This window comes from Sporacetigenium mesophilum DSM 16796, assembly GCF_059569055.1.
Genome location: NZ_JCANUR010000019.1, coordinates 1 through 52,938 on the forward strand (window position 1 = coordinate 1; position 52,938 = coordinate 52,938).

Annotated in this window: 45 protein-coding genes, 1 pseudogene and 1 riboswitch; of the genes and pseudogenes, 14 read left to right on the plus strand and 32 right to left on the minus strand. The window is 28.1% G+C overall.

All coding sequences use genetic code 11. The features are described 5' to 3' along the window. Positions 1-386 precede the first annotated feature (386 nt). The 7 genes from BS62_RS12910 to BS62_RS12940 form a co-directional block, all read right to left on the minus strand. On the minus strand, positions 387-1,598 hold the full coding sequence (locus tag BS62_RS12910) for an ABC transporter permease (RefSeq protein WP_496491693.1): 1,212 nt from the start codon (positions 1,596-1,598) through the stop codon (positions 387-389). A gap of 13 nt (positions 1,599-1,611) precedes the next feature. After that, a complete protein-coding gene (locus BS62_RS12915) occupies positions 1,612-2,319 on the minus strand; it encodes an ABC transporter ATP-binding protein (RefSeq protein WP_496491694.1) in 708 nt (235 codons plus the stop codon). Next, positions 2,319-3,200: an efflux RND transporter periplasmic adaptor subunit gene (locus BS62_RS12920; protein ID WP_496491695.1), complete on the minus strand. Its 882-nt coding sequence runs from the start codon at positions 3,198-3,200 to the stop codon at positions 2,319-2,321. Before BS62_RS12920 ends, BS62_RS12915 begins: the two co-directional genes overlap by 1 nt. A gap of 229 nt (positions 3,201-3,429) precedes the next feature. Next, positions 3,430-4,221: a TPM domain-containing protein gene (locus tag BS62_RS12925; protein ID WP_496491696.1), complete on the minus strand. Its 792-nt coding sequence runs from the start codon at positions 4,219-4,221 to the stop codon at positions 3,430-3,432. Between the two features lie 60 nt (positions 4,222-4,281). After that, the gene (locus BS62_RS12930; RefSeq protein ID WP_496491697.1) at positions 4,282-4,845 is read right to left on the minus strand and encodes a LemA family protein; all 564 of its coding nucleotides are present in this window, start codon (positions 4,843-4,845) and stop codon (positions 4,282-4,284) included. Between the two features lie 177 nt (positions 4,846-5,022). Further along, on the minus strand, positions 5,023-5,886 hold the full coding sequence (locus tag BS62_RS12935) for a L,D-transpeptidase family protein (RefSeq protein WP_496491698.1): 864 nt from the start codon (positions 5,884-5,886) through the stop codon (positions 5,023-5,025). A 222-nt stretch (positions 5,887-6,108) separates the two neighbouring features. Beyond that, positions 6,109-8,550: a WG repeat-containing protein gene (locus BS62_RS12940; protein ID WP_496491699.1), complete on the minus strand. Its 2,442-nt coding sequence runs from the start codon at positions 8,548-8,550 to the stop codon at positions 6,109-6,111. A 138-nt stretch (positions 8,551-8,688) separates the two neighbouring features. Here BS62_RS12940 and BS62_RS12945 point away from each other — a divergent pair, with 138 nt between their 5' ends. After that, on the plus strand, positions 8,689-10,209 hold the full coding sequence (locus BS62_RS12945; protein WP_496491700.1) for an FAD-dependent oxidoreductase: 1,521 nt from the start codon (positions 8,689-8,691) through the stop codon (positions 10,207-10,209). Positions 10,210-10,360: 151 nt separating this feature from the next. Then, complete coding sequence (locus BS62_RS12950) at positions 10,361-10,807, plus strand: GNAT family N-acetyltransferase (RefSeq protein WP_496491701.1); 447 nt, start codon at positions 10,361-10,363, stop codon at positions 10,805-10,807. Positions 10,808-10,837: 30 nt separating this feature from the next. Here BS62_RS12950 and BS62_RS12955 read toward each other — a convergent pair whose 3' ends face one another. After that, the gene (locus BS62_RS12955) at positions 10,838-12,814 is read right to left on the minus strand and encodes a YgiQ family radical SAM protein (protein ID WP_496491702.1); all 1,977 of its coding nucleotides are present in this window, start codon (positions 12,812-12,814) and stop codon (positions 10,838-10,840) included. A 252-nt stretch (positions 12,815-13,066) separates the two neighbouring features. On the opposite strand from BS62_RS12955, the gene BS62_RS12960 reads away from it, so the two are divergent. Beyond that, the gene (locus BS62_RS12960; RefSeq protein WP_496491703.1) at positions 13,067-13,465 is read left to right on the plus strand and encodes a DUF6762 family protein; all 399 of its coding nucleotides are present in this window, start codon (positions 13,067-13,069) and stop codon (positions 13,463-13,465) included. Positions 13,466-13,525: 60 nt separating this feature from the next. Here the strand turns inward: BS62_RS12960 and BS62_RS12965 are convergent, their stop codons facing one another. From BS62_RS12965 to BS62_RS12975, 3 genes and pseudogenes are all read right to left on the minus strand, one after another. After that, complete coding sequence (locus BS62_RS12965; protein WP_496491704.1) at positions 13,526-13,900, minus strand: hypothetical protein; 375 nt, start codon at positions 13,898-13,900, stop codon at positions 13,526-13,528. Then, a pseudogene (locus tag BS62_RS12970) lies at positions 13,816-14,688 on the minus strand (solute carrier family 23 protein). Before BS62_RS12970 ends, BS62_RS12965 begins: the two are co-directional and overlap by 85 nt. Before the next feature lie 184 nt (positions 14,689-14,872). Then, positions 14,873-16,498, minus strand: a complete 1,626-nt coding sequence (locus BS62_RS12975) for an ABC-F family ATP-binding cassette domain-containing protein (RefSeq protein WP_496491705.1) — start codon at positions 16,496-16,498, stop codon at positions 14,873-14,875. Positions 16,499-16,711: 213 nt separating this feature from the next. Here BS62_RS12975 and BS62_RS12980 point away from each other — a divergent pair, with 213 nt between their 5' ends. Then, the gene (locus BS62_RS12980) at positions 16,712-17,254 is read left to right on the plus strand and encodes a nitroreductase family protein (RefSeq protein WP_496491706.1); all 543 of its coding nucleotides are present in this window, start codon (positions 16,712-16,714) and stop codon (positions 17,252-17,254) included. Positions 17,255-17,422: 168 nt separating this feature from the next. Here the strand turns inward: BS62_RS12980 and BS62_RS12985 are convergent, their stop codons facing one another. Further along, positions 17,423-17,611, minus strand: coding sequence for a hypothetical protein (locus tag BS62_RS12985; protein ID WP_496491707.1), 189 nt, complete (start codon positions 17,609-17,611; stop codon positions 17,423-17,425). A 229-nt stretch (positions 17,612-17,840) separates the two neighbouring features. Between BS62_RS12985 and BS62_RS12990 the strand changes: the two genes are divergently transcribed. Next, positions 17,841-18,353, plus strand: coding sequence for a dihydrofolate reductase (locus BS62_RS12990; protein ID WP_496491708.1), 513 nt, complete (start codon positions 17,841-17,843; stop codon positions 18,351-18,353). A 245-nt stretch (positions 18,354-18,598) separates the two neighbouring features. Here BS62_RS12990 and BS62_RS12995 read toward each other — a convergent pair whose 3' ends face one another. After that, positions 18,599-19,636: a lysylphosphatidylglycerol synthase transmembrane domain-containing protein gene (locus BS62_RS12995; protein ID WP_496491709.1), complete on the minus strand. Its 1,038-nt coding sequence runs from the start codon at positions 19,634-19,636 to the stop codon at positions 18,599-18,601. Positions 19,637-19,801: 165 nt separating this feature from the next. Here BS62_RS12995 and BS62_RS13000 point away from each other — a divergent pair, with 165 nt between their 5' ends. Further along, positions 19,802-21,187 carry an MATE family efflux transporter gene (locus BS62_RS13000; protein ID WP_496491710.1) on the plus strand — a complete coding sequence of 462 codons (1,386 nt, stop codon included), beginning with the start codon at positions 19,802-19,804 and terminating at the stop codon, positions 21,185-21,187. A 25-nt stretch (positions 21,188-21,212) separates the two neighbouring features. Here BS62_RS13000 and BS62_RS13005 read toward each other — a convergent pair whose 3' ends face one another. Then, complete coding sequence (locus BS62_RS13005) at positions 21,213-22,619, minus strand: MATE family efflux transporter (protein WP_496491711.1); 1,407 nt, start codon at positions 22,617-22,619, stop codon at positions 21,213-21,215. 192 nt (positions 22,620-22,811) lie between these two features. Between BS62_RS13005 and typA the strand changes: the two genes are divergently transcribed. Then, positions 22,812-24,635 carry a translational GTPase TypA gene (typA, locus tag BS62_RS13010; protein WP_496491712.1) on the plus strand — a complete coding sequence of 608 codons (1,824 nt, stop codon included), beginning with the start codon at positions 22,812-22,814 and terminating at the stop codon, positions 24,633-24,635. A 52-nt stretch (positions 24,636-24,687) separates the two neighbouring features. Here the strand turns inward: typA and BS62_RS13015 are convergent, their stop codons facing one another. Together BS62_RS13015 and BS62_RS13020 are read right to left on the minus strand one after the other, a co-directional pair. Further along, positions 24,688-25,644: a magnesium transporter CorA family protein gene (locus tag BS62_RS13015; RefSeq protein WP_496491713.1), complete on the minus strand. Its 957-nt coding sequence runs from the start codon at positions 25,642-25,644 to the stop codon at positions 24,688-24,690. Between the two features lie 13 nt (positions 25,645-25,657). Next, the gene (locus BS62_RS13020) at positions 25,658-26,785 is read right to left on the minus strand and encodes an aldo/keto reductase (protein WP_496491714.1); all 1,128 of its coding nucleotides are present in this window, start codon (positions 26,783-26,785) and stop codon (positions 25,658-25,660) included. Between the two features lie 169 nt (positions 26,786-26,954). Here BS62_RS13020 and BS62_RS13025 point away from each other — a divergent pair, with 169 nt between their 5' ends. Both BS62_RS13025 and BS62_RS13030 read left to right on the plus strand, forming a co-directional pair. Then, positions 26,955-27,278 carry a hypothetical protein gene (locus BS62_RS13025; RefSeq protein WP_496491715.1) on the plus strand — a complete coding sequence of 108 codons (324 nt, stop codon included), beginning with the start codon at positions 26,955-26,957 and terminating at the stop codon, positions 27,276-27,278. 64 nt (positions 27,279-27,342) lie between these two features. After that, positions 27,343-27,506, plus strand: a riboswitch (M-box (ykoK) riboswitch). A gap of 237 nt (positions 27,507-27,743) precedes the next feature. Continuing rightward, positions 27,744-28,676, plus strand: a complete 933-nt coding sequence (locus BS62_RS13030) for a magnesium transporter CorA family protein (protein ID WP_496491716.1) — start codon at positions 27,744-27,746, stop codon at positions 28,674-28,676. A gap of 34 nt (positions 28,677-28,710) precedes the next feature. Here BS62_RS13030 and BS62_RS13035 read toward each other — a convergent pair whose 3' ends face one another. Continuing rightward, positions 28,711-29,730, minus strand: coding sequence for an asparaginase (locus tag BS62_RS13035; RefSeq protein WP_496491717.1), 1,020 nt, complete (start codon positions 29,728-29,730; stop codon positions 28,711-28,713). A 119-nt stretch (positions 29,731-29,849) separates the two neighbouring features. Between BS62_RS13035 and BS62_RS13040 the strand changes: the two genes are divergently transcribed. Further along, the gene (locus tag BS62_RS13040; protein WP_496491718.1) at positions 29,850-30,026 is read left to right on the plus strand and encodes a hypothetical protein; all 177 of its coding nucleotides are present in this window, start codon (positions 29,850-29,852) and stop codon (positions 30,024-30,026) included. Between the two features lie 31 nt (positions 30,027-30,057). Here the strand turns inward: BS62_RS13040 and BS62_RS13045 are convergent, their stop codons facing one another. The 3 genes from BS62_RS13045 to BS62_RS13055 all read right to left on the minus strand — a co-directional run bounded on the left by BS62_RS13045 (position 30,058) and on the right by BS62_RS13055 (position 33,618). Then, positions 30,058-31,092 carry a M42 family metallopeptidase gene (locus BS62_RS13045; RefSeq protein WP_496491719.1) on the minus strand — a complete coding sequence of 345 codons (1,035 nt, stop codon included), beginning with the start codon at positions 31,090-31,092 and terminating at the stop codon, positions 30,058-30,060. A gap of 76 nt (positions 31,093-31,168) precedes the next feature. Then, a complete protein-coding gene (locus tag BS62_RS13050; RefSeq protein ID WP_496491720.1) occupies positions 31,169-32,554 on the minus strand; it encodes a YjiH family protein in 1,386 nt (461 codons plus the stop codon). 233 nt (positions 32,555-32,787) lie between these two features. Next, entirely contained in the window at positions 32,788-33,618 is an 831-nt protein-coding gene (locus tag BS62_RS13055; protein ID WP_496491721.1) for an RMD1 family protein, read from the minus strand. Positions 33,619-33,779: 161 nt separating this feature from the next. On the opposite strand from BS62_RS13055, the gene BS62_RS13060 reads away from it, so the two are divergent. Continuing rightward, entirely contained in the window at positions 33,780-34,901 is a 1,122-nt protein-coding gene (locus BS62_RS13060) for an MGDG synthase family glycosyltransferase (RefSeq protein ID WP_496491722.1), read from the plus strand. A gap of 23 nt (positions 34,902-34,924) precedes the next feature. On the opposite strand, the gene BS62_RS13065 is transcribed toward BS62_RS13060, so the two are convergent. Together BS62_RS13065 and BS62_RS13070 are read right to left on the minus strand one after the other, a co-directional pair. Then, on the minus strand, positions 34,925-35,605 hold the full coding sequence (locus BS62_RS13065; RefSeq protein ID WP_496491723.1) for a DUF3159 domain-containing protein: 681 nt from the start codon (positions 35,603-35,605) through the stop codon (positions 34,925-34,927). 159 nt (positions 35,606-35,764) lie between these two features. After that, entirely contained in the window at positions 35,765-36,541 is a 777-nt protein-coding gene (locus BS62_RS13070; protein WP_496491724.1) for a sporulation protein, read from the minus strand. A 407-nt stretch (positions 36,542-36,948) separates the two neighbouring features. On the opposite strand from BS62_RS13070, the gene BS62_RS13075 reads away from it, so the two are divergent. Next, positions 36,949-37,359, plus strand: coding sequence for a hypothetical protein (locus tag BS62_RS13075; RefSeq protein WP_496491725.1), 411 nt, complete (start codon positions 36,949-36,951; stop codon positions 37,357-37,359). Between the two features lie 43 nt (positions 37,360-37,402). Here the strand turns inward: BS62_RS13075 and BS62_RS13080 are convergent, their stop codons facing one another. Further along, positions 37,403-39,301 (minus strand): type I glutamate--ammonia ligase, encoded by a 1,899-nt coding sequence (locus tag BS62_RS13080; RefSeq protein ID WP_496491726.1) that lies wholly within the window; start codon positions 39,299-39,301, stop codon positions 37,403-37,405. 379 nt (positions 39,302-39,680) lie between these two features. Between BS62_RS13080 and BS62_RS13085 the strand changes: the two genes are divergently transcribed. Beyond that, positions 39,681-40,490 (plus strand): 3'-5' exonuclease, encoded by an 810-nt coding sequence (locus BS62_RS13085; protein WP_496491727.1) that lies wholly within the window; start codon positions 39,681-39,683, stop codon positions 40,488-40,490. 110 nt (positions 40,491-40,600) lie between these two features. Here BS62_RS13085 and BS62_RS13090 read toward each other — a convergent pair whose 3' ends face one another. After that, the gene (locus BS62_RS13090) at positions 40,601-41,398 is read right to left on the minus strand and encodes an MORN repeat-containing protein (RefSeq protein WP_496491728.1); all 798 of its coding nucleotides are present in this window, start codon (positions 41,396-41,398) and stop codon (positions 40,601-40,603) included. A 216-nt stretch (positions 41,399-41,614) separates the two neighbouring features. Between BS62_RS13090 and BS62_RS13095 the strand changes: the two genes are divergently transcribed. Continuing rightward, positions 41,615-42,709: a YkvI family membrane protein gene (locus BS62_RS13095; protein ID WP_496491729.1), complete on the plus strand. Its 1,095-nt coding sequence runs from the start codon at positions 41,615-41,617 to the stop codon at positions 42,707-42,709. A 47-nt stretch (positions 42,710-42,756) separates the two neighbouring features. Here the strand turns inward: BS62_RS13095 and BS62_RS13100 are convergent, their stop codons facing one another. The 8 genes from BS62_RS13100 to argB form a co-directional block, all read right to left on the minus strand. Beyond that, the gene (locus tag BS62_RS13100) at positions 42,757-43,440 is read right to left on the minus strand and encodes a hypothetical protein (RefSeq protein WP_496491730.1); all 684 of its coding nucleotides are present in this window, start codon (positions 43,438-43,440) and stop codon (positions 42,757-42,759) included. Between the two features lie 172 nt (positions 43,441-43,612). Then, positions 43,613-44,221: a hypothetical protein gene (locus BS62_RS13105; protein WP_496491731.1), complete on the minus strand. Its 609-nt coding sequence runs from the start codon at positions 44,219-44,221 to the stop codon at positions 43,613-43,615. A 141-nt stretch (positions 44,222-44,362) separates the two neighbouring features. After that, positions 44,363-45,229: a YitT family protein gene (locus BS62_RS13110; RefSeq protein WP_496491732.1), complete on the minus strand. Its 867-nt coding sequence runs from the start codon at positions 45,227-45,229 to the stop codon at positions 44,363-44,365. 220 nt (positions 45,230-45,449) lie between these two features. After that, the gene (gene carB / locus BS62_RS13115; RefSeq protein ID WP_496491733.1) at positions 45,450-48,638 is read right to left on the minus strand and encodes a carbamoyl-phosphate synthase (glutamine-hydrolyzing) large subunit; all 3,189 of its coding nucleotides are present in this window, start codon (positions 48,636-48,638) and stop codon (positions 45,450-45,452) included. Continuing rightward, complete coding sequence (gene carA, locus BS62_RS13120; protein WP_496491734.1) at positions 48,638-49,708, minus strand: glutamine-hydrolyzing carbamoyl-phosphate synthase small subunit; 1,071 nt, start codon at positions 49,706-49,708, stop codon at positions 48,638-48,640. The genes carB and carA overlap by 1 nt, the downstream gene beginning before the upstream one ends. Positions 49,709-49,721: 13 nt before the next feature. Continuing rightward, positions 49,722-50,891 (minus strand): aspartate aminotransferase family protein, encoded by a 1,170-nt coding sequence (locus tag BS62_RS13125; protein WP_496491735.1) that lies wholly within the window; start codon positions 50,889-50,891, stop codon positions 49,722-49,724. Positions 50,892-50,916: 25 nt separating this feature from the next. Next, positions 50,917-51,915, minus strand: coding sequence for an ornithine carbamoyltransferase (gene argF, locus BS62_RS13130; protein ID WP_496491736.1), 999 nt, complete (start codon positions 51,913-51,915; stop codon positions 50,917-50,919). Further along, entirely contained in the window at positions 51,905-52,789 is an 885-nt protein-coding gene (gene argB / locus BS62_RS13135) for an acetylglutamate kinase (RefSeq protein ID WP_496491737.1), read from the minus strand. Before argB ends, argF begins: the two co-directional genes overlap by 11 nt. Positions 52,790-52,938: the final 149 nt, after the last annotated feature.

Sequence of the window (52,938 nt, forward strand, 5' to 3'; positions counted from 1 at the left end):
TTATGCTGTAAAGTTATAATTGCTAAGTATTCTATGTTAACGCTAACGCGTATTGTTCGTTCAAACTTACTTGAATACTTTGATGAATATGTAATGGAATATTTTCGGACACGCTGATTTTGGTAAAATATAGAAAATTGATTTTGCATAGAGGGATAGGTCTAACTAAACATATAGTAAAATATTGGCCTTAAATGAAAATAAAGTAAAATAAGCAGCTAGTGGTAAAACTAATTACCAATAGCTGCTTATTTGGATTTGTCAAGTATTCAATTTCTACCTAAATGCAACACTAGAAGGGCTTAGCCCTATTTTTTTTAATTTCATACTGCTAAACTTGAGCAAGGTCCCATCTGGTCGGTGGCGACATGAGCGTAGCAAACTTTTTATTCATATCTTAAAGCATCTATAGGATTTAGTTTTGCTGCTTTTCTAGCTGGATATATTCCAAAGAATATACCTACAATAGAAGAAAATAATATTACGCCAATAACTGCTATTGGAGATATAACTGGAGTTATATTAGCGATACTACCTAAACCATAAGCTGAAAGTATCCCTAAAATAAGTCCTATTACCCCACCTATTACTGTTATAATTACAGACTCTGTTAAAAACTGTGTAAGTATAGTATGAGTTGTAGCTCCTAGGGCTTTTCTTATACCTATTTCTCTAGTCCTTTCGGTTACAGACACTAACATTATATTCATAACACCTATTCCACCTACTAATAGTGCAATAGATGCAACTGCTGCTATAAAAGAAGTAAATATAGCAAATATAGAATTAATCTGATCTAATTGTTTCATAACGCTTTCTGCACTATATACATCTCTATCTTGATTGTGATGTATATTCTCTAAAATCCTAAGTGATAAATTTCCTGCTTCTTCCGTTTTATCTTTTGAAGAAGCTATAATATTTATAGAACTTATTAACATATTTGGATATAGTTTTTGTGTAAAGGTAACTGGAGTATATACAAATATAGGCATTTCAGTCCCCTCTCCAGCAAATAAAAGTCCTGACGACTTAGATACCCCTATTATTTTAGCTTTCTTAGGCGAAAGTGGAGATCCTATATTTACTGACTGACCAACTACATCTTCATATCCAAATAAATTTTTAGCACTCACCTGATCTATAACTATTACATTATTTCCTTTAAGGTAATCTCTTTGACTAAAAAACCTTCCATATAACATTTCAAGTCCATTTATTTGCTGTAAATCATCATTTCCACCTGCAATAATAGCAAATTTTGATTTTTTAGGAGTTTCTATACTACCTTGAATTTGAGTTACTGGAGATGCAAATTTAACAGAATCAATTCTTTTTATTAACATATCTGTATCTTTTGTATCAAAGTAATCACTTTTCTGAGCCTTTTGTTCATTAACTTGTATGCTAACAGTAGATGCTCCTATTTTTTCAAATTGGCCTGTTATAGAAGCTGTTCCACCAGCTCCAAGAGATAGTATGGTTATAACTGAACTAATACCTATTATTATCCCTAGCATGGTAAGGAAGGATCTTAACTTATTAGCTCTTATACTATCTAAAGCCATTTTGAAATTTTCTGCAAAGTTTATTCTCACATCCTCACCCCTTTTACTCTTGACTTATTATTTTTCTATTTATAACTGTATTTTCAGATATTATAGTTCCATCAGAAAATTTTACTATTTTTTTAGTATATTGGGCTACCTCTGGTTCGTGAGTAACCATAAGTATAGTAGAACCTTCTTCATTTAAATTTTGAAATATTTTTAGTATTTCCCCAGTTACTACAGAATCTAAATTACCTGTGGGTTCATCTGCCATTATTACAGCAGGGTTATTTACTATAGCTCTAGCTATAGCTACTCTTTGTTTCTGACCTCCAGATATTTCATTTGGTTTATGTTTTCTCCAATTACCAAGACCTACTTTTTCTAGTGCATCCATAGCTTTTTTTCGTCTAACTTTGCTATCAACTCCAGCATAAACCATAGGAAGTTCTACATTTTCTAATATACTCATTCTTGGTAGTAAGTTGAAAGCTTGAAATACGAAACCAATTTCCTTATTTCTTATATAAGCTAATTCATTATCACTTAAATTTGTTACATCCTGGCCATTTAATACATAGCTACCTGAGTCCATCTTATCAAGACATCCTAAAATGTTCATAAAAGTAGATTTCCCCGATCCTGATGGACCCATTATTGAAGTGAATTCACCTTTTTTAACTTTAAGATCTACGCCACTTAAAGCTTGATACTTTATATCTCCAGTTACGTATGTTTTATATACGTCCTTAACTTCTAACATATTCATTACTTATTTTCCTCCTTAGGACTAACAATAACATCTACTCCATTAGTTATGTCAGCTCCAGGGTTTAATACTAACACTTCTCCCTTAATCAAACCTGATTTTATCTCTGCTTCAGTATCAGATACTATTCCAAGATCAACATTTTTCTTAGAAGCTTTACCGTTTTTTACTACATATACAAAATCCGTTCCGTTGTTATCAGAAATTACAGTTTCTATAGGAACAACCAATGTTTTGTCGTTATGGGCTGTTAGTATGTCAACATCTACATTAAACCCTATTACTAAACCTTCAGAATTCTCTATATCTATAAATGCATTTTGATATACTTCAGATGAATTACTACCAATAGATTGACTCGAGTTGTTATCTGCTGTCGGATCTACAGAAGCAACTTTTCCTTTGTATACCTTATCATTATAAGTTATGTTTACACTTTGATTTACCTTAACTGTAGGAGCATCATATTTACTTAATTGAATTTTAACTTGCAGGTCTTTTGTATCTTGAACTACTGCAACAGGTTGTGCTAGTGAATTCATTTGACCTTCAGAAACATTTAGCTCTGTAACTATTCCATCGATATCAGTTCTTAATTTCTTAGTTCCATATGCTGTTTTAATAGTCATAAGAACATCATCTTCTTTAACGGTATCGCCTACTTTAACGTCTATATCATCCACTATACCTTGCTCTCCAAAATACAATTGTTTGTTTTTAGATAATATATCTCCTGTAGTAGATAAGTAAGATTTTATTTCTTTTTCTTGTACATTACCAACTTTCACTTCTATTCCTTTAGGCTTACTAGAAGCATTTATCCAAGCTCCAGCCCCAACAATAACAACGATACTTAATATTATCCAAATCCATTTTTTCATATTATCCTGATATAAATCAGGTACTCACCGTCCTTCCTTTAATTTTAGTAAAATCAATATAATTATTTTACATTAAAACAATTATAAGTTATATGTAATAATCTGTAAACTATTAGAAATCAAAAAATCTTAATACTTAATCTAATAATTAACAACAACACAATATAATATTCTTTTTAAAACAAAAAGAAACCATTCAATTATGATTTCTTTTTGTTTTGCTATATTCTTAAAAATCTCTGCCGGAGCCACCACCGCCAGAGCTTCCTCCTCCACCAGAAGAACCTCCGCCTCCGCCATTTGAATTATTTCTTCCACCAAACATAAATGCCATATATATTAATGTTTCTGTTATTGTACCATTGAAGTACCTATAGTCAACTATAACTAATAGAACAAGGCCTATTGCAGTTACAATTCCAAATACCACTTTATGTTTTTCAATAAAGCTAGGTTGAGTATTACTATTATTTAAACTTGAATTAGGAACATATCCATTTATATTAATATCTGAATAATTGTACTCCTCATTTATTTCATAGGCTACTCCGTTAAATATATCTTTTATACCTGCAGAATAATCACCTGCACTTAATAGTTCTTTACTAGTATCAATTATAGAACCAGCTACACTATCGGGTATAGCACCTTCAAGTCCATATCCTACTTCTATACGTATTTTACGTTCATTAGGAGCTAAAAGTATAAGAACTCCATTATCCAAATTTGCATTACCTATTTTGAATTTTTCAAAAAGCTTTACAGAATACTCTTCCGCAGATAGATTGTCTAATGAGCTAACTGTTACAACTACTACTTGGGGTCTTTCGTTGGTTTGTTCATATTGTTTATTTAAGTTTATTATATAGTCTTTTGTTTCGGTGCTTAAGACATTAGCATAATCATTTACATAAAATTCCCTAGTGGGATTTACTATGTCATAAGCATAAGATATGTTGAGCATAACTAGTAACGAAAATATAGTACACACAAACAATTTTATAAGTTTGTTTTTTTTCAATATAACACCCCCTATGTATAAAATAAAGCTATTAAGCTAAGCACTTAATAGCTTTTGGAGTTATAGATTTACATTAGGTGCTTCTTGTGCTTGAGCATTAGATTTAAAGTATTCTTTAGACTCAAAGCCAAACATATTAGCAAAAATATTTGATGGGAATCTTTTTATTTTTTTATTGTAATCTCTAACAACTTCATTGTATCTATCTCTTTCAACTGATATTCTATTTTCAGTTCCTGATAGTTCATCCATAAGCTTAGTTACATTTTCATTTGATTTTAGTTGTGGATAATTTTCCATAACTACTAATAATCTTCCTATAGCACCTTCTAACTCATTTGAAGCATTTACTTTTTCATTTACACTTGTAGCTCCTGCCATTTTTGATCTAGCATCTGCTATATTCGAAAATACTTCTTTTTCTTGCTTCATTGCCCCTTTAACAGAGTTTACTAGATTTGGTATTAAATCATATCTTCTTTGTAATTTACTTTCTACATTTGCATATTGTTGATCAACTGATTCATTTAGGTTTACTAGCGAGTTATATGTTGTAAATCCTAGAAGGGCAAATATGCCTAGTATAGCTACTATTACTATAAGTATTTTATTAAAACCTCTCATTTATAGTTCTCCTTCCTTAAATATATATACTTAATATATATTATACATATTATGCCAAATATATATAATCATTTTGCAATAATAATAAAAATAAATATTAGTATATATTGTGATACTATTTGTTATATTAATATTTAGAATTTATATATAAAATAAGGAACTCATAAAATGAGTTCCTTATTTTATAATTATAGTTGAATTTTCTGGTACGTTATCATATATCCATTTAGCATGTTCTGTAGCAAGTCTTATACATCCATGACTTACAGAATCACCTAGTGAGCCATCGACAACCTTTGTGCCTTCTTTATTGTATATAACAGAATGATATAAGTAATTTCCATTAATTTGAGTAAAATATTTAGCTTGGAATCCATCATCTTGTCCAAATGAAAGTCCCTTCATTCCAACTCTAAATTGACCCGGAGCTGTTGGTGTACTACTAGAACCTACGCTACAATAAAACTTTTTTATAAGTGTATAGTTATGTGCAGTTCCTTTAAATATATAAGTCAGCTTATTATCTAGTGTAGTAACCATTAAATAATCAGTATAGCTTCTTATTTCATTTTCATTTACAAATTTATTTATATCAGAATTAATATACGTGTAATCTATTTGCTTTGGAGCAATATATTTTGTTTTTTCTGTAGGCTTTTTATCTAACTCCTTTATAGTTACCATATCAGCTATTCCTGTTTGAGGTATCCCTAGTTTATATTGAAAATCAAATATAGCTTCACGAGTTCCCCAGCCAAATATACCTTCTGTACTCATGTTGTATCCATATTCTTTTAATCGTTGTTGTATATACTTAACGTCTTCACCCGTATCTTTATATTTTAATTCCCTTTTTGGATAATTTTCAGGGATAGTTTGGATTGGTTTTACTATTGTCTCCTGTTGTTTTTCGTTGATTGGAAATAAGGTTTTTGGAATTTTAATAATTCCTACTATGAATAAAACCGATAAAGTTAATATAATTATTGATTTTGATTTTTTATTTAACTTAATTTTCAACTTGTTTTTTTTACTTGCCACGACACAACCCCCATTTATTGTATATAATAATATATGGTTAAATGTTATAATATATATAAATTTAGCTTTTCATATACTGGTACATACAAATATTAAATGTAATTATGTTGTTTTTCAAGTTAAGAAATTGTAACTTTTCCTGTGTAACTTTTTATACTTAATTTAAAGTCAAATAAAAACAACTATTGTCTTTATACAGTAGTTATTTTTATTTGACTTTATTTAATTAAAAGACTTCCATAGTTCACCGTTAATATCAATTATGTCATTTATCATAGTATATGGTATCTTAAATGTTGGAAATCCCGCAACAAAAGGAGCTATCTCATAAGGGTCGAAGTAAATATACAATGCATCTTTTCCTAGATAAAATTTTTGATTTTCTTTTATTCCTTTATAGGTATCTGGGAATACATATGAATATTCTTTATCATTCTTTATTTGGTCTCCTATAATATCGCTAATGACTTTGATATAATTACTATTTTCCTTAAATAAGTCATTAAGTGTATATATTTTATCATTTTGCAAATTTATATTAGCATATATTCTAACTGGCATACCATGAGCTGCACCAAAGTGATATTCATATCCATTAAGTTGTAAAACTAGAAGATTATTTTTAAAAAATTCTACAGAATAGTCACCGAAGTAGTTATAATCTAATTGTACATTGCTATTTATATCTTTAAGTTGAGACAACTCTCTTAGTTTAGCATTAACAGTTTTTAATTCAGAACTGTTACCCGTAGAATTAATTTGTGGATAATAAACTAAATAATCTTTATTAGGCTTGTATTTTTCTTCTATAACTTCATATATATTGTTTAAAGGAATCATTTTGTTTTGTTCGTATATTGTACTACCATTTCTATCTAAATAAGATAGCCTAAAATCGATAAAAGCCTTTATTAAATTATCTTCAATATCTAAAGTTCCACTACCGCTAACTATAGGTAAATCTTTTACTACACTTCCATTTTTATTAATAAAAAATGTATTTTTATCGTCATAAACAGACGCTAGGCTATTCTCATAATTTGAGACACCATAGTAAATAAAGTCTGTAAGAAATTTGCCTTCATTTGTGGCAATGGCATATTTAGATCCCATAAAAGGCCTGTTTTCATCAAGTGCCTTACCTACAGCGACTCTATCTTCACCTAAAGAAAATATATCATTATATTTAGGTTCTATTATAAAATTACCTTTCTTATCTATAACTCCATATTTATTATTAATGTCTTCTGAAATATTAACACTATTAATTCCATTGTTAAAAATTTGGACCCCTGTATATTGTGGTTGTATAACTATATTTCCATTAATGTCAATAAATCCGAATTTGCCGTCTGGGGTGTTCTTAAAAGATAATAGACCATCACCGACATCCCCTACAAAATTATAATTATATTTGGTTATTATTGTACCATTAGGGTCTATCAGAGCATGTTCATTTTCTTTAATCCTAACAACTGCTTTGTTATCTTTAAAATTACTACCATATTCATATTTTAAAGGGATTATTTCTCTACCGCTTTTATCTAAATATCCATAAAGATAGTTACCTTCTGGTCCTATGCCACTAAACAAAGCTCGGTTGTCTTGAAATATGCTTATATAGTCATATGCCTTAGACGTTATTTCATTACCTTTTTCATCTATTACTTTAAATCCATTATCATTTAAAACTACTGCACGATTTTCTGAAAAATCGTTAATATACTGATATTTTGGCCTTAAGATATAACTTCCTGACTCATAAATAATTCCATATAAACCATCTTTTTCAACAACTGCAAGACCATTGTCTTGGAAGTCTAGGGCATTAGTAAATTGCGGCTTTATTATAAATTCACCTTGATTACTTATATACCCCCATGTTATTCCATCAATAGTTTTAATAGATGCTGGATACAACTGTGTGACTCTATTTTTTAAACTATATATTATACTTTCTCTTAATCTAATTAACTCATCTTTAGATGGATAAGGATAATCGAGTTTCATATTTATATCTATAGACTTTAGTGCTTCATATGGCATTTTTGATTTTATTTGAGCATCTGCTAAGTAATACCAATAAAATCCATAGTCAGGATTTTCTTTAATTTTTTGCTTGTAATATAAAACTACCTTTTTAAAATAATATGGATAAACATCTTTTGCAATAACTAACTTTCCATTATCATATCTATAAATTGATACCTTATACGAATCACCAGTATCATGGACCCATAATGCTATTTCTGCTCTCTTATCATTTTTAGCTTTTGATGATATATCATAAATTTCTATTTTACTATAAGTTATATTATCATCAATTATCCTTTTGAATTTTTTATTCTTCCATTCAAAAATATCTAGTTGTGCCCAAATTCCCCCTACCTGCCATCCTATAATTAAATTGTTTTTGTTTTTTTCTTTAACTGGAGCTACATTAATATAATTTATATTATATCCAGGGCCTTTAATATTGTCTAAAACATACCACATATTATTATAATTTTTTAGTACTAAAACATAACATATACCTTGCCATTTATATCCTACTATTATTTCATAAGTATTATCATTATCTACATCTCCAATAAATATTGACAAAACAGTAGCAGTAGGAGGCAAAAAACCTCTTACAAAATTAAATAAATAAGCATTGTTCATATTAATACTCCTTATATTTTTATTCTTATAAAATATTATATAAAAATGCTTTTTTATCGTTACTATTCTTATAATATTGTTACATTAATTTAAATATAATGGAGAAATTATGTATATATAAACAATTGGAGGTATTATATGAGTAAAAATTTGCCTAAATATCCAGAGCCATATTGGTTAGATTCCATAAAGCGCAAGTCATTTCCAAAATGTAGCGAAGATATAAAAGTTGATGTAGCTATAATAGGTGCTGGAATCACAGGAATAACAACAGCTTATTTACTTAAAAAAGAAGGATATCAAGTTGCAGTATTAGAAGCTTCTGATATATTTAGCGGTACAACAGGTCATACAACTGCTAAAATAACGGTGCAACACGATTTAATTTACGATGAATTAATAAATAACTTAGGAGAAGAAAAAGCCAAACTTTACTATGAATCTAATAACGAGGCTTTAAACTTTATTAAAAATACTATAAAGAGTAATAATATCGAGTGTGATTTTTTAGAACAAGATGCCTATATATATGCAAATTCTGATAAATATGTTAAGAAAATAATAGATGAATTAGAGGCTTATAAAAAACTTGGTATTAACGGAGAATGCTTAGAGAACCTACCAATACCAGTTAAGTTAAAAGCAGCCTTAGTTGTAAAAAACCAAGGACAGTTTCATCCACTTAAATACTTAAAAAATTTAGTTGAGTATATTGAAAAAGAAAATGGAATAATTTATGAAAATACTCAAGCAATAGATATTGAAAAAGAAGATGGCTTAAAAGTTATTACTAAGGATGGATATAAAGTTACCTGTGAAAATGTAGTTATATGCACTCATTTTCCTTTTTATGATGGGATGGGATTTTACTTTACTAGAATGTATCCTGAACGATCATATGCACTTGGTACTAAAATAGATGGAGATTATCCAGGAGGAATGTATTTAAGTGCAGATGATCCAACAAGATCTATTAGATACACTCAACTTCCAAATGGCGAAAAACTAATTCTTATCGGTGGCGAAAGTCATAAAACAGGTAAAAGTAAATCTACTTTAGATCATTATGAAGCTTTGAAAAGTTTTGGTGAAACAATATTTAATATAAAAGATATAACTCATAGATGGTCTACTCAAGATTTAACTACATTAGATAAGGTACCTTATGTAGGTCATATAAGTTCAAAGTATCCTAATATTTATGTGGCAACAGGATATAAAAAATGGGGTATGACTAATGGAACCTCAGCATCCCTATTAATAAAAGATATGATTATGAAAAAGAAAAATCCTTATTCAGAGCTTTATACTCCATCGAGATTTGATGCTGATCCTGATATTAAAAACTTCGCATTAATAAACGCTGATGTTGCAAAAAACTTAGTTGAAGGTAAACTAGATATAACATTGAGAAGAGCTGAAGATTTAGATTTAGATGAAGGAGATATCGTTTTAATTAAAGGAATGAGAGCTGGTGCTTATAAGGATCCACATGGAAAACTTCATATTGTAAATAATACCTGTACTCATTTAGGATGTGAATTACAATGGAATAATGGAGAAAGAACATGGGATTGTCCTTGCCATGGCTCAAGATTTTCTATAGATGGTAAAGTAATTGAAGGTCCAGCACAAAAACCATTAGAGATAATTGAGTAAAATTGATATAAAAATGACGTAAGGTTATAAACTTATTTATAACCTTACGTCATTTTAATTTTTTAATTATACACTATACAAATTCAGTAAAAATAGGTAATATTTATATATAACTATATTCTTAGAATTTTTCACCGGGGGGGGAACTACATTGAATTGGCAAATAAAGAGATTTAATGAATTAACAGCAGATGAAATATATAATGTTTTAAAATCAAGAAATGAAGTATTTATTGTAGAACAAAAATGTGCTTTTCAAGACTGTGACGATAAAGATCAAAATTCATATCATCTATTTACAAAAGATAATGAAGATATAGTTGCATATTTAAGAATTTTAGAAAAAGGTGTTTCATACAATGAAATATCAATAGGAAGAGTATTAGTAGCAAAAGAATACCGTAAAAAGGGTATAGCAAGAGATATGATACTAAAAGCAATTGATTATATACATAACAATCTAAACGAGAAATCAATTAGAATATCAGCTCAGTCATATTTAGTTGATTTTTATAAAAGTATTGGTTTTAAAGAGGTATCAGATATATACTATGAGGACGATATTCCTCATGTAGAGATGTTATATATAAACAAATAGAAATGCTTGTGGATATCCACAAGCATTCTTTTATCTTTTCTTTCTTTTTGTTATTTTACCTTTACTATCATTTTTAATTTTATTTTTATTATCTCTGTCTTTATTATCCCTATTTTTAGTATTGCCCTTTTTATTACTATTTTGATTAGGCTTATCTTTTCCTTTTACGCTTTTTGATTTACCTTTATTATATCCTGTGTTATTTCTATTCTCTCTTGGTTTTACTAAACATTTTGGCCCAAATCCAATAAGATCTATTCTATTCTCCTGCATTAAGGCTGTATATACTAAATCATAGTTTTTAGGGTTTCTATATTGAAGTAAAGCCCTTTGCATAGCTTTTTCAGTCTTAGTCTTTGGCACATAAACTTTTTCCATAGTTAAAGGATCTAATCCAGTGTAGAACATAGTTGTTGACAATGTTCCTGGTGTTGGATAAAAGTCTTGAACTTGTTCTGGCTGATAGTGAATATCTCTTAGGTATTCTGCTAATTCTATTGCTGATTCTAATGTACATCCAGGATGACTAGACATTAGATATGGTATAATATATTGTTTTTTACCTACCTGTTCATTCGTTTTATGGAACTTATCCATAAACTTATCATAAGTTTTTCCTGCTGGTTTACCCATATACTTTAATACTTCAGGAGCAACATGCTCTGGAGCTACTTTTAACTGTCCACTTACATGATGTTCAACGAGCTCTCTGAAAAATGTATCTTTTTTATCTGCCATAATATAATCATATCTAAGACCTGAACGTACAAATACCTTTTTGACGTTAGGCACTTTTCTTACTTTTTTTAGTACTCCTAGGTATTCCATATGGTCTACATCTAAATGTTTACATGGGCTAGGATATAAACATTGTCTATCTTTACAAGCTCCAACCTTTAATTGTTTTTTACAAGCAGGTTTTCTAAAGTTTGCAGTAGGACCACCAACATCATGAATATATCCTTTAAAATCATCAAACTTCGTAATTTCTGTTGCTTCATTTACTATAGCTTCTTCACTTCTACTTTGTACTATCCTACCTTGGTGGAATGTTATAGAACAAAAAGAACAACTTCCAAAACAACCTCTTGAACTTGTTATACTAAATTTTACTTCTTCAATAGCTGGTATTCCACCTAATTTTTCATAAATAGGGTGATAAGTTTTTTGATAAGGTAATGAATAAACCTTATCTAATTCTTCCCTATTTAATGGTATTTCAGGTTTATTTTGTACTAAATACTTATTTGCATGCTTTTGTACTAATGTTTTACCTCTAATAGGGTCTTGCTCATCATATTGAAGTTTAAAAGCTTGTGCATATTTAACTTTATCTTCACATATTTCCTTATACGATGGTATTTCAATATAGTCATATACATTTTCTAAATCATCTGCAATATAACATGTTCCGTTTATATGTCTAATATATTTTATATCTAATCCATTATTTAAATTGTCAGCAACTTCAACAATTTGTTTTTCTGCCATTCCATATATTAATAGATCTGCACCACTATCAATTAACATTGATTTTCTTACTTTATCACTCCAATAATCATAGTGAGCAAATCTTCTTAAACTTGCTTCTACTCCACCAATTACAATAGGAATATTTTTATATGCTTCTCTTATTTTATTACAGTATACAATAGTTGGCCTATCTGGTCTTAAACCCATCTTACCACCAGGAGAATAAGCATCTTTTTCTCTTAACCTTTTACTTACAGAATAGTGATTCACCATTGAATCCATATTCCCTGCAGCTACCAAAAAACCTAATCTGGGTCTACCAAGCTTCATAAAGTCATCTGTATTTTTCCAGTCGGGTTGAGCTATTATACCTACTTTGTATCCAGCATTTTCTAAAACCCTAGACATTATTGCTGTCCCAAAACTATGATGGTCTACATAGGCATCTCCAGAAACTATAATGAAGTCTAATTCATCCCATCCTCTATCTAACATATCTTGTTTGCTAATTGGTAAAAAATCATTTTTTGTCATACTATCACCTACTTATATTGTTATAATTAATCTAAAGTACAATTATATCATACTTAGATATTTCCTTATACCATAAGATTCTACTATAACATAGTTTGTATGTTTTTGCCTCTATATAAACTATATTATTAAAAAATATTACATCAAATTTAATCTAATGGATAAATTATATATACAAAAACTATAAAAACCTATAAAATCTAATTATATAAAAGTTTATTATATTATTAAAATTAAGAGGTGTAGACAATTATGGAAACAGTATCAGTATTACTTATGGAAAAAAATAAAGAAACTGGTTATTTAGAAAGAGAATTAGGAAGTTATACTATTTCAGATAATGGAAATTTAATAGATAGTATTTATATGGTACATGAAAATGAAAAAGATATCGTTCATTTAAAACTTACAACAGAAAGAGATGTTGAAGATTGGGAGTTCTCAGAGATACTAGATTATTATGATGAAGATGTATTAAAAGATGTTGTTTTATCTTTTGAAGAGGTTGATGATACTCATAACCCAACATGGGAAGTTACTTTTGAATTTATTGAATCTCAAAATAAAATGCAAGATAAATTACAGGATATACTAAATAAACATAAAAAAGAATTAGATGAAATATATCATGAAATCCAAAAGGAAGAGTAATTAACTCTTCCTTTTGGTTATTTTAATATTTTTTATTATATATTCTCTTTTAAAAATTTATTATTTAAATATGATTTTTGAAGGTATATCATTTAGTTCTACATTGATGATTTCGTATAAATAGTCTTCTAAATTTAAGTTTGTTGACTCATATATTATATGAATCATTATATATCTTTTATCGATACTTTCATTTATCATCTGTTTTTTTGTTATATTATTAAAAATGCTCTCTTTTATTTTCCATTTTGACTCTTTATTATTTTTAGATTTTGGATTTTCATATTTATGTACTCTAAAATCACCAATATCTTTTATTTCTTTTAATCCTTTATGTTTCCAAAATAGAACTATTCTTGTACCAGTATACTTATTTGTACCATTTTCATATTGGTGAATAAAATGAATATGAGAACGCCTTCTGTTTGAATACATAATTTAGGCTCCTTTTTTATAATTATGTTTTCACTTTGTACTAAACTAATATTTGCTAGACATAAAACATCTCCTAAAAGAGATCTGTGTAGACCTGGGTCTTCAGATAAATCTCTACCTACAATATTACTTGTGACTGCTAAATGTCCTATATGTTCTGCAATTACAACAAATGCAGTTGGTAATATTGTTAATATTACATTAATATTAACTTTTGCAAACTGTATATGAGGTGTTACCAATATACTTGCTTGACTAACTTCACTAAAGTTTACTAATCCTAAAACTAGTGCACATAAATATCCAACAATTACACCTATTAATATCGGAATAATCTTCATGAATCCTCTTCCTAATGCTGAAAATAACACTACTATTAGCATAGTTACCGTTGAAACCATAACCTAAGTTAAGTTTAATTGTGCCGAGTTTGCTCCACCTACTGGAAATCCTGCCATGTCAGCTGCAACTGGTGCAAGTTCTAATCCTATTATTGTAACTATGGCTCCCATTGCTGCTGGTGGAAATAATTTTTTAATCCAAGACGTTCCAGTGTATCCTATTATTATTGCAACTATACTAAAAACAATTCCTGATGCAACAAACCCACCTTGTATATATTCAAATCCGTAACCTGAATCCATCAAGAAAAATGCGGGAGCTAAGAATGCAAAACTCGATCCTAAATATGCTGGTATTTTTCCTTTTGTTAAGAAGAAATATAATAGCGTTCCAATTCCGTTTAAAAATAATACTGTGGCTGGATCAATGTTAAACAATATTGGCACTCAACATATTTTTATTTATTTAAGGATATTATATTTATACCATAAACAATTTTAAAAACTCTTGTGCTGCATCTTTTAATTACATAAAAAATCCCTCCTTATATTATCAAAAAGATTACATACAGAGTTTTCATCTTAGATAATGTTCAGAGGGATTTTTATATTTATTTGTTATTATTATTTACTACTTTCCAGCTTTATACATTTCTTGTAATTGCTTTTGTATATTAGTATCTTCTAAATACTCATCGAAGTCCATCTTTCTATCCATTATACCACCTGGTGTTATCTCAATTATTCTATTTGCAATAGTTCTAATAAACTCGTGGTCATGAGATGCAAATAGTATAACATCTTTAAAGCTTTCTAAACCTTTATTTACAGATGTTATAGATTCAAGGTCTAAGTGGTTAGTTGGGTCATCAAGTACAAGTACGTTAGCATTTGATAACATAAGCTTAGATAACATACATCTAACCTTCTCTCCTCCAGATAATACAGATGCTTCTTTTAATGCTTCTTCTCCAGAGAATAACATTCTTCCTAAGAATCCTCTTATAAATGTTTCAGATTTTTCTTCAGAATATTGTCTTAACCAGTCTATTAATGAATAGTGTACACCTTCAAAATATTGATTGTGATTTTTAGGTAGATATGATTGAGATGTTGTAACGCCCCACTTGTAACTTCCTTCATCAGCATCCATTTCACCCATTATTATATTGAATAGCGTAGTTATAGCTATTTCATCACCCATAAACGCTACTTTATCATCTTTGTCTAATCTAAAGCTTACGTTATCTAAAACTTTAACTCCATCTATAGTTTTACTTAAGTTTTGTACTTCTAAAACTTCATTCCCTATTTCTCTCTCAGGAGTAAATCCGACAAATGGATATCTTCTTCTAGAAGGTTGAATATCTTCTAAAGTAAGTTTCTCTAACTGTTTTTTTCTAGATGTAGCTTGTTTAGCTTTAGATGCGTTAGAACTAAATCTAGCTATGAACTCTTTTAATTGCTTTGCCTTTTCTTCAGTTTTCTTATTTTGATCTTTCATTAATTGCATAGCTAATTGGCTTGATTCATACCAGAAATCGTAGTTACCCACGTATAATTGTATTTTACCAAAATCAACGTCAACCATATTAGTACATACTTTGTTTAAGAAGTGTCTATCATGTGATACAACTATAACTATAGAATTTTCTAAGTTCATTATAAAGTTTTCTAACCAGTTTATTGATTTAAAATCTAAGTGGTTAGTAGGCTCGTCCAGAAGTAATATTTCTGGTTTTCCAAATAAAGCTTGAGCTAGTAAAACCTTAACTTTTTCTCCACCTGTTAATTCTTTCATTTGTTTATAGTGTAAGTCTTTTAATATACCTAATCCCATTAATAATACTTCAGCATTAGTTTCTGCGTCCCAACCATCTAAATCTGCAAACTCACCTTCAAGTTCTGCAGCTTTTATTCCATCTTCTTCATTAAAATCTTCTTTTGCATATAAAGCATCTTTTTCTGCCATTATCTCATAAAGTCTTTTGTGACCCATTATAACAGTATTTAAAACTGTTTCTTCATCATATTTAAAGTGGTTTTGTTCAAGAACCGATAATCTTTCATTTTCTGATATAGATATATTACCTTCATTTGCTTCTATTTCTCCAGATAATATCTTTAGAAAAGTAGATTTTCCTGCACCGTTAGCCCCTATAACTCCATAACAATTTCCTTTTGTAAATTTTATATTAACATCTTTGAATAGTTGTTTATCTCCGAATCTTAGTCCTACTCCATTAACTTGTAACATATATATCTTCCTTTCGTCTTATATTAAGCATCACTTATATATTACATTTTTACACGTTTATTTTCAATACAAATACAAAATTTTTAATATAAATATATATATTAGTTGAATTATTTAGCAATTTTTAGATGATAGCTTTGTTAGAAAAGCACAAGAATAAGAATTTATCTTATGCTAATAATAGTAATAAGAGAAAATAAGGAGTGTGAATTTATGCATTTTTACGATATTATCAGGAAAAGAGATTCTATAAAAAACTTTACTGATAGACCTATCGATAATTCAAAAGTTCAGAGAATAATTAATTCATTTTTAAATTCTCCATCATGGAAAAATAACAAATCTCCTAAAATAATATTGGTTAATAATGCACAACAAAAGCAATATTTATCTAGTTGTGTTATGAATAATGTAAACAGCTCAGCTGATTCGTTAAATCAAGCACCTTTAGTTGCAATTGTTGTTGCTGATCCAGCTGAATCTGGAGTTATTGATGACAAGGAATTATACTTAGTAGATAGTGCTATAGCTATGGAACATTTAGTGTTAGCTGCTACTAATGAAGGTTATGGAACTTGTTGGATAGCTTCTATTGATGAAAATAAAATAAAACAAGGTCTAAATATACCTCAAAATTATAGGGTTGTAGCTATGACTCCTATAGGAGAAGTAGGTTCTTACCCCACTCATGAAAATAATGAACTACAAAGTCAAAATCATGTGTTTTGGAATGGTTGGAATAATGATATTAAATAATTTTATGAGCTCCTTGTTTTTTCAAGGAGTTTTATTTTTTTAAGTATTTTTTTCCTACTAGGTATATATGGATATTATTATATCGTTATTATATTTGTCTTCATTCTCTCAATTCTCTAACAATGTAAAAGCACTTCTTTTGAAGTGCTTTTACATAATATATGATATTTAAAAATGTCTTACCTCTACTTTATCCTTTAATTCCATTTCTCTTTTTCTTTGTATTTTATGAATTTGGTCTTCATTTAAGTTTGTCTTATCCATTATTTCTAACATACCTACTCTTTTATTTAATAAATCTTTTGCATATTCTACTGCGTTTTCATACTCGCCTTTTCTAAATCTGTTGTCTTTCATTATTGTCACTCTCCCTTCTTAATAAATAGGTTTTCCATATAAAAATCTTTTAAACTTATTAAAATATAGCAAAAAATAATTAGTATGAAATCCACTTAAACTAACTTTATAATCTATATAATAATGATTATATGGTAATTATATATACATATATATAATTTATTTTTTGCACATATATCTTTTATATTTACTAGATATATAAAGTTTTCTACAGAGAGGAATTATTATTATGAATAACTCTATTTTTCTTAATATAATAGTAGCTGTTGATAAAAAATGGGGTATTGGAAAAAACAATAGACTTTTAACATATTTAAAAGGAGATATGGAATATTTTAGGTATGTTACACAAAACAGTATTGTTGTTATGGGATATAATACATACTTGTCTTTACCTAAAAAACCTTTATCAAATAGAATTAATATAGTTTTAACAAAAAAAAATATAATCTTACAGAACTGTTTTGTTATTAATAATATAAATGATTTGTTTAAATTACTAGAAACCATAAATAAAAATAATGAAAAAAATGTTTTTGTTATTGGAGGATCTAATGTATATAAACAACTTATTGATTTGTGCAACAAACTATACATTACATATATTGATTATGTTTTTCACGCTGATACTTTTTTTCCCCACATAAATGAAAATGATTGGATAGTTGAGACTATATATCCAAGTGTAGATAATAAAAGTGATAGTTATAAATATGTATTTAAGATATATACAAGAAAATAGGGGCATGTGCCCCTATTTTTATAAATCAGTTTTATCTCTTTTAGCTATTTTTTCATCATAAATATGATAAGCTCCAAGAACTACTATAGATCCTAATAAAGTCCACAATATTCCTGATACTAGCATAAGCTACCTCCTTTATTGTCAACAAAATGTAGCTATTTTATGTCATATAATATTATATTTAATATATTATATTATTGATTGTTCTATAGTGTCCCTTATATTTATCTATTTTTAAAGTCTTAGATATTTTCTTTCTTTTTTATTTTCCAGTGAAATATTATAGTAGCTATACCATTTATTATCAAAACTAAGTAGTAAATTAACCCACTATATAAAAGTATAGAGTATCCTATCATACCCTTAGGAAATACAGAGCCGAATATGGTATAAAATGCTAGTTCATTAGCTCCAATATTTCCAGGTGTTGGAATAGCAGAAATCGCCATATACAAGAATGATTCTAACTTTAATAAGTATATATATGAATGTCCACTGAGTTCAAATGATTTGTATATAAGATAAGGTATGCTAAAATAAACAGTTAGTTGAATTATAGTTAGAGCTATACTATAAAATACAGCCTTTTTATCTTTTAGCATTAATCTCACAGCAAAGTTATAATCATCTATAAATTCATCAAATTTAACTCCTCTATTTTTAAATTTCTTAAATAGTTTTATTTTCATTATAAAGCTTCCTATAATTCTAACAATAACGCTTAACTTTTCAGGGCTAAATAATATAAAGACAGTAGTTAATAATATAAGAATATTCATCAATATACCTACTGCAATAAATGGTAAAACCGTTTTTAAGTCAGAAGTTAATAGATTTATACTCAATAATGCTGCTACTCCGCAGTAAATTGTTACTGCTATTTGAAATAGTATAGTTTTATTTATTATTAAAGCACTAGATTTACTTACAGGGATATTATGTTTTGAAAGTATATAAATTTGTATTGGTTGACCCCCTGTTGCAAAAGGAGTTACTAAGTTATAATAAAGCCCTATCATAGCCACTTTTGTGCTTATTGATTTGTCTTTAGTTTTATGTATTGTGTTTAATATAATATTTAATATATTAGCTTCCAAAACTATATAAAAAACCATAGCTATAATTCCTAAGATTATATATTTTTTATCTGATAGTTTTATTATTTTAGATAAAGTATTTATATCTAAAGTAGTAAAAACTAAATAAAAAGTCAATGCTATTAAAAAAATTAAAAAACCGTATTTAAGCAAATTGTTTTGAGCGTTGCTTAACTTTTTCATATGTACTCTCCTTGATTTGTAAGTAAATAAATCATAAGTAAATAAATCTTTTTTTTATTATACTACAAATTTTTACATTTTTTTCAATACATTGGATAAATATTTTATATTTCTTGTCAAACACTATTACTAAACTACTTTTTATCTATAAAGGAGTTATCATATATGAACTTAAATATTAGATTTAATAAAAGTAGTGTTTTCCTAGCTCAATACTCTCAAAACAAATCTCTGATTTCATCTATATTAAAAATATCTATTCCTGCTATAATCGAAATGAGTTTGAATACATTAGTTGGAATAGTAGATACAATTATGATTTCTAGGCTTTTAGGCACAGAAGGTTTAGTTGCTGCGGGTTTTTCAAATCAACTTATATTTACAATAATTTTTATATTTTCTTCTTTTAATATAGGTGCTACTGCGTTAATTTCAAGAGCTCATGGAGAACACGATAATGATAAGGTAAATTTTGTAGCATCTCATAATTTATCTATAAATATATTTATATCCATTATTATAGGATTAATATCTATAATATTTGCTAAAAATTTGCTAAATATTTATGATATGAATTTAAACACTTTAAATATGAGTATATCCTATTTTAAAATAGTATCTTATAGTACTCTATTTTCATTTATATGTTTTGCTGCATCAGCACAACTTAGAGGTGTTGAGGATACAAAAGTTCCTATGTATATTACGCTATGTGCAAATGTAATAAACATAATTGGAAATTATTTACTAATAACCGGTGTAGGTATTTTCCCTTCTATGGGAATAGATGGGGCTGCTTGGGCTACTTCTATTTCTAAATTTGTAAGTGCCATTTTTTTTATGTATGTATTATTTAGAGGGAAAAATGAACTTAAGTTAAATCCTAAATATTTTAAATTTAAAAAAGATATATTTAAACCACTATGGAAAATAAGCTATCCTGGTGCTATAGAGCAGTTTTTTATAAGAACATCCGTTTTAGTATCTGGAGTTATAGTAAGTAGACTAGATATAGTTCAAGAAGCTGCATTTAGAATAATAATAAGTATAGATTCTATATCTTTTATGCCTGCACTTGGAATATCTATAGCTACGTCTGCTTTAGTAGGAAAAGCACTTGGTGAAAATGATGTTGATAAAAGCTTATTTACAGGATATTTGTCTTTGATTTTAGGAGTTTTATGGGGAGTTTTAACAGGAGTATTATTTGTATTATTTGGTAAATACATGGCATCTGGATTTACAACAGATGTAGATGTAATAAATACAACCTATTCTACTTTATTTGCTGTTGCTATAACCCAGGGTCCATTGAACTTTTTAATTATACTAGCTGCTGCTCTTAGAGGTGCAGGAGATACCAAAACAGTAATGTATTTGTCTATTGCTAGACTATGGTTTATTAAAATCCCCTTATGTTATCTATTTATAATAACTCTTAGTACGGGAGTAATAGGAATTTGGTATTCTGAATTTATTGCATATACATTGTTTGGTATATTATTGTTTATTAGATTTAAAAATAGAAAATGGTCAAATATTAAAGTATAAAAGCCCTTGATAAAATCAAGGGCTTTTAGCTAATAGTTTTACTTATAATGTTATTATTGTATAAATCTTTTTTAGAGTAAATTATATAGCTACTAACAAACCTAAAACATAGGTCTACTCCCATTGCAATCCAAACCCAAGCAATATTTAAATTAGTATAATAAACTATAATTATAGTTAAAGGTATCCTTATTCCCCAGATACCTGCTGCTGACACTCCCATAGGCACCTTTGTATACCCGGCACCTCTTAAAGCTCCGTTAATTACTCCAGATAAATTCCCTGGTAATTGTACAAATCCCATAACTAATAAATAAATAGCAGCTATGTTTATTAACTCTGGATCATTGGTCAAAAGTAACATTAATTGACGTGGAAATAATATAAGAGGTATAGATGTTATAATAGTTATAAGTATTGTGCCTCTTAAAAGTTCTTTTATATAAATTTTACCTAACTTTTCATTTCTAGCTCCAACAGTTTGACCTATAAATGCAGTTGAAGCTATGGCAAATCCCATAGATGGCATATATGAAATAGATTCAGCTTGTAAGCCAAGTTGATACGCAGCAAGTGATGTCTCTCCATAAGTAAGCACAGCTCTTGTTAGTATTATTGTTGCTATTTGCCAAAATGAATTTTCAAAAGAGCTAGGAAGTCCTACCTTAAATATGTTTACTATTTGTTTCATATCCGGTGTTATATTTTTAAGAACAGATATTTTCTCTTTATTCTCTTCTTCAAAATATACTACACCTTTTTTCTTATTAAATAATATATAAACTCCTATAGATGCTGATACTAAATATCCACATATCATACCTAAAGGTGCTCCTTGAACTCCTAAGTTTGGAAATCCAAAATTTCCAAATATAAATAAATATCCAACAAATATACTTACACAGTTCATAATCATCGTTATTTTCATAGGAGTTTTAGAATTACTCATAGCTTGTAGTGTGGATGTAACTGTAATCATTATTCCTAAAAAATACAAAGACCATGAGGCTGTTTTTAGACATCTAGTTCCTATTTCCATAAGTTGTGGTTCTGGATTAAATATTTTTAAAATTGAACCAGCATTCCAAAATATTAGTTGCTGTACTATAAATATAACTACTAATAATGATATTATAGTTTGTGTTACTACATGTTGAATGTTTTTAGTATTTTTTGATCCATATGCTTGAGCTACATGAACAGACGTTCCAACTGTTATCCCTTTTAACATAGCCCATACTATATTTATAATTCTATTACTTATACCAAATGAACTTATAGAAACAGGATCTAATCTCCCTATCATTCCCATTAGAAAAAATCCTGCTGTCATTTGAAGAATGCTCTCTATAACTATAGGTATGACCATAGAATTTATATTTTTTTTCACTTCTTTTTTGTCTATAGCTTCATGTTGTAATATATTTTCCATCGCTTTTCCCTGCCTTCAGTTAACAAATAATTTTAACATCACTATAATATCATATTTTTATTATCATACAATATTACAAAAATGTATTGTTTTACTAAATTTTTTTGATAATTAGGTTGAATTTAACATTGTACATTCAGTATATACTGTGGTATACTTAATCAGTTATTTACAAACGAGAGGAGCAATAAAATGACAACAATAGATAAAAAAATTATAAATATAGCGGTAATAGCCCACGTAGATGCAGGAAAATCGACATTAGTTGATGCTTTTTTAAATCAATCTAATGTTTTTAGAGAAAATGAATTAGTTCAAGATTGTGTTATGGATAGTAATGACCTTGAAAGAGAAAGAGGTATAACTATATATTCTAAAAACTGTTCAATAAACCACAACGGTTATAAAATAAACATAGTAGATACTCCAGGTCACTCTGATTTCTCATCAGAAGTTGAACGTGTTATAAAAACAGTTGACACAGTTGTATTATTAGTAGATGCATCTGAAGGCCCTATGCCTCAAACTAGATTCGTATTACAAAAATCATTAGAATTAGGTTTAAGACCTATACTATTTATAAATAAAATAGATAAAAAAGACCAAAGAGCTGAAGATGTAGTAGATATGGTATTTGATTTATTTGTAGACTTAAATGCTAATGATGAACAATTAGACTTCCCAATAATATACGGTATAGCTAAACAAGGTATAGCTAAACGTGAATTAGAAGATGAAAGCTCTGATCTTTCTCCATTATTTGATACTATAATAGAACATGCAAATGCTTATCCTGATTATGATAATGAACCTCTTCAAATGCAAGTATCTGCACTTGCTTATGATGATTATATAGGGAGATTAGGTTTAGGTAGAGTTTACAAAGGTACTATTAAAGAAGGTGATACAGTTTCTATATGTACAGTTGAAGGTACAGTAGAAAGAGGTAAAGTATCTAAATTATTTATATACGAAGGATTAAAGCAAGTTAATGTAAAAGAAGCAGGTAGTGGTGAAATAGTTGTTATATCTGGTATACCAAATATATCAATAGGTGAAACTTTATGTAATGTTGATAACCCAATCCCTATGGAACTTATAAAAATAGAAGAACCTACACTGTCTATGAACTTCCTTGTTAACGACTCGCCTTTTGTTGGTAGAAGCGGTAAGTTTGTAACAACTAGACATTTAAAGGATAGATTAGAAAAGGAACTTGAAGTTAACGTAGGACTTAAAGTTGAACCCTTAGATACTACTGACGGATACAAAGTTTCTGGTCGTGGAGAACTTCACTTATCTATATTATTAGAAAATATGAGACGTGAAGGATATGAAATAGGAGTATCTAAGCCAGAAGTTTTAATGCATAGAGAAAATGGAAAATTAATGGAGCCAGTTGAAAGAGTTATAGCAAATGTTCCAGAAACTTACTCAGGAACTGTTATATCTAAGCTTAACATGAGAAAAGGTCTTATGGAAGCTATGGAAATTGAAGGCGATTATGTTAAGATGGAATTCATAGTGCCTACTAGAGGTTTACTTGGATTTAGAAGTGAATTTATAAATGATACTAGAGGAGAAGGTACTCTTGTTCGTTCATTTGAAAGATTTGAAGAACATAAAGGTGAAATACCTCAAAGAACAAACGGTGTTTTAATATCTCAAGAAAATGGTGTAGCTATGGCTTATGCTCTTGATAACCTAAGCGACAGAGCTACTATGTTTATAGAGCCTACTACTGAAGTTTATGCAGGTATGGTAATAGGTATGAACTCAAGAAAAGATGATATGACTGTTAACCCATGTAAAAACAAGAAGTTAACAAACGTTCGTGCATCTGGTTCTGATGATGCAGTAAAATTAGCTCCACCAAGAGTATTTACTTTAGAGGAAGCTCTTGAATTTATAAATGATGATGAGCTAGTTGAAATAACGCCAGATTCTATAAGACTTAGAAAGAAAATGTTAAATGAACACGATAGATTAAGATACAATAAATCAAGACAACAATAAGATTTTATATATTAAAGGCGAGCTATATGCTCGCTTTTAATATATACTTTTATTACAGCCATTTTTTCTTTTTAAATAAAATAAATGCTCCTATAGATATAAATGTCATAATTAACAGTATCAAAGGATATCCATATGACCAATTTAATTCTGGCATATATTTAAAATTCATTCCATATATACCTGTTATAACTGTCATAGACCCTAGTATACCTGTAAATAATGCAATCTTAGTCGCAATATCATTAGTTTTTGATGTTATACCAGAATCATATATGGATAAAAGTTTATCTGAATATTCTTTTAAGGATACTGAAAAATCATAAAGCTTGTTTATTCTAATATCTATGCTTTGTAGCCTATTTAAGTTAGATCTATTCAAATTACTTTCATTTAGATATCTCAAGTTCTCTTCAGAAAACTGATCTCCTATATATAAAAGCGGTCTTATATATTTTACTATTTTTCTAGTTTTGTGTCTCATATCGTTTATTATAGAAAACTGCTCTTTTTTAGTGTGCTTTATTATTTCATCTTCTAAAATTTGTATGTCATCTTCTATTTTATCTAATATATCAAAAGTATTTATTATTATTGAATTAAATAATAAATAATATAATCTACTTAATGTCTTTTTTGGTGTTGATTGTATATGTAACTTGTTTTCCAATATATTTTTCATATTTTGACTTAATGAGTTATTTTCATCTAATACTAATATTATAAAATTATATCCGACATAGAAATTTATTTCTTCTACTTCTACGAAATTTCCTTCGATCTTAAAACTATTTAAACTTATGAAGTCATATTCATCAAAACTTTCAAACCTAACTATATCGTCGAAGTTTAAACAGTCATCTATTGTAGAATCATCTAATTGTAAATCTTTTTGAAAACATTGTATCTCACTAGGATTACATAATATGAAATAATGTAAACTTTCCTCGTACCAACTTCCTACGTTTGACTCTATAACTTCTTTTCTGTCTATATTATATATATACATTTTGTATCACCTTTTATAATTCAAATATGCTTACTGTTTCTTTTAGTTTTTCTCTTATTTTTATTTGTTGCGGACAATTTTTTTCACATTTACCACACTCTACACATTTTGAAGCCCTGTTATTTTCCTTTATGAACATATTGTATTGTTCTTTTGTTTTTTCTCTATCATCAAACATAGAGTAATTATTTAGGTAAGCAAAACAATTTGGTATATTTACCCCTACTGGACATGGAACACAGTATTTACATTCTGTACAATTGACATTTATTTTTTGCTTAAACTTATTTTTAAGTTCATTTATAAATTGTATTTCTTTAGAATTTAAGGTATTTGGTTTAGCCTCCTTTGCTATTTTTATATTTTCTTTTACTTGATCTATATTTCCCATACCGCTAAGTACTACACTTACTTCAGGTTTATCTAATACAAACCTTAAAGCCCATTCTGCAGCAGTTCTATTTGATGGGGCATTACCCAACATATCTTTTATATCCTTTGGTAAGTTGTGTACTAATTTTCCACCTCTTAATGGCTCCATAATAACTACGCCTAAGTTTTTGTTTGAGGCATATTTAAGACCTTCTATTCCTGCTTGATAATACTCATCTAAATAGTTCAATTGTATTTGTGCAAAAGACCAATCATATGAATCTACTATTTTTTTAAATAAATCTAAGTTATCATGAAATGAGAATCCTACGTGTTTTACTCTTTTATCCTTTTTTATAGAATCTATGAATTCTAATACCCCTAAGCTAGTTAAGTTTTCCCAATACTTTTCATTTAAAGTATGTAATAAATAAAAATCTATATAATCTGTTTGAAGTTTTTCCAATTGTTCATTTAAGTATTTATCCATATCTACTCTAGAATTTATTAGCCATGATGGAAGTTTTGTTGCTATATGTACTTTGTCTCTGTAACCACCTTTTAATGCTTTGCCTACAAGATTTTCACTTTCCCCATCGTGATACATATAAGCTGTATCTATGTAATTTATCCCATTATCTATTGCAAATCTTATCATTTCTATAGACTTTTTCTCGTCTATTTTCCCATCTAATTGAGGAAACCTCATACATCCAAACCCTAGTTCAGAAACTTGCTCCCCTGTATTTCCAAATTCTCTATATAACATATTTTCCCTCCCCTATTGAATTTTATTTATATTATATCATAAAAAACTTAGTTGCAAATTTGAGTTATATTATATATATTTATTATTTTATATATCAATCATATTTACGATAACATTTGCATATCCTACATATAGAAAACGTAGATAAGGTTATTTAGGAGGTATTATAATGGCTTATAATCAGAGTATTGAAGAATTAGCTAAAGATTTGTCTATTATGTTTCATGAACATAATTTTAATTTGGCATGTACCTATATGGATTATGGAATGAGAGGAAATATAAATATAGAAGATACTTTAAACTTAGTTTTTGATATATGCTACAAACATAATACTGAAAATAACAAATGTATACACATTGAAAAAATGGATGGTTGTACTAAAGCAAAGTGTTTAGAAAAGGCTATATTAGAAAAATTCGCTAATAGGTTTAACACTACGGACATAAAAGAAATAACGTATAATAATAGTAATATATCTAGCTTATTGTAATGCCTTCTTTTATGAAGGCCTTTCATTTTTTTAATACATATGTTATTATTAATACGATAGTTTAATATATTCTCGTTAGGCGAGGCTCCTATATAGATATACGCTGCTACCCTGAAACATCGAGAGATGCCAAAGGGTTAACAGGCACTGCCGAATCCAAGGCTTTATCTAACGTAGCTGGTTAATCCAAAGCTATATAGTGCTAAAACTCAACGAGTGAAGAATTTTAGTATTTAACTTTGTCCTAAAACTCTCACTTGTTGTGGGAGTTTTTATTTATTTAAAATAAATTTATCTTATTATGAGGTGATTTACGTGGATCATGGCCCTAGGTGGACCGCTTAATTGCTAAGTTATTCTTTTGATTAAACATTTTAAAACATAATAACTTAGTATATTAAAAATAATATAAGTATGAAGTTTTTAGTTATTGTGTTTTAAAACTGAATAAAGGATGTGATAGCGATGATAAGATATTATAAAACTATAGACAATAAACTTGAAAAGCTAGCTGACTTCGAATCAGGGTGCTGGATAAATTTAGTTGAACCATCACAAAATGAAATAAGAGAAATATCTAGTAAATTTTCTATAGATGTAGAAACTATAAAATCAGCTCTTGATGAAGAAGAACGTTCAAGAATAGATGTTGAGGAAGATCATACTCTTATATTAATAGATATTCCTATAGATGAAAGTGACATAAAGTCTACTCACTACTCTACTATTCCTCTAGGTATAATACTTGCTAAAGAATGTATTATAACAGTATGTACTACTCAAACAAAAGTACTAAATGACTTTATTGCAGGACACGTTAAAGGTTTTTATACTTCTAAAAGAACTAGATTTATATTACAAATTTTATTTAAAAATGCTAGTTATTATTTACAGTACTTAAGAAGAATAAGCAAAATGACAAATGCTATTGAAACTCAAATTTATAAATCTATGAGAAACAAAGAACTTATACAACTTCTTGAACTTGAAAAATCTTTAGTTTACTTTTCAACTTCATTGAAATCAAATGAAGTTGTACTTAAAAAAATGCTTAGAACTGAATCAATACGTAAATATGCAGATGATGAAGATTTACTAGAAGATGTTATTATAGAAAATAGACAGGCTATTGAAATGGCTCAAATATATGGAGATATATTAAGTAGAATTATGGATGCTTTTAGCGCGATAGTTTCAAACAATCAAAATAACGTTATGAAATTATTAACTTCAATTACTATAATATTATCCGTACCTACTATGATATCTGGTTTGTTTGGAATGAACGTTTTGGTTCCACTATCAAATCATCCTAATGGATTTTGGATAGTAGTTGCCCTAACATGTGGAATTTCAGTATTAATTACATTATTTATGTCTAGAAAGAAATTACTATAAAAGCCTTCTTCCAATACTAGAAGAAGGCTTTTTTCTATTCATAAGATAATTCATATTTCTTTAATTTAAAATTAGGTACTACCTCTCCTACTTCTTCATTTCTTGCATTTAATATCTTTGGATTATAATATTTTATAAGTTGTTGTAATTCTTCATTTGTTATTAATTCCAATTGTTTTAAAACTTCAAGAACAACAGTATACACTGCAGAAACATCTCCGTCTTCAATTTTGACAGCCACCCCAATTCCTTTTTCTTTTATTCCTACTAGGTATACTCCTTCTGCTCCTAACTTGCCAAACATTTTATTTCCGCATACTTTCATAAAATCTGTGCAAAATCTATTTGTTCCTGCAACCATTTCTGGATATGTCGTCATTGAACTAGTTATTCTTTCAACAGCAACTTTTCTCTCTTCTCCTAAAAGCTCTGGTTTTGATAATCTGGCAAATCCATGTGCCAATTTTTCAAGAGGTAATGCATGAACAGGTGCTCCACATCCATCTACTCCAATTATTACTTCATCTTTGTTATAGTCACAAATTTTTGATAAGGTTTCTAGTATTCTTCGTTGTACAGGGTGATTAATATCTAAGTAAGTCTCTATATCTTCATTCATGTGTTTTGCAGTTATTAACATTCCACAATGTTTCCCTGAGCAATTACTATACTCAGATGTTAGTTCTTTTCCCTTTAATATTAAGTCTTTATACGCATTAATTGAAAGTGGTATATGAGTTCCACATTGTAGTTTGTCTAAATTAATATTAGCTTTATTGAGTATTTCTCTAACGCACTCTGCATGGAATTCTTCACTATTATGTGATGAGCACATAAGAGATATTTCTCTATCTTCAATATTAAATTTATCTACTGCATTGCTTTCAACTACAGGTATAGCTTGAATTGGTTTAATAGCTGATCTTGCATATGTAATTCTATATGGATCACCATAAGAGTATAATAAGTTTCCATCACTATCTACTACTGCAATATGGCCGTTGTGAGAACTTTCTACTAATGTCCCTCTGTAAATATCAATTAATTTATTCATCTAATCTCCCAACCTTTCTTTTATTTTTGTTAACCTATAAAACTAGTTAATTATATTTAGTAAATTATTTATTAATTATTAATAATATAATATATAATATATTTTAAGAGGTGTATATTATGAATATTATTGGTTTTTTAGTATTTATATTTGTACTAGGTTTAGCTTGGAATATCTTCAAGTTTTTAACTAGTGTTGCTCTTAGAATAGGTTTGATAATTGTAGTTATTTTATTGATAATGAACTTTCTAAATGGAGATATTTTATCTTTAAGTAATCTATTGAACCTAATCTAAATAAGAGGTATGAAATTCATACCTCTTATTGTTATTCTTGGCAATACTTAACTACCAAATCAATTGTAGCTATTATAGAATCCATATGAGTTCTCTCGTATCCATGAGATGCAAATATACCTGGGCCTATTAATGCTGTTTTTATATCCCAACCAGCTCTTAATGCAGCTGAAGCATCAGAACCATAAAACGGATATATGTCTAATCTGTATTCTATATTATTATTTTTACATATGTTTAATAGTTTGTTAGTTAAGTCATAGTCATAAGGTCCTGAAGAGTCTTTTGTACATATACAGCATGCATATTCAGTTGAATTTTGACCTTCTCCTGGGCACCCCATATCTACAGCTATAAACTCTTTTGTATTTTCTGGTATACATGCGGATGACCCATGACCTACTTCTTCATAATTACTTATAAAAAAGTTTATATTATGATTTAGTTTAACTTTATTTTCAACTAAATATCTCATAACATATAATAAAATCCCAACAGAAGACTTATCATCTAAGTATCTTGATTTAATAAATCCGCTTTCTGTTATTTTAGTTCTAGTATCAAATGATATAAAATCTCCTATATTAATCCCTAAATTTAGTACATCATCTTTGGAATTTATCTTTTCATCTAAAATTACTTCGTAATTTTGTGTAAGTCTTTGTAAGTTTCTAGCTTCGTCTCCATGTATATGAACAGATGGCTTTATAGTTTGTACAGTTCCTTCTATTCTTTTGTTGTCTCTTGTATGAATGTTACAATTTTCTCCTTCAATGGAATTCATCATAAATCCACCTATTTGAGTTAACTCTATTTTGCCACTTGCCTTAATATTCTTAACCATAGCCCCTAAGGTATCTACATGGGCTGATAGTGTTTTTTGATACTCCTTATTATCACCTTCTAAAGTAGCTATAACAGCACCTTTGTTAGTTTCTCTATATCTTATATTTAAAACTTCTAACTCTCTTTTTATATAGTTCATTATTTCTTTGGTATATCCAGTTGGACTTGGTATATTAAGTATGTCGTAAATATATTTTTTAGCCAAATCTTTGTTATACATATTAATCAACTCCTTAAGTATAGTAAATTTTGTTATATTAATATAAATTATATATTATTATTTGTTATTTTACAATTTATACCATTTTGTATCCTATTGATATATAAAATATTAATGAAGATATTGTTAAACTAATTAAAACCCTTTGTATCCATATAATTATTAGTTCTTTTAGATTAATAGATATATCTGAGCAAAATATCAATGGAATAATATTAGAAAATGAAATGACAGAAGATATAGATACAACCCCTATTATAGATCTTGTAAATATACTTGTAGACGCTGAAACTTCACTAGGAATTAAAAATACATCTATTATACTAAGCAAACTCCCCTTTGACACTAAAATATAATCAGGAATTTTTAATATAAGATTAATAGGATAAAAAATAAGAGCAATTATATCTAATAAAAATGTATATTTAAAGATCAAATATCCTATAAAAATAAACATAATTACATTAGGTATAAAATTCATACTAATAACTAATGAATCTTCTAGGCTACTTGCAATATTTTTTATTAAAGATTGAGATTTAGAAGATGTTTTTACAGCTTCTTTTACTGCATATTTTAACTTCTTTTTTCTAGCTCCTTTTTCTTTTATTTTTTTGTCTTTTGTATAAACTGATTTTTTTGTATTTAATGGCCAGATTCGAGATGTTATAAGAGTTACACCTAATGTTATAAGTATAGATGCTATTATATATGTATTTAAATAATCGTTTAATTTTAGCTCGTCCGATAATGTAATTATATAGCTTATAGGCATTAAGCAAAAACCTGTAGCCACTATACAAGCTTCTTTTTGTGTATATTTTCCTTGTTTATAAAGCTTATTTGTCATTAAAAAACCACTATAATAGCCACTAAACATGAATAACACCATATTGACAATTGATTTCCCATTTGTATTAAATAATAATTTCATTATATTCTTTGTATAAACAGCTATAAATTCTAATAATCCATAGTCAGTTAAGAAAACTAAGAATATAGATGTTATGGGAATTAAAATACTAGCTTTAATAATTATCTCATAAATATACGGTATAATATCTTCTTTGTATAAAAAATCTGGACCTAAGTTATACACAGCCATGACAGCTATACAAATACTAAAAGTCCTTAGTATATAATAAAACTTTTTTATTTTATTCTCTTTATATTCTTTATTTATAAAAGGGACAATACTACCAGCTATTGTTATAACTATAAGATATATATTTGTAAAACTACTCAAATTATCTTTAATAAATTTGTATAAATGATTGATAAGTACATGTTTTTCGTTATTTATAGAAAATGGTACAAAAAATATCAATATACCTATTGTTGAGTAAAGTAATGTCTTAAGAATATATACGTTATTATTTAAATTGTTTTCTTTATTTATCTCTTTATTTAGTTTTTTTTGTTTTTTAGTAGTTGTTCTATCTAATTCTTTAGCTAGTTCCAAATAATTCACCCCCTTTTATAACTATATATATTAATTTACTGTAAATTCACCTTATATCCTCTATTATTCGTTTTGCTAATAATTACAAATACTTCTATATACTACAAAAGTTCGCTACAATTATGTCGTCAACGACCTTGAAAAGATGATCTGTTGCTCAAGTTTATCGGATAAATTGTTATTTTTTAATAATCAAAAAAAGAGCACATATCATATATGTACTCTCTTGTAAGTTAATGAGGTATAAAACTTAATACTATTTCAAAAATAAATAATGCTATAATCCACCACTCTAACATGGTAGATCTGTGTGCGTGGACTAAATTTGTAAAGTTATCTAGTATTGTCATTAGTATATCTATTTTATGTATTACACTTTCATATCTATCTTCTAAATCAAAAAACTTCGATAATTTTTCATATAAAACAGCTAGTTCACTATTTTGCCATGCTAAATCAGGAGTCTCATCTATCATTATATAAGATACAGTTGCATACTTAAAGTTCAGTATACTAGCTGCTTGTTTTGCTAGATATTTATCTCTTATATTAAGTTTTCCGCTTTCTAATATATCTAACGTAGGTTCAAATTTATCAAATATTTTAAATATCTCATGTTCTACTCTTTCAAGTGCAACAGATTTTGCTAGTACGATGGATATTATATCTAAATAGTTATCGTGTATTTCTGATATGACCATCTTATCATCTAATATAACATTTTTTTCTTTTTCATTTATTTCTAAGCTAAAATCATCATAAAATTTATCTATATAAGACCTATTAACTCTTATATATTCTCCATTTTTATTTTCTGATTCTATATATTCTATAAACCTTTTAATTTCATCATCATTCATATTAATAAAAACACAACTTCCAAAAGAAAACATATAAATATATTTTTCATTATTTGTATCTTCTATTATTCCTTTTAAATCACTACTTTTTAATATAAAAGGATCTTCCCATTTATATTTTTTGAATATATTAAATTGATTAGCTATTTTATTTATATTAATTTCTTTTGAAAAAACTACAGTTCTAAAATCATAAACTTTCAACTTCATCTCTCCTTATTTAATTTTTCATTTATTAGTATAACCAATTTTTAACTCTAAAATCATAATTCTGTATATAATAGTATATAATTGATAAAGATAGGCATTAGGTGTATAATACATCTATGTAACTAGTAATATTTTAATCACAAAGAGGTGAAATAATGTTTGATAATACTTCTAACAAAACTATTTTAGTGCTTACTGCAAACTTTGGAGCTGGCCATATAAGTGTCGCAACTGCTGTGAAAGAACATATTTTATCTATAGATAGTTCATATAATATTGTTATAGAAAATTTCCTCCAAGCTAGTATTCCTAAAATAGATAAACCTTTAATAAAGTTGTATGAAACTCAGACAAAATACACCCCTGCTTTATACAACTATTATTACTACATAAAGAAATCACATAACCCAAGATATGATATAACTTATAAAGTATATATTAATAAGCTTGTTGATTATATAAAGCAATTAGATCCAATACTTATAGTTTCTACATTTCCTGTTGCCTCTGAGTGTGTTTTTAGGTTCAAAAATAAACAAAATAATGATATTCCCTTAGTAACTGTAATAACAGATGTTGTTGATAGTATGGAGTGGTTATTTCCTCGCACAGATATGTATTTAGTTCCATCAAAGGAAATAAAGAATAGACTTATACATAAGGGTATAGATCATAATACACTTAAAGTTACTGGAATTCCCGTTAGAAAAAGCTTCTTGTTTACAGAATCTTTAGAAGAAGATTCAAATAAAAATGGAATATTGATAATGGGTGGAGGAAGAGGCGCTTTTGATGTGGATAAAGATTTTGTATATTGGCTAGATGAGTTTATAGAAGATAATAATTATAAATCTAAAGTTACCATAGTAACTGGTAGAAATGAAAAAACTTATAAATCACTTACAAATAAAAAGCCTCTTAAAAACATTACTGTTAAGGGTTTTGTAGATGATATGGCATCTTTAATGCGTTCTCACAACATAATAATAACCAAACCAGGTGGGGCAACTTTATTTGAAGCAATAAATTGTGAAATACCTGTTATAGCAAGACTTCCAAAAGTTGGACAAGAAATAGAAAATGCTAAATTTATAATAGATAAAGGTATAGGCATCGTATATCAAGATGAGTTTGAATTGCAACAACATCTTATAAATCTTATACAAGGAAAACTAGATAATAGAATTGAATTTTTAAAAAATAATATAGTTGATTTTAAAAATAATATAACTCCTTATAGTGTAGGTGAATATATTTTAGAATTAATCGAAAAATAAAGTCTTCGCAATTACGAAGACTTTTAATTTGCCTTTTTTGTATTTTTATATTTATTAAAATATACTACTCTTGAATTTTTATAGTTTATTACACTGCTAAATCTTAATGCCAGTCTTACTTTATTTATAATTAATGTAGATAATATAATTTCCGTGGAAATAAATATAAATCCTATAAAACTAGATAAAGATTGTGCCTTAATAATTCCATTAGAACCATATATTAATATAAAATGCATTTTTATAAAAGACAAAATAAGTAAATGCACGATAAATAAAGAAGTAAATGAAGTAAAATATGAATCTAACTGATTCTTTCCAAATATATTGTCAATATTAGTTTTTTTATATCCTAATATTTCTAATGTATCTTTTAATATTTGCATAATAAAACTTTTCTTAAATACTATAAAAACTGAAAGTAAGATAGATACTGTTATTAAAAAATATATTTCTTTGATAATTAAATCATATTGTGTTTTTGAGATTACATTTAAAGCCATATTTATTACTAAAAATGATAATATAGTTATACCTGATAAATTATAAACTTTATTTTTTATTTTGTTTATAATGGTATATACTATTCCTCCTAATAACGATACTCCCATAGCATAGTACATAAGTGATTTACCTAGCACAATTCCTAAAACAATAGGTAATATTATGTATATACCTAATTCCAATGCTAGCCTTTTTTTCATATTTATCTCCCCCTACATTAAATAAAAACAAATATAATCATAATTTTCTGCATTTTTTATTTTTCTATATTTATAACTTACTTTCCTTTATATTTATACTGTTTTCGTATATTAAAATCTGACAAAAAAATTAAAAACTATCCAAAATAGATAGTTTTTTTAGCAATACCTTCTTATTATTTGAGTTAATTCGTTGCATATATACTTTTCGTGTAATAATTCCTCATAAGTAAATTTAACTCTTAGATCAGTTTCATCTAATTCTAATGTTTCAGATAACCAACCTGCAATTCCTTTTGCCTTTTTATCTATTTGGAATACAATATCTATTCCCTCTGTTTTAGGGATAAATATAACTTCTAATTCATCAAGTTTTCCTCTAAACTCTCCACTACTTGGAACAAATTCAAATTCTTGAACAAATGGAAATTTATTATATGAGTATTTAGTATAAATATTTTCAACTTCTCTAAGTCTAAATCCCATGCTATTTATAACTTGTAAAACATTATTCATGTATTTACTGCATTTTACTGTTATTGCATCTCCATCAATACTATCTACTCCCCCTATTATGTCAAGTCTTGTAGCTATCCATACTCTGCATTTCCCAACTGAAATTGGCGTTCTAGGATCTAATACAAAGGAGAACGGTATTTTTATATCTTCACCTGGAGATATAACTCTATTTATAGATATTGGAATAGTTTGAACGTTTGCTATCATTTTTATTGTTTTATCGTTATGTTCTTTTTCGTACTGAGTTTTTACTTCTAACTGAAGTTCTTCTAATTGTTGAGGCACACTTCCTCCATATACATACACAATCCCTTCTATTTTTTCGCCAGCAACTATATGATCAGATATTATTTGTGTATCTATTTTTGTTCCTCCTATACCCAACATACTCGCCATAGCTTTTTTTATAAAACTCATATAAATTCCTCCTAGTTTTTAAATTTTTCGTATTTAAATACTCACAAAATATCCTGAATTTTAATATCATATTATTATCTATATAAGGGGGGATCTTATGATAATTTCTCATTTGATGATAAATATTTTTGGCATTATAAGTATTATCTCTTTGACTTTATCACTTTCATTATACCTGTTTAGAAGTATCTATATGTATATCTTAAAAAAGAAATATAAAAGTAATTTTTATATTTCAATTCAAAAGAACATAAATAGTATTCTTCCTTTTTTAACTAAATATCACAACTTATTTTGGTTTTTATGCACATTATCATCTTGTATATGGATATTATATATTTAAATTAAGTCCCACTTTGTAATATTTGACATATATTATAGTAAGAAGTTTACAGAGGAGGGATTTTATGAATTTTACTTTAAGATGGTTTGAATTAGTATATTTAATAACTTTAATACCTTTTATAGTAAACACACTAAAGGACTTAACTATTTCTAGAAAGTGTTATGAAAATAATATGTATTGTACTTTAGGAGAAATTGAGCATATGGATAAACATACTTTTTCTTTAACTTATAAAGGTTTCCTATATAATACATTATATTTATTACCATTCTTTGTAATAAGTGCAATAATAGTAAATACTCCACTTTCAATGGTTCTAAGTTTTATACTAGTAATAGACAAAATAAACGCAATATATTTATACATTAAGAAAACATTTTACTCAAAGAAAACTCTTTATTATAATAACAAAATAATAGGCTTATTATCTTTATTTTTTATAGGTTATATAATATTTAATATTTTTCTTTAAAATTAGAAACAAGAGGTATCGTAGTTCGATACCTCTTTATTATTTAGTATAAGTTTTTCTTATATTGAATATATAGTCTTTGTATTTCTTTCATTTTAGACTTCATTTCTAATTGTAAGCTAGATGCTAATTCGTAATTTCTAATTTCTAAAGCATCTTTAATTTGAGTAAATAATGATTTTTTTGTTAAAGTATCTTTCATAAGGTAATGTCTAAGTTCCTCTACTTTAGTCCATAGTACTTCATCGATAACATCCATAGAATCATTTACATGTAGTTTTCTACATTCTCTTATTATTCCTCTGTTATCTTCTATTATTCTATCTCTAAGTTCTTTACTCCATTTATCTAATGAACCTATTTTGAAAGAATTAATTATCTTATCAGTAAACACATCTCCAGCTTTTAGAGAGTCTAGTTTATAACTATATTTCTCTAAATTATTCATATTTTCGTAAACTGTTGCTGGTGGTGTACCATATCTTAAGTTTCTTTCTTCTATATTGTAATGTTCAAATACATCATTTTCATCTCTATAAGCTCTATTAGTTTCTAAATAAAAACTTTCGTCACCTATCTCTTTTGAAATTTCTTTTTCTAATTCTTTTGTGTTTAATCCACTCTTTGCTGCAGCTTCTATACCGTGTAGCATAACTTGATACATACCTGCTATTACTAGATAAGTGTTAGATAAAGGATTTGGAGCTCTTAACTCAAATCTTGTAGCAAGTGGGTTTTCAGTATCTCTTATTAGTCCTACTAATATAGATCTATTTCTTGATGGAACTTCGTAAGTGTGACCTAAACAAGTTACTATACAAACAGGCGCTTCAAAACCAGGAACTAATCTATTAAATGCATCATTTGAAGAAGTTACAAATGGATTTAATACTTCATAATTATATAACATTCCCATTAAAGCCCCGTATCCTATTTCACTTGTATAATCTTTAGTCATTTCTATAGGTGAAAATATATTTTTAATTTTTCCATCTTTAAGTTTAACACTTACACCTACATGTGTATGCTCTCCACTTCCTGCAACGCCGTCTAGTGGTTTAGCTTTGAATATCACCTCAAGACCGTGTCTTGTGAATACATCTTCTACTAATTCCCTTATTACTATTTCATTATCAGCGCATTGCATTGGGTTAGAATATTTCCAATCTATTTCTAATTGTTCCATAGCATGATTAGTACTACCATCAATACTAATAGAACTTGTTATTCCTCCAACCTCTTTATGGCCCATTTCTGGTTCTACGCCAATTTCTTGAAGCATTCTTAAACTTCTTTCCATTGCTGTTCTTATTGTTCCATGAGTTCTTTTCCAGTATTGTTCTTTTAAGCTTTGAGAAACATATAATCTTTCTAGGTCAGCTTTATCTTCTGGAGTTTTTACCCAAAATTCAAGCTCTGTAGCAGATGTTAACATTATTTTTTCTATATCATCTACACTATTTATTCCTATGCTGTTAATCATATGAGGATATTCTTTAAATATTTTCATTAAACTACTTCTAAAATTTAATTCAGCTTTTTCTAAAATACCCCTTGAGCAAACTTTTTTACCCTCATGAACTAAAAATGCAGGTATTTTAAGAGTTCCTACTGGGAGACTAGTTTCTTCATCTATATAATCGAAATTATAGTCTACAAACCAGTTAGCATTAGTATCTGGAACTAAATCAACTCTTGCGTTATTTAATGTAGCTATTTCATGAAGTTCAACACTTGACCCGTCAGTTTGTATTCCAGATTTTAGAAATTTGTCTGAGTCTTCTAAGAATAACTCCATTGGTATTTTTTCGTCTGTTGCATTTCCTCCTAAATCTATTCCCATAAGAGATACAAATCTTATTTGTGGATTTTCACCTAATATTTTCTTCAAACTTACACTATCATGGTTATTAGATTCAATTACATATAATAAGCCTTTCATTATGTCTTCCCCCTCATTTTGATATTTTATAATTTTCCTCTCGCTATATTTTTATAAACTAGTATAAATATATTCATAGAGAAAAATATGGTGATTTGATCTAAGTAATTTTTTGAAAATTCTTTCATTTTTCTTTTATTCGTATTAATACGTATATTAATATTTTATTTTTAATAAACATGCGTACTTATTGTGAATATTATCGTATGATTTATTTAATTATGAATATTATTATATATTTTATTTTGCATATCTACAATAGATTTTGTATAAAAAAGTACATAATAATATTTAATATGTTAGATAATATGTACAAAAAACCATTTTATAGGGTATACTAAGTAAATATACAAGGAAAATTTATCTAGGAGAGATTCATATGGAATATATAGTATTTGACTTAGAATTTAATCAAGGATTTGACGAAAAAACTAATAAAACTATCCCAAACGAAAGATGCCCTTTTGAAATACTTCAGATAGGTGCTTTAAAATTAGACAAAGATTTAAATGTAATAGATACTTTTAATAGCTATGTTAAGCCTAAAATATACAATAGAGTACATCCCTTTATAACTAATATGACTGGTATTAAAAACAAGATGGTAAAAGACGCACCTTATTTTCCTGATGTTTATAAAAGTTTTAAGAAGTTTATAGGTAGAAAGGATAATGTACTTTGTGTATGGGGCAGTGGTGATTTAAAAGAACTTTATAGAAATGTATATTATTATGGACTTCCCCATAAAACTATACCTACCCTTTATATAAATATTCAACATTATGCCTCAGCTTATTTTAAAAATCCATCTGGAAAAAGTATTGGACTTCAAAATGCCATACAACTCTTAGAGATAGAACAAAAAAAATCTTATCACGATGCATTTAATGATGCTTATTATACAAGTAAAGTATTTAAAGCTATTTATTCTGATGAAATGGTTGCAGATACTTATATATATACTCCTTTTAGACCAAGAAATTCTACGCCTAGAGTTGCAAAGAAAATAGATTATACATCATTATTTAAGGAATTTGAAAAAATACTATCTAGACCTTTAACTCAAGAAGAAGCAAAAATTATAGATTTAGCTTATAAAATGGGTAAAACTAGACAATTTTTAATAGACGATGAATCTAAGAAAAAGAAAGATGATGATGAATCTACAGAAAAGAAAAATAAACAATAAAAATTCGCTTTGCTCATGTCGCCAACGACCTTGAAAAACAGGTCCGTTGCTCAAATATATCAGTTGGATATTAAAAAGAGGTAATCCTTTAGGGAATACCTCTTTTATTGTTATTCTGTAATATATGCTGACTTTAGCTCGTCTATGGTTTTATCAAATATACAAGGTTTATCAAATCTCCATTCTCCTTTGTATATTACCTCTCCATCTATATAAAAAGTTCCTGTACCATGTTTTTTACCATATAAAAACTCACCTACATATTTTCTATGTTCATCCCATATATAAATTCCTTTTCCGTGGCTTAAATTATTTTTCCATTCACCTTTATATATTATTTTGCCAAATCTATCGTAACATGTACCCTTACCTTCCATCTTGTTATTTCTAAACTGACCTACATATACACTACCTTCATCCCACTTATAAATTCCCGTACCCTGTTTTTGTCCTTCGTCCCATTCACCTATATATTCATCTTTACTTTGATATACCATTTTTCCAATACCATGTATTTTATCTTGATCCCACTCACCTATGTACATTGACCCATTTGGAAAAGTACACATACCATTTCCACTTTTCATATCTTCAATAAAACTTCCTATATATTCTTGTCCTGCCCAGTTCCCCTGTGAAAACATATAAACGCCTTTTCCATTCATTTTTCCATTTGTCATTTTACCTACATATACATCTCCATTGTAAAATGTGTATGATCTTTTTTTATCATATTTAGATACATCTGTCATATTTCCCTCTATAGCTATTACCTCTTGTTCACAAGTTAATTCTTTTCTTATAGCAAATTTACTCAATATTTTTATTAACTTTATATCAAAGTTCACCTTTTTTATAGTATTCATATATTTATCATATATGTGCTTATGTTTTTCAGATAATTTCATTTAAAACAACCCCCGATATTTATATATGTAAATTTAAAATAATAGTCTTTATATACTTTAATAATATTATATATTAAAGTATGTATTTTTTGCTATATATTTAGATAAAAAAGTCGTATTATATCATATTATATTTTCAATACACAAATTGTACATTAATACTTTCGTTCTTACATAAGTATAAATATAGATAATTTTATATTTGGAGGTGTTAATTTGAAAGATAACAAGTTATCTGCTTTTCAAATAGCTGGAGCTTACATAGGAACTGTTATAGGAGCTGGATTTGCATCTGGGCAAGAAATATTTCAATTTTTTGTTTTGTTCGGCAAAAAAGGACTTATTGGCCTTATATTAGTAACCTTTTTGTTCGCGTTATTTGGATATATAGTAATGGATATAGGTAAAAAACTTAATTCACAATCACATTTTTCAATAATTAATGAAATAAGCGGTAAATATTTAGGTAGTATAATTGATTTTCTAGTTACCTTCTTTATCTTTTGTGGATTAGTTACGATGTTTGCAGGAAGCGGCGCATTATTTAATGAATTTTTTAACTTACCTATATTAACGGGAAGCATTTTTATGGCAATTATAACTGCTATTACAGTATTCTTCGGTATAAGTGGAGTTGTAAATGGAATAGGTATTTTAGTTCCTTTTTTGATACTAACATCAGTTGTAGTAAGTATTGTATCCATAGGTTTTGTTCCTGGGGACTTAGCTCCTATAGAAATGCCCTCTAATAGTGAACTTATAAAAAATTGGGCCTGGGGTTCTCTACTTTATATTTCTTATAATATAGTATTAGCTGTTGCTATTTTGGCTCCATTAGGTGCAAATTCAAAAAATAAAAAGGCTTTAAAAAATGGTGCAATTTTAGGCGCACTTGGTCTTGGACTTAGTTCTATATGTATGTATTTTGCCTTATATACCCATATAAATGATGTAGCTGGACTTAGAGTTCCTATGATATATATAGCTGCTAGAATCAACAGTTCACTTCCTATAATTTACTCAATTATGTTATTAGCAGGAATATATACTACGGCTGTTGCTAGTTTATATGGATTTGTTGCAAATATAATAGATATAAAAGATAAGAAAAAATACTATAGTTTAATATTATTGTCTACATTTATTGCTTTAATTGCAAGTCAATTTGGGTTTTCTAACTTAGTTAGATACTTATATCCTGCAATTGGATACTGTGGCCTTGTGCTTTTATTAGCGTTATTAATATATAAGTTCAAAAATTCTTTAGGTTCATTTAAAATTAAAAATTTATCTTATAGAAAACACAACTAAAAATTCGCTTTGCTCAAGTTTAAAGGTGTGCAAATTTGCACACCTTTTTATAAATCAATATTATCTTCTATTATTTTTATACATTCCTGATGCTTATCATCTTGTTTTCCATCTAAATGTCGTGTCGAGTTTTTAAAATGTAAATCTACATGTCCGTCCATTCCGTTATTTTTTACTATATCGTAGTTTATACCGTCACCATATCCATCACTTCTATTTTCAACCCATATCATTGCAGGTTTATCGTCTCTACCTGCATGAGGCATGTTGCTCATACTTGCAGCTAATATTTTCCCGTTTATGCTCACCAGCACTGGTCTTCTTTCCCAACTAAATCCGTTCCAAATATCTTTCATGATCTTGGTGTCTTCTATATTAAGTGCTTCTATATCCGCGTGATTAGTTCCGCCCATTCTTTTTACTTTGAACTTTTTTCCCGTATAAAAGTCTTCTACTTCAAATACGCCGTCTCTAGGTATTTCATATTGAGCCTCATCCCACCAATCTAAAACTTCAACATCCTTTGAATTTTTAGATGTTATTTTTTTCAGGTTGATTGTTAATATATCTGACATTTTATTGTTATAATAAATTCCTTCTTTAAACGATTTAACTATAAAGTCTATTTTATCGTTTATTATGTAAGATGAGGAGCTAGCCTCTATATCTTTATAGTTTCCGAAAAAAATAACCGCTGATATAGTAGCTATTATAAATGCTTTTTCTATCATAATTTCCTCCTTTGTGAATTTAATAACTCCTTATTAAACTCACATTAATTATACTTTCAAATTTTTTAAAAAATATACACAAAAAAACAAAAAAAATTCGCTTTGCTTAAGTTTATAAGATGGAAATTATAATTTCCTTAAATAAAAAAAATAGAATATGATTAATCATACTCTATTTCTTATTAATATTATTTTTTATATAATTTATACATTCTTGATGTCTAGGATCTTGCTTTCCATCTAAATGGCGCGTTGAATTTATGAAGTGTAAATCTACATGTCCCTCCATGCCATTTTCCTTAACTGAATCATAGTTTATACCACTGCCATAACCATTACTTCTGTCTTCTACCCACTCAAGAGCCTTTTTATCATCTCTTCCTGCATGAGGCATGTTAGTCATAGAAGCTGCATATACTTTATCTTCTACATATAGTAAAACTGGTCTTCTATCCCAGCTAGATCCACCCCATATATCTTTCATTATGTTAGTATCTTCTGTAGTTAAAGCTTCAACATCTGCATGGTTAGTTCCACCAGTTCTTTTTATCTTAAATATTTGTTTTGTCTTATAGTCTTGAACTACAATAACTGACCCTTTTGGCATAGACTTACTAGCTTCGCTCCACCATTCAGGAAATATAATATTTTCTGGATTTACATTATAATTTTCACTTTTAGATCTATTTAAATATGTATTCCCTCTAGAAACAGATAATTTTCCCTTAGATTCTATGTTCATCATAATTTCTGTCATTGTTTTGTTTAAATAGTTATCCATATTTAACTCTTGTCCATATGATATACTTAGGCTTCCTACAAATACACTAATTGATACCAATATACTTAATCTTTTGATTGAAATCTCCTCCTTTACTCCAAAAATAAAGTAGTTACAAATCTGTAACTACTTTATTATACACTATAAATACTTTTCTTTAAACCCTTTTCCCTTAACTTCGTCTATATTATTTACAGAAATAAAAGCTTTTTTGTCACATTTTAAGGTAATTTCTTTAATTTTAGGAATTTCATGTGATGCTACTATACAATAAATAATTTTTTTCTTTTCCTTAGTATAAGCGCCTTCAGCTTCTATGAAAGTTACACCTCTGATAAGTCTATCCATTATTTCTTTAGCTATTTCTTCATTTTTTTCGGATATAACCATTACTTGCTTTTGCTCGTTAAGAGCATCTTTAGCAATATTCATAGTTGATGCATTTAGGAACATATCTACTAAAGTATATAAAGCAATATTTAAACCAAACATAGAGCCACCTAGCAAAACTATTAAAAGGTTTATGCTAAGTCCTGTATTTTTTATTGGTATATTTTTTTTGAATTTAAGTATAGCACCAATTATATCTGTTCCTCCAAGAGATGATTTAGTTCTAAATACTATTCCAGCTCCAATACCTGAAAGAACTCCACCATATATTGTTTGTAAAAATAAATCATTTATAATAAAAACATGACCTAATTGTTGAGTAATACCTAGTATAAAAGAAAACAATACCATATTTATTAAACTAGTTATACAAAATTCTTTTTCCAAATACATAAAACCTATAATAAATATAGGGATATTGATTAGAAATGTAAGCAACCCTACATTTAGTCCTGTTATATAGTTTATTGCAACTGCAACTCCAGTAACTCCACCACTAAGCAAATGAGCAGGCCTTAAAAATACATTAGTTCCTATAGCGCTTATAAACATACCCATTATTATTACTGTATATCTTAAAAATATGTTATCTTCTAGAATAGTATTTACCTTGGCCATTTATATGATCTCCTCTCAATTTAACTATATTATTATATTGCCTATAAAATAGTAAATCTTTTGATTGTTTTTGTCAACGTTATTAGACTACTTTATTATAATAAAAAAACATTATATTATTTTCTACTAATTATCCTTAGAAAATAATACAATGTTTATAAAAAAATTCGCTACGCTCATATCGCCAACTACCAAATGGGACCTTGCTCAAATTTATATATTATTTAAAATAACTTTGTAAGGGCTTGTAGGCTATTTTTTCTTTATTTTTCTTTATTTTAATAGCTTTTAAAAATAGCTTTGCAGTATCAATACATGTAAATATAGCTATTTTTCTTTCTGTTGCCTTTTTTCTTAGCTTAAATCCTTCTGTTTTTATATCATTACCATTTGTAGGTGTGTTTAATATAATATCAATATTGCCCTCACATATAAACTTATCTAAATTGTCTAAATCTATATTTTGACAATTAATTTCTTTATTATTTAAAAACTCACTAGTTCCTTCTGATGCATATATATTAAACCCTAAATTATAATATTCTTTTATAACATTAAGTCCTTCTTCTTTATCTATATCCTTTAAAGATGCATACAATCCGCCCTTTGTAGGAATGTTTACATTTATTGAACTAAATCCCTTGTATATAGCTTTATCTAAATCTTTATCTATTCCTAACACTTCACCTGTTGACTTCATCTCTGGACCTAGGTACATATCAACATTTGCAAGTTTTTCACTAGAAAAGACAGGAATCTTTATGGCATATAAATCTTTGTTTTCTAAAAGGCCTATTCCATATCCTATATTTCTTAATTTTTTACCTAACATAACTTCTACTGCAATTTTGACCATTGGAGTTGAAGTTACTTTACTAAGTATAGGTACAGTTCTTGAGGCTCTCGGATTCACTTCTATTACATATATATCTTTTCCATCATATACATATTGAATATTTATAAGACCTACTATTTTTAATTGTTCAGATATTTTCTTTGTATAATCTACTAATTTATCTATAATTTGCTTGCTTAAGTTTAGACTTGGATAAACAGTTATACTATCTCCAGAATGAACTCCTGTTTTTTCAACATGCTCCATAATCCCTGGTATTAATATGTCGTCACCATCACATATTGCATCAACTTCTATTTCTATCCCTCTTACGTATTTATCTACAAGTACAGGATATTCATTTGATAAACTTACTGCTTCATTTATATATTTTTCAAGCGAACTATCATTATAAACTACTTGCATAGCACGACCACCTATTACATATGAAGGTCTAACTATTACAGGATAGCCTAGATAATTAGCTACATTTAGGGCATCTTTTAAATTTGTCACAGATTCTCCATTTGGAGCTGGTATATCTAAATTATTTAAAAATTTCCCAAACTTATCTCTATCTTCTGCTAAATCTATAGAATTAAATGATGTTCCTAATATGTTTACTTTTTTTTCATAAAGTTCTTTTGCAAGATTTATTGAAGTTTGCCCTCCAAATTGAACTATAACCCCTTTGGGATTTTCTTTATTTATTACATTCATAACATCATCTATATATAAAGACTCAAAGTATAGTTTATCTGCAGTATCAAAATCTGTACTCACAGTTTCTGGATTGTTGTTTATAATAATAGATTCATACCCTAATTCTTTTATTGCCCAAACTCCATGAACACAGCAATAATCAAATTCTATACCTTGACCTATTCTTATAGGCCCTGATCCTATAACTAAAATCTTATCATTATTAGATACTATGCTTTCATCTTCTTCATCGTAACAGGAATAGTAATATGGAGTATTTGAGTCAAATTCGCAACTACAAGTATCCACCATTTTATAAGCTGGATATATGTTATTGCTAATTCTAATTTTATCTAGTTGTTCAGAACTAAGTCCAGAAATTTCACAAATTTCCTTGTCTGTAAACCCAAGTGATTGAGCTTCATGTATTAGTTTTTCATCAGTATTTTGTTTTTTAAGTTTATTTTCCATATCTACAATATTGTATATACAATGTAAAAACCACTTATCTATTTTTGTTAATTCATAAATTTCATCTATAGTTATATTAAGTCTGATAGCTTGTGATATAGCAAATATTCTCTCATCATCACACATTTTTATTTTTTCAATAATTTCACTTTTATCCATACTCATTAAATCTGGTATTCTAAGTCCAGTGAATTTTGTTTCAAGTGAACCTATTGCCTTTAAAATAGCACTTTCAAAGTTTCTGCTTATAGCCATAACTTCCCCTGTTGCCTTCATCTGAGTTCCTAGTTTTCTTGTTGCTTTACTAAATTTATCAAAAGGCCACTTAGGTATTTTTACTACTACATAATCTAATGTTGGCTCAAAAAATGCACTTGAATTTTTTGTTACATAGTTTTTAAGTTCATCAAGACTATATCCAATAGCAATTTTTGCCGATATTTTTGCAATAGGATAACCTGCTGCTTTTGAAGCTAATGCACTAGATCTACTTACTCTCGGATTAACTTCAATTACAACATAATTATTGCTAAATGGATCAAGAGCAAACTGAACATTACATCCACCTTCAATTTTTAAGCTTCTTATTATATCTATAGAAGCTTTTCTGAGCATTTGATATTCTTTATCTCTCAATGTTTGAGATGGAGCAACAACTATACTATCACCTGTATGCACTCCTACCGGGTCTATATTTTCCATATTACATACTATAATACAATTGTCTTTTTTATCTCTTATTACTTCATACTCTATTTCCTTCCAACCTGCTACGCTTTGTTCTAAAAGTATTTGACCTATAGGGCTACTTTTAATTCCATTTTCACATATTTTTATAAGTTCATCGTAGTCATTTGCTATTCCTCCCCCAGTTCCACCTAAGGTATATGCCGGTCTTATTATTACAGGATAATCGTATTTTTGAACAAAATTTATACAAGTATCTATATCATTTGCTATTATGCTCATAGGAACTGGTTGATTGATTTCTGTCATAAGGTTTTTGAATAATTCTCTGTCTTCTGCATTTTTTATAGTATCGCTGTCTGTTCCTAAAAGTCTTACATTATACTTCTTAAGGATTCCCTTATCTTCTAAGTCCATAGCCAAATTAAGAGCTGTTTGACCACCAAAACCAGCTAAAATCCCATCTGGTTTTTCTTTTTCTATAATTTGTTCTAAAGCTTCTATGTTAAGAGGCTCTATATAAACTTTACTAGCAATACTCATATCAGTCATTATTGTTGCAGGATTACTATTTACAAGAATAGTTTCTATTCCCTCTTCCATAATTGCTCTACAGGCCTGAGTACCTGAATAATCAAATTCTGCAGCCTGGCCAATAATTATAGGTCCCGATCCTATAATCAAAACTTTTTTAATGCTTTTATCTACTGACATTATTTCTCCCCCTTCATTATAGACATAAAATTATCGAATAAGTAAGAAGAATCTTGTGGTCCAGGGGATCCTTCTGGATGATACTGTACTGAAAAAACAGGAAGATGCTTGTGCTTCATTCCTTCTACTGTATTATCATTTAAATTAATATGAGTAACTACCATATCTTTGTCTTTTATACTATCTGAATCCACTGAATATCCGTGATTTTGAGAAGTTATATATGATTTATCTTTTTCTATATCATATACCCCATGATTACCTCCACGATGTCCGTATTTCATTTTATAGGTATCTCCGCCAACAGCTAGAGCAAGTATTTGATGACCTAAACAAATTCCAAATATAGGTACATCTTTTATGATTTTTTGTGTGGTTATTATAGCCTCTTTTGCTTCTTTGGGATCTCCAGGCCCATTGCTCAATAATACTCCATCAGGTTTTATACTCATAATATCTTCATATGTAGCATTATGAGGAAATATTGTTATGTCACACCCTCTTAATTTCAAATTATTAACTATGTTTGCCTTTACTCCAAAATCTACTAAAGCTACTTTTTGACCATTTCCTTTTATATGAATTATTTCATTTGTACTAACATCTTTCATCATATCGCCTTTAGATTCATATTTATTTAAAGTGTTTTTTAAATGATTTATAGATAAATCTTCGTGAGATATTACACATTTTAAAACGCCTGAATTTCTAATCTTTTTAGTCAAACTTCTTGTATCTATACCGTAAATTCCAACAATACCCATGTTCTTAAGCATTTCATCAATATTTGTTTTACTCATGTAATTTGAAGGATTTTGAGATATGTTTTTAACTATTAATCCCTTAGCATATATTTTTGATGATTCACTTTCAACTTCATTTATTCCATAATTTCCTATAAGTGGATATGTCATATTTATTATTTGACCAGCATAAGAAGGATCTGTTAGTATTTCTTGATACCCTGTCATCGATGTATTAAATACAAGTTCTCCAAAAGTCGTTCCTATTTTCCCAAAACCTTCACCTTCATATATACTTCCATCTTCTAAATATAAAACTGCCTTCATCTAATCACCTCTTTTATATTAATTCATTTAAAACTTCATCTATTATATCTATCCCTTTATCTATTTCTTCATTTGATATGTTTAATGCTGGAATTATTCTAACTACATCTTCTCCTGCACCTGCTACTAAAAGTCCTTTTTCAAAACACTTATTAATAAATTTACTTTTATCTATTGTAAGTTTTATTCCAAGCATTAACCCTATACCTTGAATTTTACTTATTCCCTTATATTTGCTTTTTAATTTCGAAAGCTTATTTATAATATATTTACTTTTTTTATCTACTTTATTTAATACATCGTTATACATTAATTCTTCTAAAACTGCTATTCCTACTGAACATGCAAGTGGATTTCCTCCAAAAGTACTACCATGATCACCAGGAACAAATGCACTAGCTGCCTCTTTAGTTGCAACTATAGCTCCTATAGGAAATCCTGCACCTAACCCCTTTGCAAGACATATTACATCAGGAATAACTTCAAAATTTTCATATGCAAATAATTTACCTGTTCTTCCTATACCGCACTGAATTTCATCAAATATTAAAAGTGCATTATGTTTTTTACATAAATAACTTAGTTCTTTTAAATAATCACTTTGTGCAACTACTATGCCCCCTTCTCCTTGGATAGGCTCAATTATAACGGCGCATGTGTTTTCATTTATTTTATTTTTTATATCTTCAATATCATTGAACTTAGCACTTTTTACACCTTTCATAAGTGGCATAAAATCCTTTTGATATTTTTCTTGACCTGTAACAGCAAGGGCTCCAAGGCTTCTTCCATGGAATGAATTATCCATAAATATTATTTCATTTTTATAATTCCCACCATTTTCTAATCCGTACTTTCTTGCAAGCTTTAAAGCTGCTTCAACAGCTTCTGTTCCACTATTACAGAAAAAAACTTTATTATGATTACTATAAACACATAGTTTTTGTGCAAGTTCTAATTGCTTTGTGTTCCAATATAAATTTGATATATGCATTAAACTATTACTTTGATCATTTATAGCTTTTATTATGACTGGATTAGAGTGACCCAAGCAATTAACTGCAACTCCAGAAACAAAATCAATATATTCTTTATTATTTATATCATAAACTTTACTACCTAAGCCTTTTTCAAACACTACATCAAATCTTGAATAAGTATCCATTACATTATTATCTGCCATATTTATGCCCCCTTTATTTCAAAATTTAGATGTTCCCTATTGTAGCAACCATTATAGCTTTTATAGTATGCATTCTATTTTCAGCTTCATCAAATACAACTGAATGTTTAGATCTAAAAACTTCATCTGTAACTTCCATTTCTTTAATTCCAAATTTCTCGTATATTTCCATACTTGCCTTAGTGTTTAAATCATGAAATGCTGGTAAACAGTGCATAAATATTATATTTTTATTTTCAGTTTTGTTTATCATATCCATGTTTACTTGATATGGCATAAGTAACTTTATTCTTTCTTCAAACATATCTTCTTCACCCATAGATACCCAAACATCTGTATATATTACATCTGCACCTTTAACCTCATCCATATCCTCAGTTAATGTTATTGTTGCTCCTGTTTTATTTGCAACATGTTGCATCTCTTCTACTAATTCCTCACATGGCCATAACGATTTTGGGGCAAGGGCAACAAATTTCATTCCCATTTTAGATGCACCTATTAGCAATGAATTACCCATATTATTTCTAGCATCTCCAACATAAACAAACTTAACTTCGTTAATAGGTTTGTTTACATGTTCCATAATTGTTAGAAAATCTGCTAATATTTGAGTTGGGTGATACATATCTGTTAATCCATTCCATACTGGTACTCCAGCATTTTGTGCTAATATCTCAACAGTTTCTTGTTCAAAACCTCTAAATTCTATTCCATCATAAAATCTTCCAAGTACCTTAGCTGTATCTTCTATAGATTCCTTTTTTCCCATTTGACTATCATTAGACCCTAAAAACGTTACATGACCGCCTTCATCTAATGCAGCAACTTCAAAGGAACATCTAGTTCTAGTTGACGTCTTTTCAAATAATAAAACAACATTTTTTCCTTCCAATAAATTGCCCTTTATTCCAGCTCTTTTTTTTGCTTTTAAATCCTTAGATAAATTTAATAGATATTTTATCTCCTCTGGCGTAAAGTGTTTTAACGTTAAAAAACTTCTCCCCTTTAAATTAACTGGCATGTTTAACTCCTCCTTTTATCATTGTACCTATCCCTGTATTTGTAAATATCTCTAAAAGCAAACTATGTTCTTGTCTCCCATCTATAAGGTGGATATTTTTTGTTCCACCCTCTATTGCATCAGCACAGCACTCAAGTTTTGGTATCATCCCCCCTTTTATATTTCCTGATTTTATATATTCTTTTATATCGTCCACACTTAGACTTGATATAAATGTTGATTCATCATTTAGATTTTTATAAATTCCCCTTACATCTGTTAAAAGAATTAATTTTTCTGCTTTTAAGCAAGAACTTATAGAAGCGGCTACATAATCAGCATTAACATTATACATGTTGCCTTCTAAGTCACATCCAATAGGAGATATTACTGGCAAATTATTTTGTTCAAGTAAATCCATTAATAATTTTTTGTTAATACTTTTTACTTCTCCTACATATCCAATGTCTAATTTTTCATCACCTTCAAGAATGTATTTTTTCTGAGATTGAATTAAATTTCCATCTCTTCCACTAATACCAATAGCACTTATGTTATGCATACATAATTTTGAAGTTATATCTTTATTTACTTTGGATGACAATACCATTTCAACTACTTCCATGGTATCTTTGTCTGTAACTCTTAGACCATTAATAAAACTATTCTCTATTTTAAATTTATCTAAGAAATTTGAAATATCTGGGCCACCACCATGTACTATCACTACATTTATTCCTACAAGTTTGAGCAAAACTACATCCTCGATAAATGCCTTTTTAGAATTTTCATTCTGCATTATACTCCCGCCATATTTTATTACAAATGTTTTACCTTTAAATTTTTTAATATATGGCAAGGCCTCCATTAAAATCGATATTTTTTCACAATCCATTTAATTTCCTCCTTTTTAACTTCGATAATAATTATTTGAATACAAAAAAACTCTCATCTCTTAAATAAGAGACGAGAGTTATCCCGCGTTACCACTCTTGTTGATATAATAAATTATATCCACTCAATTCCTTTAACGGGGAAACCGGA

Coding starts and splice junctions, on each gene's coding strand:
- BS62_RS13075 (WP_496491725.1), top strand. CDS start 36,949: ATGAATTTTACTTTAAGATGGTTTGAATTAGTATATTTAATAACTTTA.
- carA (WP_496491734.1), bottom strand. CDS start 49,708: ATGAAGGCAGTTTTATATTTAGAAGATGGAAGTATATATGAAGGTGAA.
- BS62_RS13100 (WP_496491730.1), bottom strand. CDS start 43,440: ATGATAGAAAAAGCATTTATAATAGCTACTATATCAGCGGTTATTTTT.
- BS62_RS13035 (WP_496491717.1), bottom strand. CDS start 29,730: ATGAATAAATTAATTGATATTTACAGAGGGACATTAGTAGAAAGTTCT.
- BS62_RS13090 (WP_496491728.1), bottom strand. CDS start 41,398: ATGAAATTATCTGAAAAACATAAGCACATATATGATAAATATATGAAT.
- BS62_RS12975 (WP_496491705.1), bottom strand. CDS start 16,498: ATGTTACAAGTTAATGGAGTAGGACTAAGATTCGGAGATAAACAACTA.
- BS62_RS13030 (WP_496491716.1), top strand. CDS start 27,744: ATGATAAGATATTATAAAACTATAGACAATAAACTTGAAAAGCTAGCT.
- BS62_RS12930 (WP_496491697.1), bottom strand. CDS start 4,845: ATGAGAGGTTTTAATAAAATACTTATAGTAATAGTAGCTATACTAGGC.
- BS62_RS13045 (WP_496491719.1), bottom strand. CDS start 31,092: ATGTATAACAAAGATTTGGCTAAAAAATATATTTACGACATACTTAAT.
- BS62_RS12985 (WP_496491707.1), bottom strand. CDS start 17,611: ATGAAAGACAACAGATTTAGAAAAGGCGAGTATGAAAACGCAGTAGAA.
- BS62_RS13040 (WP_496491718.1), top strand. CDS start 29,850: ATGAATATTATTGGTTTTTTAGTATTTATATTTGTACTAGGTTTAGCT.
- BS62_RS13105 (WP_496491731.1), bottom strand. CDS start 44,221: ATGGATAACTATTTAAACAAAACAATGACAGAAATTATGATGAACATA.
- BS62_RS12940 (WP_496491699.1), bottom strand. CDS start 8,550: ATGAACAATGCTTATTTATTTAATTTTGTAAGAGGTTTTTTGCCTCCT.
- BS62_RS13080 (WP_496491726.1), bottom strand. CDS start 39,301: ATGAAAGGCTTATTATATGTAATTGAATCTAATAACCATGATAGTGTA.
- BS62_RS13070 (WP_496491724.1), bottom strand. CDS start 36,541: ATGAGTTTTATAAAAAAAGCTATGGCGAGTATGTTGGGTATAGGAGGA.
- BS62_RS13085 (WP_496491727.1), top strand. CDS start 39,681: ATGGAATATATAGTATTTGACTTAGAATTTAATCAAGGATTTGACGAA.
- BS62_RS12945 (WP_496491700.1), top strand. CDS start 8,689: ATGAGTAAAAATTTGCCTAAATATCCAGAGCCATATTGGTTAGATTCC.
- BS62_RS13110 (WP_496491732.1), bottom strand. CDS start 45,229: ATGGCCAAGGTAAATACTATTCTAGAAGATAACATATTTTTAAGATAT.
- BS62_RS12995 (WP_496491709.1), bottom strand. CDS start 19,636: ATGAAAAAGTTAAGCAACGCTCAAAACAATTTGCTTAAATACGGTTTT.
- BS62_RS13005 (WP_496491711.1), bottom strand. CDS start 22,619: ATGGAAAATATATTACAACATGAAGCTATAGACAAAAAAGAAGTGAAA.
- BS62_RS12990 (WP_496491708.1), top strand. CDS start 17,841: ATGAATAACTCTATTTTTCTTAATATAATAGTAGCTGTTGATAAAAAA.
- typA (WP_496491712.1), top strand. CDS start 22,812: ATGACAACAATAGATAAAAAAATTATAAATATAGCGGTAATAGCCCAC.
- BS62_RS13065 (WP_496491723.1), bottom strand. CDS start 35,605: ATGAAAAAAAGGCTAGCATTGGAATTAGGTATATACATAATATTACCT.
- BS62_RS13025 (WP_496491715.1), top strand. CDS start 26,955: ATGGCTTATAATCAGAGTATTGAAGAATTAGCTAAAGATTTGTCTATT.
- BS62_RS12980 (WP_496491706.1), top strand. CDS start 16,712: ATGCATTTTTACGATATTATCAGGAAAAGAGATTCTATAAAAAACTTT.
- argB (WP_496491737.1), bottom strand. CDS start 52,789: ATGGATTGTGAAAAAATATCGATTTTAATGGAGGCCTTGCCATATATT.
- carB (WP_496491733.1), bottom strand. CDS start 48,638: ATGTCAGTAGATAAAAGCATTAAAAAAGTTTTGATTATAGGATCGGGA.
- BS62_RS12915 (WP_496491694.1), bottom strand. CDS start 2,319: ATGAATATGTTAGAAGTTAAGGACGTATATAAAACATACGTAACTGGA.
- BS62_RS13060 (WP_496491722.1), top strand. CDS start 33,780: ATGTTTGATAATACTTCTAACAAAACTATTTTAGTGCTTACTGCAAAC.
- BS62_RS12960 (WP_496491703.1), top strand. CDS start 13,067: ATGGAAACAGTATCAGTATTACTTATGGAAAAAAATAAAGAAACTGGT.
- BS62_RS13020 (WP_496491714.1), bottom strand. CDS start 26,785: ATGTTATATAGAGAATTTGGAAATACAGGGGAGCAAGTTTCTGAACTA.
- BS62_RS13015 (WP_496491713.1), bottom strand. CDS start 25,644: ATGTATATATATAATATAGACAGAAAAGAAGTTATAGAGTCAAACGTA.
- BS62_RS12920 (WP_496491695.1), bottom strand. CDS start 3,200: ATGAAAAAATGGATTTGGATAATATTAAGTATCGTTGTTATTGTTGGG.
- BS62_RS12955 (WP_496491702.1), bottom strand. CDS start 12,814: ATGACAAAAAATGATTTTTTACCAATTAGCAAACAAGATATGTTAGAT.
- BS62_RS12965 (WP_496491704.1), bottom strand. CDS start 13,900: ATGTATTCAAACAGAAGGCGTTCTCATATTCATTTTATTCACCAATAT.
- BS62_RS13000 (WP_496491710.1), top strand. CDS start 19,802: ATGAACTTAAATATTAGATTTAATAAAAGTAGTGTTTTCCTAGCTCAA.
- BS62_RS13125 (WP_496491735.1), bottom strand. CDS start 50,891: ATGGCAGATAATAATGTAATGGATACTTATTCAAGATTTGATGTAGTG.
- argF (WP_496491736.1), bottom strand. CDS start 51,915: ATGCCAGTTAATTTAAAGGGGAGAAGTTTTTTAACGTTAAAACACTTT.